Below are 57400 nucleotides of genomic sequence, written 5' to 3'. Positions count from 1 at the left end.
CAGATCGGCCGGCGTGCCGTTCGAGGTTGGAATGCAATCCCAAACCAGTACACGGCGATTGCCCGTATCGCAGACGATCAATTTCCCGTCCACGATCGCCACCCCATAACACCAGTTCAATGTGTCCGCTCGGGGCGTGACCGCGCCCCGGTTGGCAAGCCCGCTGAAAAAATCGGTCTGCCCAAGCACCACATCTGCGGGCTGGTTGGATACTTCTGGGTAACTATGCCAGATCAGAACGCGATGGTTCCATGCATCGGCTACAACAAGCGCGCCATTAGAGGCTGCGATTCCAGTCGGCATGTTGAGCGTCGCCGGCCCCACGTCGCCTTTGGCGTTGCGTCCTTCCCGTGAAAAGTCCGGTTGGCCGATCACCAGATCCGCCGGCGCCTGATCGGCCAATAATAGAGATCGCCAGATCATGAGCCGATGATGGCCTGTGTCACAGACGAACAGCGGTCCGTGCGGGCTGGCAAGGCACGCCCCCCGCGGGCCGAACAGCGTTGCCCGGCCTGGCACGATTGATTGCGCCAGACCATTCGGCAGCGCCTCGCCTCCAAGGACAGCGCGCGCGCCTTCATGAGCCAAGAGCGGCCGAGCGACGTGGTTATCTCCGACCCGCGCAAGAGCCCTATGCAATCGGCGAGGAGCAAAGGAGACCTGCATGGCTACACCGAAATCCTGACCTCGACCCGAGAGTCGATAACACGAACAGCATGGGATTGGAGCGCGACCTCCGGCGCGGTGAGGCACTCGCCGCTTGAAAGGTCATACTGAAAGCCATGATGCGGACAGGTGATAATGCCGCTTTCCACCTCGCCGTCGTGGATCGGAAAGCCGAGATGGGCACAAGCATTCTGGAAGCAAGTAACGCTCGCGCCGACGCGCGATAACAACACCTTCTCTCCTCCAATGGTGGTCGCGCGAACCGCACCTTCGGGAATGTCGGCCAACAGCCCAGCCGAAAGCCAATCCCCTTTTGCGTCAAGCGCGAACGGGCTGACGAAGCGAACGCCGCTATCGGCAGAGTTGCCCAGCCCCTTGACTTGTACAATTTCCGTGATCTCTGGACATGCCTCCTGAACGGCCTTTTTCACGCCGGCGTGGAAGGTCAATGCGGAAGCCGGACAGCCGTCGCACGCTCCGATGAAGCGCACCTCCACCTTGGGCGGACTGACCTTGACGAGCTCTACGTTGCCACCATGCGAGCCCAACATGGGGCGGACGCCCTCAAGCGCCGCTTCGACTCGTTCGTTCAGACTGGGCTTGACAAGCTGATGCCGGCGCAAAACCGCGTAGACAACCTCGTCGGCGACCGCGTTCTTCATCGCCGCGAGCGCGGCAGGATCAGTCTTGAGCGCACGGATCAACCGCCGCAGCGCTTCCCCCTCCAGGGCCTCAATGGCCAGTTTGTAAGCGCCAACGGCCGCCTGCTGGGTATGGTCCCATGTCGCAAATATGGCCTCCAGTCGCTCGATGTCGCCGACCAAGCCGGCAAGATCGTCGCGCGTCGTCGAGATCATATCGTGGGCGTTCATATCGTTCTCACATGCGGATTCCCGCAGCATCACCGATAGCGAAGGTTCCGAAAGAGATAGGGCTGCAACCCACCGCCGACGAACGCCGCGACGGATGCCGCCATCCACAACGGGGCACCCAGCTTTGCGATCAAGACCAGCAACGATGCAGTCATAAGCACACCTACAAAAATCATGAGGAATGCTTTGCGCGGTTCGGCAAACAACTTGCCGCGGAAGAACAGGACGATTGAATTCTGAGCCATTGCCCACATGATATTTCTCCTCAGCCGACAATCGTAAGAATGGCGAGGCCCAAGAAGACGCCGGCAACGCCCGCCAAGGGCCCATAAAAGCCCCCCAATAGCGCTGCCAGTTCATTCCCCAACACCTTGCCGCCGACGAATACGCCGCCGATGACGCCGCCGCCAATCGAGGCAACGACGCCCAGGATAAACGAGACAACCAACATTTCTGGAGAAGACGGTAGGGTCATAGATCAGAAGCTCCGGTTTCGTTCGATTGACGATTGCTTGGATGAGAGCGCACGACCTGGCCGTCGGCCGAGTTCGACGCCAGCAACTCGCGCTGAATCTGGTCGATCGCTTCGGCAACAACCCTCCCCTTCTCCAAGTCGCCATGCGCCAGGAAGATCTCCCGCGCTTCGCCGTAGTAGGCGCGCGCTTGTAAAAGGTTGGATCGATTGCCACTCTCCGGATCGGTAGGATCGTCGGGCAAATTCCACAGGCAATTGGCTTTGTTACAAATGGTGTTCGCGTATTCCAGCGGAGTCGTCTCGCGCGTACGCACCTTCAACGCTTCGTCGTAAGCTTCAAGTGCACGTATGTTGTTCGCGATCGTGTGGCTCGAGGACACGTATTGCAGAGCGTTGCCGAGATTGTTCTGCAGCATCGCATATTCGGTCGGATTGTCGATCAGCGTGATGACTTTGAGACCTTCTTCGAAAGCCTGCACTGCAAGTGCTTCACGCATCTTGCCGCGTTCGTCCGTCATCGGGATCGAGAGAAACGCCGTGGCAAGGTTGTTCTGCAGGATCACGAATTCCTGCGGAAACTCAGATCGCGTGAAGGTCCGCAGCGCACGTTGATAGGCGGAGATGGCGTCTGTGATGCGGGCCCTGTTTGCGCCCGCAAGGTTCTGCAATACCAGGCCGAAATTCATCTCTGCTTCGGCAAGCTCCTCAGGCCTGCCGAGTTCGGTCATAGTCGGGATTGCCTGTTCGAACGCCGCGCGCGCCTGCTCAAGCGCCGCTGTATCTTCCTCCGGTATGGCCTGTAGCGCAGTGCCTTTACGCGCCAGAATTCGAGCTGACAGAAGCCGCATGTCCCCCGGACAAATCGCCAGCGCCTTGTCATAAAGGGCAACCGCGGCATGAAGCTGATCCGGCGATTTGGGCTGCCGCTGCAGCCCCATCGCAATCTCCATCAGCATCTCGGCCCGCTCGGAGGGGCTTGCCTCAGCGTCATCAGCCGCCGCAAGGGCCGCACGCACTTCATCGCCGAGAAGTCCTTTAATCACTGCTTCCTCCGACCAGCGCATTTTTGGCTGCACGCTTGGTACGAGAGCTACTCTAGCAGCACGAAATTGGAACTGTCTACCTGTTAAGCGTATTGTAAACTTAGTTTACAGAAAGGCGTCGGCGGCGATGAGAGCACCAGCCTCGTGCGACCACGCGACCGGCAGCTGCGAAGCAACGGATTCATCGACCCCGTGCTCGCGCAGGAAATCTGGCGCATGCACCACTCGATCTCCTTGGCTGTTGCGCCGCTTGAGGAGATAGCCCCCGGCGGCGGCGTGACGGACCGGCATGATCCAGAGGTCATCTGCGCGGCGTAACAGGATGACCGCCTCCAAGCCGGCAAAATAGCAGTCGTAAGTTTCGTGGCTCAAATAGAGCGCTCCGCGCGCTACTCTGACAAGAGAGACGGCTGTCACGACGATCCCTTCGCTTCAAGGCGTGCATCGATCAGCATCGCAATGCGATCGGTCACTTTGGCGACAGCGGCTGATGCGGCGGTAGACAGGCCGATGCCCAATTCGACCGTCTCCGCTTCAATCAAAAGCACGATGACGTCCGAGGGGAAGTCGTCGCGGAAGATTTTCCGGCCTGCGAACAGCGCATGATCCCAGCGGAAGTCGTGAAGGTTAAGCGATGGCTCGTAGCGCTGCTCCAACTCGCTCCCCGGCACTTCGAAAACCGCCCCTGGCGGCGACCCCGAACGACACGCGTCCACAACAATCAGCGTTTTGCAGCCACGCGCTGCAAACATGGTCGCCATCCCATCAGTTCCTGCAGCCAACAGACGGACGTTCGGCGCGCCCGCTCCAACACCGCGCGCTTCCAGCAGGCGCAGGACTTCAAGACCCGCACCGTCATCCAGGCGATTTGGATTTCCACATCCTATGACCACGATCATGGGGAGCCCACTGCGCCATGCCTTATCGTGATATGATGCGCCGGTAACGACGCGGCGTATAGGCCGGTATCGGTGGTCTTGGCCGCCGAAGCATCGAGACCTAAATGCGCCAGAGGCGACAGGACCATTGCGGCTCAACCGGCAGATCAAGCTCGGGCAGCTCGCAATAGCGGCGATGGACCTTGTAATACATGCAAGTTTCACACAGTTGATCGAGACCCTCGTGTTCGACTGGTTCGAGGGTAAATCCTCCGACGACGAGCTTCGTCTTCAGCTTGTTGCCGGCGGCTTTCAGGCGGGAAACGATCGCCTGAACTTCTTCATGAGAATCGGCCCGTGGCCGCACCTCCGTTTTGAGACCAGCAGCCAGAAGAGCGCGAATCTCGTCCCGAATCGTTCCGTCGCTCACGGCGTCTTCTCCTGAGGTTCGCTCTCGGGGCTGTCAGTCGGAACATCAGATTCGCCACAATCGGCACCACCACTCCGGCTCTACCGGGACCGCGAGTTCAGGCAGGTCGCACCACCTTCGATGCACCAGATAGTACATGCACTCCAGGCATCGCTGATTATCCGGACCGTACGGATGATTTACAAAGCCTCCAATCACAAGCTTGCCTTTAAGATCCGTCGGATCGAGCCGGCGAAGCTGGAGCAGGATATCGCCAAACTCCTTGTCGGTTTCGGGAAAGGGCTCGACTTCCGTTTCGAGCCCATTCTCGAGCATGTCGGCGATCGCCTTGAGCACAACCTCTTTGTCGGACGCCATACGCGACCGCCTTTCGCTCTAAAGATTCAGTATATGACGTCGCTACTGGCAATTTGAGCACCAGCACCACGATAGCGTGCCCGATGAGCGAACGTCAGGCCGTTCGGAAGCGAGCCAATTCCTCGCCAGTCTTTGCATCATGCGCGTGGACGGTGCAAACCAGACACGAATCGTACGAGCGACAGACGTGACCGACCTCGACCGGATCGTGCGGGTCCCTGATCGGAGAACCGATCAAGGCCTGCTCCATGGGACCCCGAACACCATCGGCGGATCTTGGACCAACATTCCAGGTTGTCGGCGCAATGATCTGGTAATTCTTGATCTTGCCGTCCTTTACCTCGATCCAATGGCAGAGCGCGCCGCGAATGGCCTCTGTAGCTCCCCAGCCGCGTCCATCGCGTTCCGTGGGCTTGATATACCAGGGATCGTTGAGCCGGAATTCGCGCAAAGCGCGTTCGGCCTGGCGATAAAGCTTTACACCTTCGTGCATGCGGGCGAAGTGCCGCAACATCACGCTCGCGCCGCCGAGCTTCCTGTGCATGTCGAGCACCAGCGGATCGAAGTGCTGCCAGGCCTCCCCATGGGTTCCTCCAGCGATGAGCTGCCGGGACAGCGGTCCAGCTTCTAATCGTCCCGACTCGTCGTGGCGCACAGCCGTCGACCACGAATATTGACCGTCCATATTGATGGTGTTCTTTTGCGTAGGCACCGTCTTGCGATCGAACGGATGCACCCCACCCGGCTCATCGTACCAGGAACGCATCGTATCTTCGCGCGTGTGCTTCTGATCCATCAGCTTGAAGCTGTCGGCGTTTCCGTCATAAACACCACTCTTCATAATCAAAGCGGCATTGCGACCATCGATCGTCGGCTTTTGATATTTGTCTTCGTGTGGCAAGTAGCCCCATGAGACGAATTTTTCGTGGCCCTTGCCGAACTTGTCCATCCCGCAGTCAAGGCTCATTCGCCAGAACATTCCAAGATCGGAATTTGCGTGCTCCGGCTTCTCGTCGAGCCAGGCCATGAAGTCGTCGTAAGATTTGATCTCTTCGTAGCGCTCCAGTGAACATCCGAGCCAGATTTTCTCCATCCAGTCACGGCGGAAATATTCCAGGATCGACCACGCCCTCGTGACGTCGGTGAGGGTGGGCGCGCACATCACGCCGCCGGGCACCATGTAGCTTGAGTGCGGCCACTGCCCGCCCAACAGTGCGTAAATTTCCACCGGCTTGCCAGAGATCGTGACGCCGATTTCGTAATTGCTTCCCGTAAATGGCGCCCAGCGTTTGACGGCTTCCTCGTAATATTTCGATTTCGAGTAGTTCTTGTGCGTGTAATCGATCATGAACAGACCGTAGTGATGACGCGGCAAGCTCTGAAGACTTTCGACGAGCTGACCGAGATTCCTTGCCAGAATCGCATTGCGCGGCACTTCCGTTTGCCACGCGGTATCGAGCGCCCACGCGGCGCATGTCAGATGCGAAGCACCGCAAATGCCGCAGGCCCGGGGCGTGACGACAAGGCCCGCCTGGGGATCCTTGTCACGCAAGATCACTTCGAAGCCGCGGAACAACTCCGCCTGGGTCCAGGCGTCAACGACGACCCCATCCTGAATGTTGACGCGAACATCAAGGTCGCCTTCGACGCGCCCGACGGGAGAAATATCAAGTGTTTGAACGGCTGAGGGCATAGGAATGCATCCTGAATTTACAAGGTGAAATGTCTGCGCGGTTGTTTGGCGAGCTCGCAGCTCAAACGACGAAGATGTCTTCCTCAGCCCAGGCGGGAGACGCCGCCTTGGCTGCTGCCGTGAGCTTGATATAGCCAGCCTTGTCGACGCCGAGCGGCATGTCCTTTGGAACACCCATCATCGTTTGCGTCTTGAAAACCGTGCCCGGCATCAGATCGAAGAACGGGAATTCCGGCTCCGTGCACCCCATGCAGGGCATGCCGGCGCGCGTCTTTGACGACTGGCGATTCCAGAGGATGCGATTGCAAGGCGAGTGGGTCATCGGACCGCGACATCCAAGATCATAGAACAGACACCCCTTGCGCTGCCCGTATTCGGTCGCGGATACCTTGTAGGCGAAGTGCATGTTACGGGTGCAACCCGTTTGGGTGAAGCTGGTAAAGAACGTTTTCGGACGCTGGAATTCGTCCAGCGTCAGGTCGCCGCCGCGTCCGGTGGCCACCGCAACAACGATTTGCGTTATCCAATCAGGATGCGCGGGGCAGCCAGGCACATTGATGACGGGCAGCCCGGCCTTGGATTTATAGGCCGGCCCGAGAAAACCGCCGTGCTTTCGCTTCAGGAATTGCAGTCCCTCGCTCTCCGACGGGTTCGGGGCTGTTGCCGGGATTCCGCCCCAAGTCGCGCAGTCACCGATTGCGACCGTATAGCCCGCAACCTTCGCAAGATCGGCGACCCAATCTTTCATCGGTCGCCCCGCGAACCGATTCCATTCGCCCGTGCCGTTCGGCGCGTTGACGACTGAGCCTTCGAAGACGAAAATATCTAGCGGCATTGCACCCGATACGAGCGCGTGCAGCATCTTTCTGAGATTTTCGCCGAGCTCCATGCCGAGCGAAGGATGCCAGAGAACATTGATGCCAAAATCAGTGACCAGGTCGCAGGCGCTCGGCTCCTCCGCGTTGAGGAACGACATCGTATTTCCCGAACATGCGCCGCCTTGGAGCCAAAGTAGATTAGCCATCAATTTCCTCCACTATGTTCTATCGCCAACCAAAGACGGCGCTTGAACAATAGTACAGCAAGACCTGTGCCGAATTGGGCGATCCGGAAAAGACCTCGTAAAGACAGACGCTTAGTGCAAAGTCGTCCAGGACACTGAGGCGTTTCCTGACGCCCGTTGGCTGCAAAGCAAGTTGGCTATGCAAAGTTAGCTTTCAATTTCGCTGACCAATGTAACGCGATTATGCGCGCCGACGAGCCGGTGCTCACGAGGGTAATGACGCTCTCAGGAAGAAGATCATTGCAGGTGCCACAACGTGCTGCGCAGGTCCTTTAGCCTCTTCAGAGTCCGCCGCGCGCCCGGCGGGCCTCAACGCACGGGATAGCCTCGACAATGCCGTCGTTCGGGTGCCGCATACCTTATTGGCCGTCTAACTCCGCGCGTCGATTGGAGCGAACCGCGATCAGACCGGCTGGCCCGGCGCGCAACGGATTGCGGCTATCCATGGCGGTTGCCACATGCCGGGCAAGTGACTTCCAGCAAGTATCCATACCAGATGCCGCGACACCGGCTGCACCAGTGGCCGGTAGCCTGACGCTCGGGCAAGCCAAGAGCTTTCGAAAGCTGGCTAGTGCCAAGCTCCCTAAAAGGTTCGGAACTTCCCGCCGGGCTTACGCGCGATTGCGGGAAACGGACAATTTGCGCTGAAGGGTCGGTGCCGATTGCATCCTTGTCGTCGGGCATCGCAAACTCTCACTTAACTTCGTCGAGACCATACCGCTTAATCTTATTGGCAATGCCAACGCGCGACAGACCAAGTTCGTTCGCAGCCCGGCTTTGGTTCCAGCGATGGCGGCTCAGCGCCTCGTTCAAAATTTGCTTTTCCAAGCTCTCGACCTTGTCCTTCAAGGTCGTTCCCTGCGGCACAAATGCAAGCGCTGCGTTCGATCGCGGACGTGGCGGCGCGGCGAAAATGGACGGTGACATATACTTGGTCGTCAAATACTCACCATCATCCGCCAAGGAAACCATCCTGCGGATTTCGTTTTCGAGCTCACGAACGTTACCCGGAAAGTCGAACGCTGCGAGCTTTTCGAGGGTCCCAGCGGAGATACCAAGAATTTTGCGGCCCATTGCATCGGCATGTTTGGCGGCAAAAAACTCCGCAAGAGCCGGAATATCGACAGGGCGTTCACGAAGCGGGGGTACCTCGAGCTCGAAACCCTTGAGACGAAAATAGAGGTCCTGCCGATATTTTCCCGCGGCAACGAGCGACCGCAATGGCCGATTTGAGGCCGCGATAATACGAACGTTGCAGGTTTGCGTCTTGTCGGAACCGAGTGGTTTGACTTCTCCCTCCTGAAGAAACCTCAGCAGGCTCACCTGAAAGGATGGCGACACTTCCGATATTTCGTCTAGGAAAACCGTTCCACCGTCGCCGGCTCGAAACAAACCGAGGCGATCGGAGATGGCGCCCGTAAACGCGCCGCGCTTATGGCCAAACAATTCTGAATGAAGCAACTCATCCGACATCCCGCCGCAATTTTGGACCATGAGCGGGCTCGTCTTGCGAGTGGAGTTGTAGTGAATTGCGCGGGCCAACAATTCCTTACCTGTGCCGGTCTCACCTTGAATCAAAATGGGCAATTCCGTTCGCGCAGCCTTCCGCGCGAGATCGCACAATTCACTCAGCTTTTCACTGACATAGACAAGCTTCTCGAAACGTTGGCTCTCCACATGCAACGAAGCACCATTGCGTTGGTGAACTCCCACCGCATCGCCGCGGATCTTGAACTCGCGCGACAGCATGCGATGCCGGCGTGACAGCTCGCGCGACTCTAGCCCGCGCTCGACAACCAGGCCGATTTGCTTTGCATCCAACGGTTTTCGCACAAACTGATAAATTGCCGCCGGCGAAATCGCTTGTTGGCTCAATTCCGTCTTGGCCTCAAGCGCGAGGACACGAACGATGTCTGGGTGGCTGACACGCAAGTTGACGAGGAAGGCCAAACCTTCTCCACCTGATCCGTATTCTGCTAGAACAAGATCTACGTGGGCATCCGACAATGCGCTCGCCGCATCCTCCGCTGAGCGGACCACCAGGACGCGATAGCCATATTCTTCCGACAAAACCTCGTCGGCCGCAGACCATTGCGGTCCGCCTCGGGCAACGATGAGGACTGTTCCCTGCGTTTCCATGCAACGTATCTTGGCTATTTGACAATCTTCTTATCAGCAGGGAAAGGAACCTTCAATGGTCATTTCAGTTCAAGTGCGCGGCCCCCGGACGGATCCTGCTCCCTCGCCAAGCGAAGAACTCGACCTGCAGATCGCTTCTGCCACGCGATCCAACAGGGGGCGCGGATTCTTGAAAAGCCGGATATTCCGAGCCCGTACAGCACTCGCCGCTTCTGAAGAAGCTCCGTCGGAGAGATTAAGTCTAGCAGGGTCTCGTGCGCACCGAATTCCGGGTCAATGAAGTAGAGACCTCTGACGCACGGTCCCGGCCGACCTCCTTGGGTTATCATCCCTCATCGCTGACATGCTTTCGGCGGATCCGCCGAACGATCGACCAAATCATGATCGCGGCAACCGGAACAAACGCCGCAATCATGTAATTTGGTTCAATCGATACCTGTCCGCTGTCGTGAGCAGCTTTGACAAAATACGAAAATAGCCCCACGACGTAATAAGTTATCGCCGCGACAGACAAGCCTTCTACCGTCGTCTGCAAACGCAATTGCAGGCGCGTCCGAGCGTTCATTGATTGCAGCAGCTCCTGATTTTGTTGTTCGAGCTCGACATCCACACGCGTGCGCAGAAGATCTGCGGCGCGCGAGAGCTTGGCCGAGAGATTGGCCTGCCTAGCGTCGAGAGTGGCGCATGTTCGCATTGCGGGAGCTAGTCGTCGCGCAAGGAAGGATGACCAGGTCGGGAACTCGCGCAGCTTTCTCTCGCCTATCGTTTGCAACCGCTGCGTGACGATCTCTTCGTAAGCGCGACTGGCTCCAAAGCGAAAGCCACTGGCCGCCGCGCCTGCCTCGACCTCCGCTGCCATCTCCGTTAGTTCATTCAACAGCTGCCTGTTGCCGGCAATGTCATTCGCCCTGCGCATTTCGTCCATTACTTCGGCTAATCGCTTTTCGATAAGACCAACGGTGGGTGCGAGCCGATGAGCTTCGGGCAAGCCAAGAAGAGCAAACGTACGATAGGTCTCAACCTCAATGAGACGCTGAACGAGAGCTCCTGCGCGCTCTCGGTCCAGTCCATGATCGACAACGAGAATGCGAACAAATCCGTGGGGATCTGGCTGAAAATCGGTGGCGTAAACGGCCTTCCCATCCGAGTTCTCCGCCATTGCCAAACTTGCGCGATCGAACGAAAGCTCCGGCGCGGGCAGATTTTGTCGTGCAGGGAGCAGATGCAGATCGAGAGCAACTAACAGGGGTCCCGGTTGGGGAACGCGCCCCATTACAGCTGTGAGCGACGCAACGCCTGGGCTAAATGGCTCTATATCGACGTCTGATGGAATTTCCCAAGTATAAGTCGTGAATTCGGAATGCTGCTCCCACCGTAGAGCCATCTTGCCAAGTTGCGAGCGATAGTATCTCTCCTCAGGCGACGGTCCCACCGCCCCATATCTATTGCAGAGCTCCGCAAGGTTCACACGATCTGCCTCTGCTCGTCCTTCCGACGTATCGAAAGCAAAGTGGACGATACGGCTTGAAGCGGAGATTGGCGTAAATGGTCGAGCATGCAACTCGCGCAAAACGGCCGAGCGCAATGCATGAGATGATAGGGTAGTGCGTACTTGGTTATCACCGTTCAAAACGACATCGTTCATTTGCAATCCGGTCAACCTTGAAATCTCCACGGCCGATCCAACGCTCGGCGCGCGGACTCTGGTGCACGTATAGGCTCTGGTTCGGGCCGGTTGCAACATTCCCTATCTTGTTCAAGCGACAATAATTTGGGGTACTTGAATGTAAGCCGAGCTGTCCGCCGCGAAATAGCGGTAGAGCTGCCTAGCAACAGACAACCTGTATTGCCGATTGTGGTAGTGGCCGAAGACTCGAACATCAGTTAAAAGATTCCGGTGCTAAGGCAATTGTGATCTTGGACATATTTGCAGCGACGTTGGATCAGTGCGTCGCAACAACGAAAATGGATCATGTCGTGCTCTGCTCGATCGGCGATATGCTGCCGTTCCCCAAATCGGCAATTACCAACTTCGTCGCTCGAAAGATAAAGAAGATGATTCCGCAATTCGAATTGGTGGGCTCAGTAAGATACTCAGAAGCTCTGCGACTCGGAAGTCGTATGGTTCTCAAAAATCCCGAGATCAAGCCTGACGATGTGGCAGTTCTGCACTACACTGGTGGTACCACCGGCGTATCGAAGGGGCGATCCTCTCGCACCGAACCTTGTCGCCAACGTGTTGCAAAACGAGGCATGGTTTGGACTCGCACTCAACGCGATTCCAGCGGGCGAGCAGCCCGTCACGGCATGTCCCTTACTGCTTTATCATATCCTAGCGTTTATCACGAGCATGGTTACGCTGATGGTCGGCGGCAAGAATGTGCTTAAGTAGAAATATTGCCTATCTTGATTTCGGTATCATTCGCGCCGGCTTGGTATTTGCCCTGCGCGACAACCGTCTGCGATGTACATACAAACGCTGCAGCCGCAATAAATTTGAATGTGTGGAAGGGTCTCATCGAATAGTCTCCCAGTGCTTAGGAATGCACAGTAATCGGGTCTTCCAGGGGTCCGAACTCCGTAACGACCTGCTGCAGAATGCGCCTTGACCAGCGGTTGAGGCCAGCAGGAACTGTTTCGTCTCCGCAAAGGAAAGGAAACAGGGGATAGATGTGAACAGAGTCATCGACGAGTTCGACGGTGACTTCGACACCTTGCGCTTGGGCGCGTTGATGTATCCTATAGGTGTCGTCGAAAAGGGCCTCGTTCGTGGCAGCAGTCAGAAACAACGGCGGGAGCAGACGAAAATCGTCGAACAGTGGCGAGACGACTGGAAGCTGTTCGTTCAAAACTGTTTAGTCGCGCATTCGGAAGCGGTAAAGCACCCGTGCTTTGGATGTGGGGTGCGCGCCATCATTGCTCGCCAAACGTCGCGGCTTGGAATCGCCGGACCCGGCGGGTTCGAGGTTGGCGTCGGTGCAGGACGGGTGCAGATTGTGGTTCATGAGAAGTCGCCCGGACTGTCGTCTCCGTCATCGCGATTTGTGCAAGATCAGCAACTCGACCGGCTCTTGGCCAGACTATGCCGGCTTCGCAGGCATTTAAGGAAGTTGCCGGTGGGACCCCCCTGCTCTCTAGGCCGCGGGGAGAGCAAAAGAGAAGATAGCTCCTCCCTCTGGCGCATTGACCCCGGTGAGCTCGCCACCGTGCTCACGGACGATTCCATAGCTGATCCAGAGACCGAGCCCCGTTCCTTCCCCAACGCGTTTGGTCGTGAAGAATGGCTCAAATATCCGGCCAAGATTCTGCGCGTCAATCCCGGGGCCGTTATCTGAAATATGAACGAGAATGTCATTGCCGCGGCGAGACGCACAAACGGCAAGGCGTGGAGACCGGACGCTCCGCATCGCATCAATGGCATTCTCAACCAGGTTTACAATCACCTGATGGAGCTGTCCTTCATTCCCAGAAATCCAGAGATCGGGCTCGATATCCATCTGGATATCGAGCCGTGTTTTCCTCGTTCGGGCCGCCCATAGCACCGCCGTATTGATCATGGGCTGGATATTCACGCGCTCGACTTCTCCAAGCTTGCTGAAGGAAAGCCGGCGCAAGTTTTTCACGATCTCGCTAATTCGGACCGCACCCTCCATGGTCCCATCCAACAGCGGACCTAAATCCTCCAAAATGTCACCAATGCGAAGGCGTTTCCTCAATGCCTCGGCGTCTTGCCTCCTCTCACCATTGCCGTGTACCGCATCGAGATAGGCCGTGAGTGCTGTGCGATATCGCATCAGCGTATGAACATTCCCATAAACGAAGCTGATCGGATTGTTGAGTTCGTGGGCTACTCCGGCGACGAGCCGGCCAAGGCTCGCCATCTTCTCCTGTTCAATCAGCTGGCGCTGGGCGCGCTGCAACTCCTGGTGCGCTTTGTGCAGCGCTTCGTAGGCCCGGCGAAGCTCGCCGATGGGTCTTCCCGTCAGAACCACGCCGATGAAGCGTCCACGATGGTCGTGCCGGGGCGAGCTGTTGATTGCGAACAGGTCTGAGCTGCCGTCTCTTGTCAAGAAGCGGAGCTCGCCGTCTACCACGTCGGAGGTGCCGCGAGGCGAGAGAAGTGAAACGAGCTTGACGTTGTCGGCGGGGTCAATGACCTCCGCCATCTTCCAGCTGACGATCTCATCACTACTGCGGCCCAGTGTTCGCTGGAACGCCGAATTGACCTGCTGCACCAGCCCTTTCGCGTCGCAGACGATGAGGATGTCGGAGACGGATTCGATGACGTTGGTGACGAAGGCCTGCGCTTCCTCGAGTTCCGCATTCTTGTGCTCGAGGTCGACCTCGTAGCGCAGGAGATCGGAATAGACCTCGTCCATCTTGCGGATGACTTCGATCCAGGCGCCCTCGCGTTCGTGATCGAACTCGATCGCGCCGCGATCGGTGATCAGCTTGAGCAGCGATTCCGCCGCGCCGGTGTCAGGAGAATGCGTCGCCTTTGGCATTGTTTCTCAAATCATACCTGGACAGCTTGTTCCTGAGACCGACGCGCGACAGCCCAAGCTCGCTCGCAACCCGGCTGATATTGCCTTCATAGCGCTCCAGATAGCTGATGATAACCGACTTCTCTAGATCCTCCACCTTGTCCTTGAGGGTCGCAGAACCATTCAGCTTGCCATGGACCGCGATGCCCCGCTGCCCGCCGTTGCTCCGGCCGAGCTGCGTCGGGGCCCTTAGTTCGTCGGTATTGGCCAGAACAGCCATGCGCTGGATCTCGTTCTGCAGCTCGCGCACATTGCCAGGCCAGTGATATTTGACGAAGGCGTCGAAGGCCGAAACGGCAAAGCGCAGGTTCGGCCGGTTGAAGGAGGTTTTGACCGATGACAGCACCCCTTCCGCGATCAGGGGAATATCCATCGCCCGCTCGCGCAGCGCCGGCATGTGCAGGGGAAACGCTGCTAGGCGGTAATAAAGATCGCGCCGGAACCGCCCCGCCTCGACCTCGGCCTCGAGATCCCGGTTGGTGGCGGCGACCACGCGGACGTCGACCTTGCGCACCCGCTGAGCGCCGAGCGGCCGGATCTCGCTCTCCTGGAGCACGCGCAACAGCTTCACCTGGAAGGCCGGTGAGGTCTCGCCAATCTCGTCGAGGAAGATGGTGCCGCCGTCGGCGACTTCGAACAGGCCGATGCGATCCTGATAGGCGCCGGTGAAAGCGCCCTTCTTGCAACCGAACAATTCGCTTTCGAGCAGCTGGTCGGGCAGCGCGCCGCAGTTTTCGACCACGAAGGCCTTGGTGGCCCGGGCAGAACCGTAGTGGATCGCGCGCGCGAGCAGCTCCTTGCCGGTTCCGGACTCGCCGGTGATCAGCACGGAGATATCGTATTCGGCGGCGCGCCGGCCGAGCTCGATCACCCCATGCATCGGACTGTCCGGTGAATGCACGATGCGGTTGAAATCGTAGAGCTGCTTGGCGGCACCGCGCTTGACCGAGACGGCTTTCTTGACGTGCTCGGGCATCGCCTTGACGTCGACGCCCGCGGTCTCCGTCTCTTTCTGCAGGCGATAGAGCTGGACCGCCTCCTTGACGATGTCGATCAACCGGTCCGGTTGCCAGGGTTTCGTAATGTACTGATAGATGCCCGCCTCGTTGAGACCGGCGATGATGTCCTCCGAGTCCGAATAGCCGGAGATGATCATGCGCACCGGATCCGGCCAGAGCTCGCGCACGCGCTTGAGAAAACTGACGCCGGACTCGTTCGGCATGCGCTGGTCGCACAGGATGGCGTGGACGATCTCGCCTTCCAGCAGCCTTTCCGCGTCCGCCGCGCTGCCGGCGCAGAGCACCTCGAAGTCCTGATTGAGGACGCGCCGCAGCGCTTCCTGCGAGCGAACCTCGTCGTCGATGACCAAAATGGTTCCCTGAACGCTCATGATCGCACTGCTAAGCGAGGGGACTGGTCAGGCGCGCGCGCGACCGGTGGTTGGCAATCGTCAATGGCGTGCGCGACTTCTGCACCTTGTGGATAAAGTTGAAGCGAGCGACGTGGTAACTCGGATCGAATCCGTAAAAATTCAGCCGCATCCGCCGCAGCTCCTCGTCGCGATAGGCCTGCAGCGGCTTTTCCGCCTCGTCAGCGTCGCGCCGTCGCTGCTTGTCGGCAAGCCGCGCAACCAGACCTTCGTCTGCCGCCATGGCGGCGCCGCGCTTGACAAGGTTTGCGGTCTCGAGCTCCGCGCCCGACAGCACGCGGTCGATGATGCCCAGACGATGTGCTTCCGTCACCCCCATCGGGAGCCGACACTGCGTGATCCGGGTCGCGTTCGCGGCACCCGCACGGCGCGGCAACAGATAGGTCCAGTATTCCGAGCCGTAGAGATTGCCCATGTCCTTGTAGTGCGGATTGAGGATGATTTGATCGCCCGCCCAGACCTCGTCGGCGGCAAGGCTCAGGAATACGCCGCCCGCACCGGCATTGCCGCGAATGACCGAAATGACCAGGCGATCGGTGGTCTCGATGATCGCGCGGGCGAGATCGTCGATCGCATTGATGTTGCGCCAGGACTCGTCTGCGGCGCTGTCGGCCGCTTCGATCTCGGCGAGATGGATGCCGTTCGACCAATAGTCCCGGCCGCCGGTCAGGAACAGCACCCTGGTCGGACGCGCGAGCGCCGCGCGATAGGCCTTGAGCAAAGCCTCGCAGTCGCCGGTCGCCATGGCGCCATTGTAGAAGGAGAACGCGAGTTCGCCGACCTCGCCATGCTCGCGATACCGGATCGGGACGTAGCCGCAGCCGGGCCGGTGCGGCAGATGCCCCGCCTCCGCAGCGAAGACTTTTGCTGCCGGCAGCTTCAGGTCCCTCGGCGCAAGCCGCCTGACATGGCCGATCCAGACCGCGCCGTCGACCGTGGCGCGCGCCAGCGCGCCCTCGCATTGCGCGATGACGGTGCCAGGCACGCCGGAGATACCGTGCGCGTCATGCGCGTCGAACAGCCTGACGTCCTGAAAGAAAAGGCTATCGACGAGGCCCGGCACGCCGTCGGCGCTTTCGATCTTGCGCAGCACGGTCGCGGTCGTATCGTGCTGCCAGTCGATCGTCCGGTCCGCCTGGAGGCAAGGACCGCGTACACGAATGCGCGGATCTCCCGCATCCATCGGCTGCGGCGTCACTCCTCCGGCTTCGATCGCGTCGATGGCTTCGAGCACCGCCGCGACGGCGCACGACGTCACCTCATTGCGGTAGATGCTGGACTTGGCCGCGCGCCGCATCGGGAAGCTGCGGGATGCCCAGACCGGACCGGCGTCGAACTCGCCATCCGCCTGCAAGACCGTGACACCCCACTCCGCGACGCCTTTCAGGACCGCCCAGTCGAGCGCGGCCGGACCGCGGTCACCGGGCGGGCCGGGATGGACGACCAGGCAGCGCACGCTGCGCCAGACGTCGTCGGGAATCGCCCGCTTCAGGAATGGCGCGATCACCAGGTCCGGCCGATGCAGCGCCACGCTCTCGCGCGTGACGTCGGCATGGATGTCGAGCTCGACCACGACGTCGTGGCCTCGCTCCCTGAGCTCGACATGCAGACGCTGCGTCAGGCTGTTGAAGGAATGCGACAGGAGCAGGATGCGCATAATCGGTCCTAACAGATTCGCGGCAATTGCTCGCCCGACAGCCAGTCGACGATCCGCCCGCCGCCGAAGCTCGTAGCCATCTGCACGAAATGATGATCGTCGACCACGGCCTCGCCGATGTCGGCGGCGTCGCGGCCAAGCGGATGCGCCCGCATCGCGGCCAGCACGGCGGTGGCATGTTCGGGCGCCACGATCGCGACCAGCTTGCCCTCATTGGCGACGTGGAGCGGATCGAGCCCGAGCAGCTCGCAGGCCGCCGCCACGCCCGGCTTCACTGGGATCGCCTCCTCCTCAAGATGGAAGCCGAGGTCGGACTGCTGGGCGATCTCGTTCAGCGTGGCGGCGAGCCCGCCGCGGGTGGGATCGCGCATCAGGCGGATGCCACGACCGCCGGCCTGCACCATCCTGGCGACGAGATCGTGCAGCGACGCCGAATCCGAGACGATCTCAGTCTCAAAAGCAAGATTCTGCCGCTTGGACATGATGGCGACACCGTGGTCGCCGAGCGTGCCCGAGATCAGCACGCGATCGCCGACCCGCGCGTTCTCGGCCGAGAGATCGAGGCCATCGGGCACGACGCCAACACCGGCAGTCGAGATGAACAGTCCGTCGGCCTTGCCGCGCTCGACCACCTTGGTGTCGCCGGTGATGATATGGACTCCGGCCCCGCGCGCCGCCTCGCCCATCGATTCCGCGATGATCTTGAGGTCGGCGAAGCGAAAGCCTTCTTCGATGATGAAGCTCGCCGAGAGATAAAGCGGCGTCGCGCCGGCCATGGCGATGTCGTTGACGGTGCCGTGCACCGCGAGCGAGCCGATATTCCCGCCGGGAAAGAACAGCGGCGAGACCACGTAGCCGTCAGTCGTCATCACCATGCGCCCGGCGCCGACGTCGAACGCCGACTGATCATTGCCGCGCGCCAGCCATTCGTTACCGAAGCCTTCGTGGAACAGGCCTGAGATCAGCTGCGCCATGGCGCGGCCGCCCGAGCCGTGGGACAGGTCGACGCAGCCGTTCCTAATGTCGAGCTTGCGCTGATAGGCCTTCATGACGCGCGCCTCTGCTGATGGTCGCGGAAGCGGCCATAGGTCCAGTGCGCGGCGCAGGCGCCTTCGGATGAGACCATGCAGGAGCCTATTGGCGTCTCCGGCGTGCAGACCGTGCCGAACAGCTTGCAGTCGACCGGCTTCTTCACGCCGCGCAGGATGGCGCCGCATTCGCATGCGGGATTGTCGTCGACGCGCAGATCGTTCATATCGAAGCGGACCTCCGCGTCGTATTTCGCGTAGGCGCGCTTCAGCTTCAACCCGCTATAGGGCACCTGCCCCAGCCCGCGCCACTCGAATTGATCGCGCAGCTCGAAGATGTCGGACACCTCCTCCTTGGCCCGCAGATTGCCGTCACGGTTCACGGCGCGGCTGTACTGGTTCTCGACCTCGTGCCTGTGCTCGTTGACCTGCCGCACCAGCATCAGGATCGCCTGCATCATGTCAAGCGGTTCGAAGCCCGAGATCACCACCGGCTTGGCGAATTCTTCCGCAAAGAACTCGTAAGGCGCGGTCCCGATGATGGTCGAGACGTGGGCCGGCCCGACGAAACCGTCGATCTCGACGCGGCCGATATTGCGGATGTCGGGGCTCTCCAGAATGTTCTGCATCGCCGGCGGCGTCAGCACGTGGTTGGAGAACACGCTGAAGTTTTCGAGTAGCTTCTTCCCGGCCAATCGGATCATGACCGCGGTCGGCGGCGTCGTGGTTTCGAAGCCGATGGCGAAGAACACGACCTCGCGCTCGGGATTCTCTTCCGCGATCCGAATCGCATCGATGGTGGAGTAGACCATGCGGATATCGGCGCCCCGCGCCTTCGCCTTCAGCAGCGATGCGCCCTGCGAGCCGGGGACGCGCATCAGGTCACCATAGACGCACAGGATGATGTCGGGCCGCATCGCGAGCCGGATCGCCATGTCGATGCGCCCCGCCGGCAGCACACAGACCGGACAGCCGGGCCCGTGAATCATCCGCACGTTCGCGGGCAGCATGTCCTCCAGACCGTAACGCGAGATCGCGTGGGTATGGCCGCCGCAGAATTCCATGAAGCGATAGGGCTTTTTCGGATCGGCTTCAGCGCGGATCGCTTTCGCGAGCCCGAGCGCGATCTCCTTGTCGCGAAACTCGTCGGCATATTTCATGACGCGGCTCCCTGTCCCTCGGTGCTGAGCTCGCGCAGCAATTCGAGCGTGCGCCTCGCCTCCTCCGGATCGATCTTGGTCAGAGCATAGCCGACATGGATGATCACGTAGTCGCCGACGGCGAGGTCTTCGATCAGGGCAACCGAAATCTCCTTGCTGACGCCGTCGATGGAGACGATCGCCATCTCGTCGGGCAGGATCTTGGTGACCTCAGCAGGTATCGCGAGACACATCAGGCGGTTCCTTCCAGGCCTTGCTGTTCGAGTTGGAGCGCGGCGATCCAGGCCTGACCGAGGCTGAGACCGCCGTCATTGGGCGGCAATTGCCGCGGCAGCAGCGGCGAGAGACCGGCGGCGATACAACCGCGCTCAATCCCGGAACTGAGGATCGCGTTGAGGAAGCAGCCGCCGCTCAAGGCGACGGTCGTGATGCCGATTTCGCGCGCCGCACGGCCGATCCAGTCGACGCAGGCGGCCGCAAGCGTGCCATGAAACAGCTCGGCGCCGGCGACAGGATCGAGCCCCTCGGCCGCAAGGCGCGCGAGCAACGGAAACAGGGACAGCACGCCGTGCTCGACCATCCAGCCGTCGCTCATGATACGCGGCGTGCGAACGCGCGCCTCAAGCTTCATCGCAGCTTCGCCCTCGTAGCTTTGCACCGGGCAAAGGCCAAGCAGTGCCGCTGCGGCGTCGAACAGCCGGCCGGCGCTGGTCGTCACCGGCACGCCCGGCTGCTCGAGCATGGCGCAGAGACCTGCGGCCTGCGGCTGCCTCGCGAAACGGGTTGCGATCGCATCGCCGCGGCGAAAGCCATGCAGTACGCTTGCGGCCATGCGCCACGGCTCGCGCGCTGCACGATCGCCCCCCGGCAGCTTCATCGGCGCCAGATGTCCGAGCCGCCGGAACTGCACGCTCTCGCACAGCAGGAGCTCGCCGCCCCAATTGCCGCCGTCGCTGCCCTGGCCGAAGCCGTCAAGCACCAGCGCCAGCACCGGCCCGGCGACGCCATGCTCAGCCATGACGGAAGCAGCATGGGCATGATGATGCTGGACCGAGATCAGCGGCCGCCTGCTTGCTTCGGCGAAGCGGGTCGAGACCATGTTGGGATGCAGGTCATGGGCGACGACGACCGGCTCGACGTCCAGCGTCGACAGCAGGTGTTCGACGGTTTCCTCGAAGAAGCGGACGCCTTCGGCGGTGTCGAGGTCGCCGATGTGCTGGGAAACGAACGCCTCGTTGCCGCGCGTGACCGTCACGGTCGATTTCAACGCGCCGCCGACGGCCAGGATCGGCGGCACCGACCGCGCGAGGCGGACCGGCTCAGGCACATAACCGCGGGCGCGGCGGATGAACTGCGTCCGGCCCGCGACCACCGCGGCCACGGAATCGTCGGCACGGGTGACGATGTCGCGGTCATGGCTGACGATGAGGTCGGCGATGCCGGCCAGCCGCAGCTCCGCCTCGCGATTGTCGATCAGAAGCGGCTCGCCGCCTGGATTGGCGCTGGTGGCGACGATCGCCCAGCTCTCGGCGGCCCGTTTATGCGCCGAATCCAGCGCCGCGAGGATCAGGTGATGGAGCGGGGTGACCGGCAGCGCGATGCCGATCCGCGACAGCTCCGGCGCGATCCCGGGCGCGAGCCGGCCGCGCGAGGTCATCAGCACAATCGGCCGCGGCGAGGTCTCGAGCAGGGCAAGCTCGGCAGCATCGGCCGTAGCGATGTCGGCGACCGCGTCCACCGAGCCAACCATGACGGCAAACGGCTTTTGATCGCGCTGCTTGCGCTGGCGCAGGCGCTGCACGGCCGCTTCGTCACGGGCATCGCAGACGAGCTGAAAGCCGCCGAGCCCTTTGATCGCGACGATCGCGCCGGTCGCAATCGCGGCGGCGATGTCCTCGATACCGTAGCTGAGCCGCGGGCCGCATTGCGGGCAGGCGATCGCCTCGGCATGGAAGCGGCGGCTGCCGGGATCGGCATAGTCGCTCGCACAGGCCTTGCACATCGCAAAGCGCTTCATGGACGTGGTCGCGCGGTCGTAGGGCAGCCGCTCGGCAATTGTATAGCGCGGACCGCAATGGGTGCAGTTGACGAAGGGGTAGCGATAGAACCGGCTGGCCGGGTCGAACAGCTCGCCCAGGCATTTTGGGCAGGTCGCGGCATCGGCGACGATGCGCGTCGACACCCTGCCCTGCTCGCTGGCGCGGATGCAGAACTGCTCGCTCGCCATGGCGCCGACCGGCTGCACCGAGATTTCGTCGATGCGGGCGAGCGGCGGTTTTTCGAGCGGCAGCGCCGCGACGAAGTCCGACGCGCGCTCGCCTTCGACCTCGATGACGACGCCATGGGAATCGTTGGCGACGAAACCGCCGAGGCGATAACGCGTGGCAAGGCCATAGACATAGGGGCGAAAGCCGACGCCCTGCACAGCGCCGCGCACATGCAGGCGCAGCCGCCGTCGGTCCAGTGCTGTGGCCTCGCCGCCCATCGTTACTCCGCCGCAGTCATCGCGGCCGGCTTCAGTGCGGCCGACCGCCTGCGGATCCAGGCATAGACCGCCGCAAAACCTTCGCCGGTGCGTGCCGACACCGTCAACACCTCGATGTCTGGATTGACCCGCCGGGCATATTCGACGGTTTTTGCGAGATCGAAATCGAGCACGGGCGCGAGATCGATCTTGTTGATCAGCATCAGGGACGAGGCTGCGAACATGTCGGGATATTTGAGCGGCTTGTCCTCGCCTTCGGTGGTCGAGAACACCACGATCTTGCAGGCCTCGCCGAGATCGAAGGCCGCCGGACATACGAGGTTACCGACATTCTCGATGAAGAGCAGGCCGCCGTTCAGCGAGGGCAGCCGGTCATAGGCCTCGCCGACCATGGCGGCATCGAGGTGGCAGCCCTTGCCGGTGTTGACCTGGATCGCCGGCACGCCGGTTGCGCGAATGCGCTCGGCATCGTTGGAGGTCTGCTGGTCGCCTTCGATCACACCGATCGCAAAACTGTCCTTCAGCTCGGAGACGGCGCGGACCAAGAGCGAGGTCTTGCCGGCGCCGGGGCTCGAAACCAGGTTGAAGACCAGCACGTCATCCGCGCGGAAACGGGCGCGATTGTCGGTGGCCAGCCTGTCGTTCTTGCCGAGGATATCGCGCTCGACCTGGATGATACGGTCGCTGCTCATGCCGGCGATTTTCTGGCCGGCCGGATTGGCGCCGCAGTCAAGCAGCCCGGCATCGCCATGGGCGTGATCGTGGTGATGATGGTGATCATGGACATGACCGTGATGGTGGTGATGATGATGCCCGTCGTGATCATGATCGTGGTCATGCCCGTGATCATGATGATGATCATGGGCATGTTCGATGGATGCCTTGCCGTCGCTGCAGCCGCAGACCGTACACATCAGTCGACCTCCAGTTCCCTTACACGCATCTCTTCGCCGCCCGTCACCTGCAGTTGATAGCCACCGCAGGATGGGCATGGTTCGTAACGCTGCTTGATCTCGACGCTTTTGGAACACGCCATGCACCAGGCTGTCCCGGGCGTCTCGACGATCTCGAGCCTCGCCCCTTGTACGATGGTCCGGGCGGCGACGGCCTCGAAGCAGAATTTCATGGCCTCTGGGGCGACGTGGCTGAGCGCGCCGATCTCGAGGCAGACGATCTTCACCTTGGCGAAGCAACGCTTGCGCGCTTCCTCCTCGACGATTCCGATGATGCCCTCGCACAGCGCCATCTCATGCACGGCCGGCCTCGCGAAAGCTGAGGCTGAAACCGACGCAGGGGTCGAACGCGCCGACCAGCGCGCGCACCGCGTCCTGTCCCCGCTGGCCGGCGGCGAGCAGCGAACCCTTGAGGCTGCGGACCAGCGGACCGCGGGCATGAAAATTCCATTCGGTCGGCGCCAGGAATTCGAAGCTCGCAATACGATCCTCGTCGTCGAGCGCGACAGCGTGATAGAGCCGGCCGCGCGCGCATTCGACCGCGGCCGCGCCCTTGCCTGCGCCGAGGCGATAGCTTGCGACGACGCCGTCATCAAGGTCGTCTTGGCCGCTATCGAGCCAGGCGCAGAGCCGCGCGACTTCGGCGATGCGTGCCTTGAGGCGCGCGGCCGGACCTGCATCCGGCGGCAACACCGGCTCGCGCCGCTCCCTGCGCGCCCAGACGCCGGTTTCCGGAATGTTGCCACACAGCTCCGGCGCATCGGAATAAGCCGCACCATCCGCGAGCAGACGCGTGACGATTTCGAGATCATCAGCTGCGGTCAGGAAGGTCTGCTCGGCGGCCGGCGGCGACAACGCTTCGCCTTCGCAGCGCGCGACATAGGCGGCAAGCACGCTGCCCGGCGCGAGCACCTGGCCTTCGGCGATTCCCAGCGTGCCGAGCGCGGCCTTGATTTGTGCGACGGCGTCGCGGCGCAACGCTTCCGGCACGGCGTCGCTGGCGCCACCGAGCACCAGGGTTGCCTGCACCATGGCGCGCACGGCCCCGGCGCTCGTATCGTCGAGCGCGAGCCGCCCGACGAAAAGGCCGCGCAGTAATTCGGTCATCCGCTCCGCGACCACACCCATGACGCGACGGCGCACCGTCGTTTGCGTCGCCTCCTCCCCTTGTGCGGCCTCGACCGCCGAGAGAAACGCCACCTGGTGGGCGACAGAGCAGAGCGAGAACAGCCTTGGCAGCACTGAGAGCAGCGACATCGCCGGCTTGCCGGCAAACAGCCGCGTCAAAGGCGGCCGGCTGCGCGGCCGGATCGCGACATCGGCGATCGTGCCACTGGCGAGCCACACCGTGATGTCGATTTCGTTGCGGAACCCCAGGCTCATTCACGCCGCTCCGTCAAGGCCCCGCGAAGGAAGTTACGCCGATCGATCGGTGTTGTCGCGGGCTCGCGACGGCGGACCGCCTCCTCACTGTCTCCCGCCAGCATCAATTCCGCAATGGCAGCTTCGGCCGTCGCCCGCGCCGCGGCCATGTTCGTGAACTGAAACATCGGCGAGAACAACGAGCAACTTGCGATCCGGCCCATTTGTCCGACCTCACTGATGGTGAATTCGATGTTGCCCGCGGGAAAACGGATTTGCACGGTCGTGCCTGACATCGCCTGCGCCACGGCGCTCGCCGGCATCACCACGTTCATGAACCATGGCGTGACCATGATGCCGACGATCGTGCCGTTGAACCGGCGGAAACCGATCGCCTCGACGCCGAGCGCATCGTTGTAGATCGGCAAATCGCGCATCGCGCGCTCGCCGATGTCCCGGTAGCTTTCGGCCAGAAGCGCGCCCCACGCTACGGCATCGGCCTCGGGATCTGGTGGGCTCCCAATCATGCTTCGATCGCCATGAATTTGGATTTCGGAGCATCGCAGTTTGGGCAGTGCCATTCCTCCGGCAACGCCGCGAACGGCGTGCCGGGCCCGATCTGCGCGACGTCGTCGCCGTGGGCGGGATCGTAAACCGTCCAGCAAATGCCGCATTCCAGCCGCGTGGCCTCGGCGACATCCTGGCGCACGCCGAAATTTTCGAAGGCGCTCATTTGAAATAGGCCTCGATAATTTCCTGCAGCCGCTCGGCGGAGTCTTCGAAATCCTCGTCCGCGGCAAGCGCGACGGTCGGCACACCGCCGACTTCGAGCGTATCGAGGATGATGGTGTCCATGGCATTGAAGAACTGCACGGACCAGACATTGCGAATGCCCGTGGACAGCACCTTGCAGGTGCCATAGCCGCGCGATACGAGCTGGATCGGTCCGTTGCCGATGGTGTCCTGCAGAAAGCTCATATCGACCGGGCTCATCGGCAGCAGCGTGAAATTAATGATCTGCGAGCGGATGCCGGGCCGCCAGGCCAGCGCACGCTCGCGGATCTCAGCAAGCACCGGCAGCACGTTCATCGCGCCTTCCGGTACCTGCCCGATCTCAAAATCGGCGGACGTGAGGTCAGCAGCCGCGCGCTTCACGATCTCCGGAACCGCGCCGATCTCGATATATTCGGAGGTGGCGTCGGTCTCGAGCCGCACCCGCCAGATCCCCGCCAATACCGATTCCTGGATCTGGGCCAGCGATCCGTCGGGCAGAGCGACGACCCCGGCGACCTCACCTTCACCGAGCACGTCGGCTATGAGCTTGCTCTCGAGCTCGTTGAGATTGGCGAGCCGGAACAGTTGGGTCGGCGCATTCGCATTTTGGTCCGCGATGGCACGCGCGATCGTCGAGAGCAGCGTGACGGCGTTCGGGCAGTCCTTGGCAAGTTCGGCGCTATCGAGCGTTGCAAGCTTTGCCAGCGCTCCGGCCGCCGTCAGGCTGCCTTTCGATGCATTGAGACTCTCCTCGCCGATCGGAAATACGCTGACCGGTTGCTCGGCGCCTTCGGGCGCATCCCAGAATCCGACCTTCATAGCTCGACACCTTGCGCGCGATGCTGGGGAACGATGGTGACGGCGACCGCGGCCGCTTGCCCGCGCGGCCGGTCGATCAGCTTGGCGATGCGGTCGACATAGACCGACCAGTCTTGGATCTTGGCGATCAGACCCAGCGTCTCGCCCTTGGCGACGAAGATCAGCGTCGGTTGCACGCGCACGCCAAAGCGCTGGCCGAGCACGCTTTCGTCGCCGCGAGCGATGATGGCGCCGCGCAGCCGGCCGTTAAACGCGGTGATCAACTCCGGCAGCACCACGGCGACGTCGATCGCCTCGGGGAAACGATTGGGATCGCCCGCCGACAGGAGCACCGCGATCGCACCGGCCTCGTCGGCCGCGCCAAGAAAATGATCGACCGTCGCCGCATTGACCTCGGGCAGGCCGTGCCGAGTCAGATCATGCTTCCCCACCTGGAATTCCATCAAACCTCCCCTGACAAGCTTATGATTTCGCTCGCGGTAGGGAATAGCAAGGCATGTGCCAGAACACGCTAGCGACTTTCCAGAGTTATCTTATTGATATATATCCTCAATCTTTATGGCGATGAATTGGTTTGTTGTTCGATGATAAGATACTTTCCGCTTCTCTGGAATGTATCTTTGCATGCAGAAGGACTCTTTCCAGGCAGCTTGCAATTGCCGGCTGCCCGATGCCGCAGCGGGTCCGGTCGTCCGCGAACGCTGGACGTTGGGCTTTATTCGGACCGAAGGTGTGCGGGCAGCTGCGGCTCGCGATCGATGAGGTCGGCAAAGAAGCGGTCACAATCTTCGCCGTCGAGCGCTGCGCTAAGACCTTCGATCGCATCCGCGATCAGACGCGCCTCTTCCTCATCCAAAAGCCGCATCGCGGTGTCGATATAGACCAGCACCTTGGCACCAGCGGGCGGGTTTGAGAGCAACATCATGGAGACCCGGCGCTGCTCGCCGCGAAACGCGCACATCGCCGAGATCCCGTCGGTCTCGATAATCGTCATCGGCAGGCCGAGGCACATCCGGCGTTCTCCGAAAATCCGTGTCGGTCAGGACGGCCGCATCTCGTAGTTGAGATGGTCGATGTTATTGGCGAGCAGCCGCTCGGATTCCGTCAATGGCGCGCTGCGGTGTATTACCTCGACACCCCACGCGGCCAGTATCCCGCAGGCGAGATCAATCGCCGGGACGATCTGGTCGCGCACCGGCGGAGTCAACGGTCCTCCCCAGTCTTCGAGATCGAGCGGCTGGCAGCCGATCAGCGCGAGATGATGCGGGCAACGGCCGAGCAGATCGGCGGCGCTGATGACTTCCTGAAAGCCGGTCTGGTGCAGGCTCATCTTCTTGGCGCCGGTGAAACGCGGCACCTCATCGTCGCGCACGAGCTTCAACTGGCCGGGCTCGAGGCCGTAGTCGATGGCATCGAACACGATGAGGCGGTCGGCCTCTTCCAGATAGTTGACGAGGTAGAGCCCCTGCGTGCCGCCATCGAGGATGGTGACATTGACCGGCACGGCGTAGCGGCGGTGGAACTCCTCCACAGCGCGCACGCCGAAACCCTCGTCGGCCCACAGGATATTACCGATGCCGAGCACCAGAATGCGATCGTCTTGCGAGAATGTCGGCATCGGCCGCGCTCCCTTTTCAGTCGCGGAATTGCCGCTCGCCCGAGATCATCGAGGAGATGATGCTCTGGCGCGACATGATGTCTTCGCGGATCGCGGCGTAGACGTGCACCATCACGAACACGACCAGCGCCCACATGCCGAGATGATGCCAGGTGTGAACGTCCTGACTGTTCGGCCAGATCGCAAACACCCAGCCGAACAGCCTGTGCTGCCAGCTATCGATACCCTCGCCCTCCGAATAGAGCGCAAAGCCGGTGACGATCATGAAGGCCACAAACAGCGTGAAGCCCGTGAACATCGCGGTCTGCGCCAGCGGGTTGTGGCCGACATACATCTTCGGCTCACGCTCCAGGAAAGCGTACCAACGGATCTCGTGCCAGACTTCTCTCCAAAACTGCCGGCGATGCACCGGCAAGTAGAATATCTGCCGGGAATGGTGGTTGCCCGCGAAGGCCCACAGGACACGCGCGAAGAAGAACACCGCGAGCACCTGCCCCGCGGCGAAATGGGCGAAGCGAATGTAGCCCATCATGAAGTTGTCGGACGCCTCGCCCGCGAGCGACGGTAGCGGCGTTCCGATCAGATAGCCGGTCACCATCAACACGATGATCGAGAACGCGTTCACCCAGTGGCAGATCCGCACCGGCGCTTCGTAGACATAGACGGTGGGACGACCCACCGCATGTTCTCCGAAAGCGTCGGCTGCGATCGCCGTCAGGTTGGGCTTGGTGTCCGAGGCGGGAGCAACTGCATCCATCATGGCTTGCTCCTACCTGACCTTGACCTTGGCGAGTTCCTGGCCGTCCGGGCTCATAACGTGCGTTGAACAGGCCAGGCACGGATCGAAGGAATGGATCGTGCGTAGAATCTCCAACGGCTGTTCGGGATTCACCATCGGTGTGTTCATCAGCGACGCCTCGAAGGCGCCGATGTTGCCCTTGGGATCGCGCGGCGAACCGTTCCAGGTCGTCGGCACCACACACTGGTAGTTGTCGATCTTCGTCTCCTTGATCTTGATCCAGTGCGCGAGCGCGCCACGCGGTGCTTCTGTGAAGCCAAAGCCCTTGGCTTCCTTCGGCCAGCTCTCCGGCTTCCATTTGTCGACGTTTGCGGTCGAACTGTCGCCGGCCTTGATGTTGGCGACGAGCTTGTCCTGGAAGTAACGCATCTGGCGTCCGGCCCAGACGGATTCGAGCGCGCGCGCCGCGGTGCGGCCGAGCGTCGAGAACAGCGCCGACATGGGCAGGTTGAGATCCCTCAGGAACTTGTCGACCGGATCCTTGAACTCGGCCTTGTTCTGCGCATAGCCGACCACCCAGCGCGCCAGCGGTCCGACCTCCATGGCGTGGCCCTTCCAGCGAGGCGCCTTGATCCACGAATACTTGCCGCCTTCGTCGAGCTGCTCGATCGCGGTCTTGGTCCCCTTCGCATTCGGCCCGAGTTCGTAGTTCGGCTCCGTGATGCCATCCCAGGGATGAAGGCCCTTGGTTTCGTCGGGATATTTGTACCAGGAGTGGACCACGAACTCCTGGATTTCGTCGGGATTGGCGTGATCAACCGGAAGCACCTCGGAAAGGTTGCCGTTGATGATGGCGCCCCGTGGCAGCTTCAGATTCTTGGCAGAATAGTCGTTGGCATGTTCGGGCACGTCGCCATAGGCGAGCACACTCTGACCGGAGATGCCTCCACCATAGAGCCAGTCCTTGTAGAACGAACCGATCGCCGCCACGTCAGGCAGATAGACCATTTCGTTGAATTCCATGATGCGGTCGATGATCGAGGAGATCAGATTCAGCCGCTCCATGTTGATGGCGCCGACGGCCCCGGTGCCGTCTACATTGATCGGACAGGGCACGCCGCCGACGAGCCAGTTCGGATGCGGATTCTTGCCGCCAAAGATGGTGTGGATCTTGACGATCTCCTTCTGGAAATCGAGCGCTTCGAGATAATGCGCCACCGCCATCAAGTTGGCCTCGGGCGGCAGTCTGTAGGCCTTGCTGCCCCAATAGCCGTTCTTGAACGGCCCGAGCTGCCCGGACTCCACGAACTTCTTCAAGCGCGTCTGCAGATCCTTGAAGTAGCCGGGCGAGGACAATGGCCAGCTGGAGATCGACTGCGCCAGCGTCGAGGTCGCGCGCGGATCGGCCGAGAGCGCGGAGACGACGTCTACCCAATCCAGCGCATGCAGATGATAAAAATGGACGACGTGGTCGTGCACCTGCAAGGCAAGCTGCATCAGGTTGCGGATCGAGTTGGCATTCTCGGGAATAGTAATTCCGAGCGCATTCTCGACCGCACGTACCGAGGTCAGAGCGTGGGTGCCGGTGCAGACGCCGCAGATCCGTTCGGTGAACGCCCAGGCGTCGCGCGGATCGCGGTTCTTCAGGATCACCTCAATCCCGCGCCACATCGTGCCGGTAGAAACCGCGTTGCGGATGATATTGTCGGCGTCGACATTGACCTCGACCCGCATGTGACCTTCAATACGCGTTACGGGATCGACGACGATGCGCTTGCCGGAATTGTCGAGATTGAAGCCGTTGGGAGTCTGGATACCCATGGTTGTCCTGCCCTAATGTGTCGCTACGATCAGCTGTTGTGGTCGGTATCTTCGCGCTTGCTCGCGAGCCGCTTCACTGCAGTCACCGCCGCATGCGCGGCCACGGCGGCGCCGACGGCGCCGGCCGCCGCCATGCCGATCTGATCGGCGTTCTTCTCGATGCCGAACTGCTTGATGTTGGTGAGACGATCGTAGAACGAGCCCTTATCCCAGAAGCCGTCCTCCGAGCAGCCGATGCAGCCGTGGCCGGACTGAATCGGGAAGGAGACGCCGCCGTTCCAGCGCACGGTCGAGCAGGCGTTGTAGGTGGTCGGGCCCTTGCAACCCATCTTGTAGAGGCAATAGCCCTTGCGCGCAGCCTCGTCGTCCCATTCCTCGACGAACTGGCCAGCGTCGAAATGCGGGCGTCGGTAGCATTTGTCGTGAATGCGCTGCGAGTAGAACATCTTTGGCCGGCCCTGGCGATCGAGCTCGGGCAATTTGCCGAAGGTGGTGATGAAGGTGACGACGCCGGTCATCACCTCGGCGATCGGGGGACATCCCGGCACCTTGATGATGGGCTTGTTGGTGATGACCTTGTCGATCGGTGTCGCCTGTGTCGGATTGGGTTTTGCAGCCTGCACGCAGCCCCAGGATGCGCAGGCGCCCCAGGCGATGATCGCCATCGCGTCCTCGGCCATCATCTTCAGCTTCTCGACGAACGGCTTGCCGCCGTCGATGCAGAACATGCCGCCTTCGTTCAGCGGCGGGTTGCCTTCGACTGCGAGGATGTACTGGCCTTTGTGCTTGGCGCGGGTCTCCTCGAGGATAGCTTCCGCCTGGTGACCCGCAGCCGCCATGATGGTGTCGTCGTAATCGAGCGAGATCATCGACAGTACCGCGTCCTTCACCAGCGGGTGCGCCGAACGAATGAAGCTCTCGGAACAGCAGGTACATTCGAGGCCGTGCATCCAGATCACCGGAACGCGCGGCTTGGTCTCGAGCGCATTTGCGATGCGGCTCGCTGCCAGCGGCCCGAGCCCAAGGCTCGTCGCTGTAAGGCTGCAGAATTTGTGAAAGCTCCGACGCGTGATGCCTTGCCGCCTGATCACGCTGTAGAATGTTTCAGTCGCCGTGCCCATGAATCCTCCCACCGTCGGCTTTTGGCTTCGTAATGGTGCATAAGGACAGCAAGAAGCAGGCCAATTCCGCGGCGGAAACGAAAGTGTAGGAATCTCAAGAAGTTGGGAGATTTGAATTGTGCGAGAAGCCGAGATCGAACGATGCTGGAAGGGAGAAGCGGAAACAATTCGATTCGCAGACGGTAACGAGGTTTACGCCGGCTATCCTTCTCAGTGCGCAGTGCACACCATGCATGGATCGAACGAGCGCACGACATGCTGAACCGCAACGGAGCGGGCTCCGGCCTCGCCGACATCCGTGCCGACCAGGGCCTGCTCAAGCGGGCCTGCCACGCCGAAGGAATCGCGCGGTGAAAAATTCCAGGTGGTCGGCGCGATGATCTGATAGCGCTCGATCTTTCCCCTACGCACCGCCATCCAATGCCCGAGGCTGCCGCGCGCGGCCTCGACGAGGCCGACATAGTCACCGTCGGGAATCTCCTGCGAGTGAACACAGAACGGCTCCGAAAGTCGAAGCGCGCGGGTCCAATCTTCAATCGCAAGCGCAATACGCGCAGTCTCGATCAGCCGCGCGATCACGCGATTGCGCACGTTGGTGCCGTCTGTCGCGACGAGATCGGCAATTAACGCCTGCCCGGCCACGGTCTGGCGCGCGATCGCGCCGACCTCGATAGGCTGGCCTGAAAGCCGCGGCGCCTTGCACCAGCTATAGGCGCCCTCCTTGTCGGGGTCAGGGACCGTGTTGCTGTGTGCGGGATCGGCGGAGGAATCCCGCATCCACGCATGGGAAACGTCCTCGCTGATCTGGGTCAGCGGCAGCGGCTCGACGACCCCCCGCGGACCGAAAATGCCGCGCGGAAACAGCCCGTCGTCGACCCCATGATAGGCGCCATAGCTCATCAGCAGTCCCGGGCCCTTACCGAGGTCACTCAATGAAAGCGCGTCGGCTAGCCGGAGAAACCGTGCAAAGTCGCCTACGCGTCCGTCGCGCCAGCGATCGAGCTCCGCTGCCGTTGCGATCGACAGCACGTTCTCGAGGGTATCAGCGAACACGGTGCGTTCCAGGAACACGCGAAACGCCGTCACGATCGACAATAGCCGCACACGCTCGCCGAGGTCGATTGCGCGCGTCGTACCGCCGGGCTGAAAGGCAAGGCTGTGCGGCCATTTGCCGGCGATGATGCCCATAGTCTCGAGCAGCCGCGCCCGCGCCGGCAGCGCATCGCGCGCCGCACTGCCGCGCGTGGCCGCAAAGCGCTCGCGAGCCCCTTCATGCCAGGAATGCGAAGCATAGGACTCGCGGGCAAAGTCCGGCATGAAGAAGATGTAGAAATGTGTGAGATGATCGGCGGCATTCTCTGCCGCGTGCGCGATGTTGGTCGCGAGCAGCCCGTTCGGCGCCTCCTCGACCCCCATCGCATGACGAAGCGCGGCAGCTGCGGCGACCGATTGCGAGACTGAGCAGATGCCGCAGATCCGCGGCGCCAGCACGAGCGCATCGAGCGGCGGACGCCCCTCCAGGATCTGTTCGAAGCCTCGATAGAGCGGCGCCGTCACCTCGGCGCGCGTCACGCATCGATCATCGACGTCGAGGCGTACCTCGAGATCGCCCTCGACGCGGTTGAACGGGCCGATGGTAATCCTCGTCATGGCGTGCGCTTGGCCGCGGAGCGGCCGGGCGGCACCACCACGTGATCGGCGGTCGCGTTTAAGCGAACGCGCCGCGGCGTCGCCGATTTCGACAATGCCGCGAGAGCGACGAACCAGGCTTTCGGCATGTCCGTCGGAAGGCCAACGGGAATGCCTGCGAGCTTGGCGGTCTCCAGGAAATTCTGCGCGTCTTCGAAGCCGGGGGAGGTGCAGGCGATGCAGGCATAGCCCCCCTTTGTGCATGAGCCGCCGCCGTTCCAGGAGCGCTGGTTGCAATCTCCGACCGCCTGTGTCGCCTTGCAGCCGAGATGCTCCATGAGGCAGCCGCGCTCGGACATGGTCTCGGCGCTGGCCTTGAACTCATAGAACTCATTGCGGGAGCAGCCGTGATGGGCAAGATGGTTGGCGACGAACTTCGGTCGGCCATAGGCGTCGAGATCGGCCGCTGACAAGTCCTTGGACGTCAGAGCCAAAATGGTTTCCATCATCCAGCCCGGATGCGGCGCACAGCCAGCGACATTGATCACCGGTAAACCGAGCCTGGAGCGGAAGCCGGCGCCGAGCGCGCCGCCGGCATCCGCGCCCTCGAATTGCAGCCCGACCGCGTCCGTGGGATTGGCGCCGGCAGCTGGCACGCCGCCGTAGGCGGCACAGCTTCCCACTGCAACGACATAGTCCGCTCGTGGCGCCAGATCTAGCATCCAGCGATAGACCGAGCGGCCGGTGCCCGCGAGCATGTTGAAGCGGCCGCTGTCATTCGGGCCACGTGCAACTGAGCCCTCGAGGAGTAGAAGGTCGAGCGGGACCCTGCCCTCGCGCGCGGACTCCAGTACCTCGGCTGCTTCCTCGCCTGTCTCCTCGCTGACGGAGGGATGCCACAACAGGTTAATGCCGAACTGCCTGAGCTCGTCGAACCAGCCGGAAGCCCCGCTTTCGAGGATCGACATGGTGCAGCCGCCGCAGCTCGCGCCTTGCAGCCAGAGCACGTTTGTGATTCGGTTCGATCCGCTCATCGCTTCCCCTCCAGGCCCCGCCAGCTTCGGCCGGCCGGGCTCGAATGGCAAGCCCTCAGCGCGAAGGAACTCAGTCATGAGCGCCCGGTTTGCCTTCATGCTTCAGACGCCGCTGGCGAATGCGGTGCGTGATGATCTAGACCAGACCGACAGCAAAGGCTCCAACAATGCGGTCGCGGGGGACGGCTCGACATGCATGCCCTCGTCATGTGCGCCCTTGACGAGGTAGCCAAACAGGCTGACGACGTAATACCCGATCGCCGCCACCGACAAGCCTTGGACCATGCTCCGCAGGCGCAATTGCAGCTTGGTGCGCTCATTCATCGAGCACAGCAGATCGCGGTTCTGCTCCTCCAGTTCCACATCGCCCCGGGCGCGTAGGAGGTTGGCGGCGCGCCCCAGCTTGATCGACAAACTAGCCTGCCGGTCCATCGGCGCGCAGGTGCGCATTGCTGCGGCCATGCGCCGGGCGAGGAAGGAAGACCAGGTCGGACGTCCTCTCATCCCGCCGCCTTGGATCACGCCGAGAGCGACCTGCACGAGGGTCGTTGTAGGCGCGGCTCGCCCCGAAGCGGAACAGGCTACCAGCCGCGCCGCGCTCCAACGAAGCGGCCAAGGCGGTCAGGTTCGTAAGCAGGTGATTCTTGAGTTTGAGGCCGTCTGCCCTCCGCATCTCCACAAGTACCTCGGCTAGCCGCCGCTCAATGTGATCGAACGACGGTGCGAGCTCAAGCGCAGCCGGCAGGCCGAGCAGAGCCAGCGCGATAAGTCTTGATCCACAGCACGCGCTGCACCAGTGCGCCGACCCGGCCGGCCCAGCGACAGGTCGTCATTGTAGATGAGGATACGGACAGAGCCTTGCTCATCGGCGCGAAAGTCGGAAGCGGCGGGGCCGCTTCGGACCGTCACATTGCGAGGCTGCTCTTGTCGAACAGCTGCTCCGCGCGCGACCGCTTCCAACTCTGCACATCGAGCCTCACTGCCACAAGGAGTTGTCCCGTCTGCGGCGGTGCCCGGATCAATGCGGGGAACTCGTCGCCGATGGGAGCGAACGGACGCGCGGATGACTCATTGCTCCCCCTCCAAGTGAAGGTCGTGGATCGGAATGCTGCTCCGAGCGCAGCGAAACCGCTCCGACCGACACCCGAGACGATCGGGCGACACCAGACCGTGAGCGGCGCAAAAGCCTGCGAAGCTTGTCGGCGGCCGGCGCTTCTCCTTGGCTCAAGATGGCAAACGCAGCACTGCGAACGGTGCATTGAGCCGCGTGAAGGGACGCGCATGCACCTCACTCAACACAGCACCGCGTTGCGAGTGCAAAGTGAATCCGGCAAGATCCAAACCATGCTCCATCGACGATCCGTAGCAAAACGACTTGCGGACGCGAGAGCGCCAACTGTTCCGTTGACTGGCATAGGTCGGTGGCCTTGGCGCAATGGTAGACGGCAGGGGTCCCGGGGATCGCCCGGCGGCTACGCTGCGACCACATTGGCCATGAACCGGTCGAGCTCCGCGCGCAGGCGATGGCTCGCCTCGGTGAGTCCGCGAGCGGATTGCAGCACAGCGGAGGCTGCCGAGCCGGTCTCGCTCGCTTCGCGATTGACCTGCTCGAGATTGGATGACACCTGCGCGGTGCCAGAGGCTGCTTGCTGCGCGCTCTGTGCGATCGCCTGCGTCGTCGTGGTCTGCTGGTCGACGGCGGATGCAATCGAACCCGAGATGGCGGAGATTTCGCCAATGATGCCGGCGATCGACTTGATCGCGACGATCGAATCTCCGGTCGCTTGCTGCATACCCTCGACGTGAGAGCCGATCTCCTCCGTCGCGCGAGCCGTTTGGTTTGCAAGCGACTTGACCTCGGCAGCGACGACTGCAAAGCCGCGACCCGCCTCCCCGGCGCGTGCAGCCTCAATGGTGGCATTGAGCGCGAGCAGATTGGTCTGCTCGGCTACCGCCGTAATCAGCTTCACAACGTCACCGATGCGATGCGAGGCTTCTGCGAGCGTCGCGATGCGGGTATCAGTGCTCTTGGCCTGCGCGACCGCATCATCCGAAATAGCGTTCGAGTTGCGGACTTGGGTGCGTATATCATTGATCGAGAGCGACAACTCCTCTGCGGCCGAGGCGACCAGACCAATGTTGCTCGACGATTCTCGGGCGGCGCCGACCACCGCGTTGGTCAAGCCTCCTGTCGCCTCCGCGTTGCGCGACAGCGTTGATGCTGCTGCTTCGAGCTGCTGGGCTGAATCTGAGATGCCGTTGACGATGTCACCCACCGCGGTCTCAAAGCCGCCGGCGAATTTAGCGAGCTCAGCGCGTCGCAGCTCGGCTGCCGACCTGTTGCGCTCTTCGATCTCCGCAGCCTCCCGTTCAACGCGCTCGATGGCTTGCCGCTTGAAGCTCTCGACCGCACCAGCCATTTTGCCGACTTCGTCGCGCCGACCGAGTCCTGGCAGCACGATTTCATAGCGGCCGTTGGCCAGTTCGATCATCGAGCTGCACATCGCGATCACAGGCTTTGCGATGCCACGTCCGATCGCGAAGGAGAGAACGAGGCCGATTGCGATGGAGGCGAGCGCGAGCGCAACCACGACCGATTGACCGCTGACGATCTGCGCCGCGGTCTTTTTCTCGGCATCAGCCTGCTCAGCCAAGGCCACGCGCTTCAGGGAGGCCGCCGCCCCGGATAAGCTGTGCCGCAGCTTCCACATGCCGTCGATCAAACGATCGATCTCCTGGCTCGCGACCACCACGCGGGCGAACCCATCCCGGTAAGACGCCACGAGCTCGCCGAGCGTCTGACCTCCGGTGACGTCTCGCGAGCGGAGCTCGCCACGCGCGACCGCGCTTCTAAATCCCTCTAGCCTCTGTAAGGCGTCCCTCGCTAGCCCGTCATCGTGGCGGTTCAATTCTGTGGTCACGAAACGGTTGATCGTCTCGAACCGCTCAATGGTGCTTTCCGCCTGAGTACCGGATATCCTCACATCACCAAGCCCGGACCGGATGACGCGCGCCTGCTCGGCGAGCGCGGCTCCCGAACGATCGATCTCGGAGCGCCGCGCCAGTACCTTGTTGAAGGAATCGGTGTAGGCGCGATAGGCTTCGAACAGTTCCTTGATCGACTGCTGCCAGTTGAGAGTCGCAGTCTCGGTCATGGCTGCCGTGATGGTTCGCTCGAGCAAGCGCCGGGCCTCTTCCGCGGCAACTTCGGCCTCCTTCGCCCCTGTCAAGGCGTAATAGCGCGCGTTGCTCTGGTATGCTGAGAGCGAGCTGTCGATCTCGCGCGCATAATCCGATTCCGACATGCTGGTCCGATAAATGCCGAAGCCGTCAAGAATCGCTTCATAGCCGAACCAGGCGCCCGCCATGGTGCCCGCCGACAGCAGGAGCACGACTGCGAATCCCATCATGATCTTCACGCGGATCGACAGGTTGGCGATGACCGGCTCGCTTTTCGGCAAGCTCATCGCCGCCGCATTCATCCGGCCCTGTGTTTGGAAGATGCCCGCCGGGCGCGATGCGCCGACGCGCGGAATGAAACTGAAATCCATATCGCAAATACCCGGTTCGCTGGAGCCACAAATGAGTAAACGATGTGCCGTCTCTCCTAATCATCGGTAAACTGCAGCGTGCTGCCGTGCGGCAGGAGTTCGTGCGACAGGCAAGAAGCACGCTGCTCAGGTCGTGCTAGTCTGCGAAATGATGCGCGTGGAGTGAAAAATAAGAAGGAGTTTCAATCGAGCCATGAAAGCATAATGTCCACTTGCGGACAAAGTGGGTTTCCAATTCGTCGTTGTGTGCGGGCCGGGGAAGCATCAAAAATAAATTTCATGGCGAGGATTTTGCGCCGGCATGAGCGCGATATTGTCGAGGGCATGCGCTGATTCGTTTGTTAGCTGCGTCGGATCACCCTCAATGCAGGAGCATGCGATGGCTGAAATCTCGGAGATTCCAGGGACGCTGGACGCGGTCGGTGCCGTCGGCACTGATCGCCAATCAATCTATGTCTATGAGGCACCGGTGCGGATCTGGCACTGGTTAAATGCGCTGACGATCTGTCTTCTGGCCGTTACCGGTTATCTAATCGCCTCGCCGCTGCCCTCCATGCCTGGTGAAGCTAGCAACTGGTACACGATGGGCTATATCCGGTTCGTTCACTTCGCGTCGGGACAGGTGCTCGCTTGGGCTTTCCTTTATCGCGTCTACTGGGCTTTCGTTGGCAACGAGTACGCGCGTCAGTTGTTCGCGCTCCCGATCTACAACCGTATCTGGCGCTGGGGCCTTTTTTACGAGCTGCGCTGGTACCTATTCCTGGTGCGCTATCCGAAAAAATATATCGGCCACAACCCTTTGGCCAATACTGCGATGTTCCTGTTCGTGATTGCGATGGTTCTAATGATGCTGACCGGCTTCGCGCTCTACGCTGAGGGCGAAGGACGCGATAGCCTCTGGTACACGCTATTCGGCTGGATGTTCAGGATCTTCCCCAACAGCCAAGACGTGCATACAGTGCACCATCTCGGCCTATGGTTTATCGTGACTTTCGTCATCCTGCATGTGTATGCGGCGCTGCGTGAGGATATTGTGTCGCGTCAGAGCATGCTATCCGCCATCGTCACCGGTGAACGGACGTTTCGCGATTCGCGACCTGACTGATGCTAAAATGTGCCCGCTACGGTGACCCTGAAGGTCAACGGTTGGACCGGGTGAAGCGTGTAGTCCATGACACCATTCGTGCAGCGAAGCGTTGCCGAAGGCCGTCGCGGTTGCGGTCGCAGCCAACACTTTGTCTGCCGGACGATCGATGTATTTCACGGAAATGTCTGCGTCGACTCTTTGCATCACGCGGCTTGACCGGCGAGGCTCTCGCAGAGTGATACGGACGACGGGAGGCGGTCCGGACGGACTTGCGATCGACGGCCGCGGCCGGATCTGGCTTGCGGAAGCAGGCTCGGGCACTAATTTGTATTGACGAAGGCGGAAATGAGGTCTGGCGCGTGCAGGGCGAAGGCGCCGATCGCTTTCTGTTTCCGAATGATTCCTGCTTCGGCCTGAACGAGCTGCTCTACATGACCCACTCGGGCATGGCGGCCGAGGATTTCGTCGGCGGTCAGGCCTTCGTCGACGGACTCGATTGAGACGGACGGGTCTAGGAAATCGAACCCGCGGTCATAAGGGTGCTTCGCGTCCTCGATCGGAATAGCCGTTTCACCAATGGGACTGCTTTCGGACCCGACGATCACCCCTATGCCAATGCGTCGTTCACCGGCGAAATTTACCCATACGGCGTATCTCGGCAAGCCCATTCCCGAACTCGTTGTTTTCGGCAATCCACTGCAGCCGATTCCAATCCTGACTTCAAGGGGCCCGACGGGGTGGCCTTTGGCACGGACGGCCGGCTCTAATGCACAGTCTATAATCAGAAGAACGTCGCTTTGCTTGGCAACATCGTCGACCGCATGAAGATGGATCGGCCGCAGCCGACAAATTGCGTCTTCACGATTGATGGCAATAAGTTGCGCGTGACAGCCGTCGATAAGGGATAGGCTGCTGCAAATTTCGGCCGATGCAGTGCCAACCCCTCGCAGGGCACATCGAGTTCTGTTGACGGAAGTGCGCTTCCGAGACACGACGCGGCTCTCGGCCATGAATTGCCAACCGGGGCAAGCCGGTCGGCACCAGCTCTGCTTCTCGGGAAATGCGATCGGCGCGCCGTGAGCGGAGAAATACGGAGCACTGCCACTTTAAAGCAGAGAGCGACGAGTGGGGCCGCTAGTTTGCCGAGGATTATGACCAGCGGCCCCGGCGCCAGCCACTTGAAATTGCCCTGCCCCAGCTGCAGTAGCGATAGCTGACAGTCACAGGATAGCCTAGCGGTCGCTCGTTCGCAAACCTTGGCTGCGGTTAACGTAAACCGCGTGGCGCCATGTTGATGCTCCTAATGCTTTTGTTTTGTCGGCGTAGCGGTGCGCTAGCTGATGGTGACTTGATTATGGCCAGCAGCTGATCCTATTGCGTGGAGCGCGCGAGCCGGATTGAGGAACGACTGGTGCCGGCTGCGTGCGCAGATGGTTGCCAACTCATGTCGGGGCTCGTGGCGCCCTGCTATTTGCGCACGAGCAAGGTCTAACTAGAGCTCTTTTGAACAGTCGCTCGATAACCCAGTTTGCCCAGTTGGGGGCAACAGCTACTTATCGGCTAGCGCCAGAGCAGCTCTTGTGGTAGTTGCAGTGCGCTATTTCGGTTTTTTCACATATTGATTTTGAGGACAGTATGTTCGTGACGATAATTGCGGTGCTTTGCCAGCTCACATCCGCCGATTGCATTGATGAGATCGTGTCTAGCTCCGCGCTCGACAGCACGCTTACTTTCCAGAGCTGTATTATGAACGGCCAGGCAGGGCTGGCCCATTGGAAAGAAGCGCATCCAATCTACCGTTCAGATGCTTGGCGCATTCAGCGCTATAAATGTGTGCCGGGGGATTATAAGATCGCTCATCATAGAGCATAGAGATCGGAGAAGCCCCGGGCAATCCTTCCACCACCTGCATCAGCGGCAGAACCTGCGGTTCATCTAGCGTCTGCACCGTTCCGCGGGGACAAGACTTGCAGGCGCTCTGCTCGCCTCTTCTGAAGCATTCGAGCTGAGCCGAGTGGTTACAAGACGAAGAAAGTATCGCGACAGGCCATGGTTTCGCTCGCAAATCCTTAAGGCTTCGGCCCTGATCCAGAAAAGCTACAAATCGCTGGCGACGCGAGCAGATTTGCATGCGGCGTCGATCCACGGCAAACAGCCCAATCTGCCGAATCCCTTGAATACAAGACGTTGCGTATTTCAGGAAGCGCGACGTTCCCTGATCCGATGAGATATAGCGGCATCGCCGTGGTCGCTCTTCTCAAAGATCGTCTCTCCAGCCTTGATCCGCCGGGTACGCATGAACGGCGGGAGCCAGTTCGGGGAGAGATCCGTATTAGCGGCGAGCTTGGCGCGGGAAGTGATTGGGTTTCTTCGCTCGTCCTCGTGACGTTTTGCATGCATGCAAAGCGCACCACAGTGGTTCTTATCGGATGCAAATGCCATGAGCACGTTCGTCGCACCGCATATAACGATTGCTTTAACTCGGGAGCCGACCGGTCTTAGTTGCCAATCGGAGGCCCGCGATGTTGTTGGCGTACTCGGCGGCGGTGTTGCCGCCAAAAACGGCTGAACCCGCCACCAGCGTGTCGGCCCCAGCCTCCACGACGGCGGCAGCATTCTGCCGCGTGATGCCACCATCCACCTGAAGGCGGATTGGGCGATCGCCGATCATGGCGCGAACGCGTCTAATCTTAGGAATCTGTGACGTCAAAAACGCCTGGCCACCGAAGCCGGGATTGACCGTCATCACCAGCACCAGGTCAAGGCGATCGAGCACGTATTCGATCACGCTCTCGGGCGTTGCAGGGCACAGGCTGACGCCGGCCTTCCTGCCGAGTGCGCGGATCGCCTGCAGCGAACGATCGAGATGCGGGCCCGCCTCGGCATGAACGGTGATGACGTCCGCGCCCGCCTCCGCGAAGGCCTCCAGATAAGGATCGGTCGGCGCGATCATGAGATGAACGTCGAAGATCTTCTTCGTCACCAGTCGGATCGCCTTGATCACATCAGCACCAAAGCTGATGTTCGGCACGAAATGGCCATCCATAACGTCGCAGTGGATCCAGTCTGCACCGGCTCTGTCAATCGCGGCGACCTCGTCGCCAAGGCGCGCGAAATCCGCCGCCAGGATCGAAGGAGCGATAATGATCTCTCTGGTCATGGCTTTGCGCTCCGCACATCGGCGCCGCCAGTGAAGACGCGGCTTGCGAGCACGTCTGCGGGATCGATGGTTTCGAGATCGGCGACATCGAGCATGCGATCGAGATCCGACACCAGCCGATCGGCCTGCCGCAGGCGAATACGATCGACGGCGTTGCGGATCGAGCGCGCATTGGAGAAGAACGGCTGGGTCCGGCGCAGCGCGATGTACTTCTCAAAGGCGTCGCGTGCGGCCGCCGAGAGCCGATAGCCGCGCTCTCTCAGCATCAGCTCGGCAATAGCCAGCAGCTCGGCTTCCGCATAATCCGGAAATTCGATGTGATGGGCGATGCGGGAGCGAAAGCCGGGGTTGGAGGCGAAGAAATTCGTCATGCGCTCGCCGTAGCCGGCGAGGATCACGACGAGGTCCTCGCGCTGGTTCTCCATCACCTGGAGCAGGATCTCGATCGCCTCCTGGCCGTAGTCGCGCTCGTTGTCGGGCCGGTGCAGGTAATAGGCCTCGTCGATGAACAGCACGCCGCCCATCGCCTTCTTCAGGATCTCCTTGGTCTTTGGCGCGGTGTGCCCGATATACTGGCCGACGAGATCGTCGCGCGTCACCGAGATCACCTGCCCGCGCCGCACGAAGCCGAGGCCGTGCAGAATCGTTGCCATGCGCAGCGCCACGGTGGTCTTGCCGGTGCCGGGATTGCCAGTGAACGACATGTGCAGCGTCGGCGGCGACGATGCCAGGCCGGCCCGCTGCCGGATGCGTTCGATCAGCAGAAGTGAAGCGATCTGGCGCACGCGGTTCTTGACCGGCTTGAGGCCGATCAGCTCTTGCTCGAGCTGTTGCAGCGTGTCGGTGATCCCGGCCGCCTCGGCTTCCTTGCGAAGATCGAAATGGGTTTCGTTGGGCTCAGTGGTCGTTGCGTGGGGGACATCCAGCATGGCTAGCCTCGAAGAAAAGAGCTTCGCCGCGGAGGAATGCGGCGAAGCAGTGGTCCGCCAAGGAAACGGAGCAGGGAGAGCTCCGCGCGGAGGGAGAATGCTATTGAGAAGCCTGCGCGGCCGGCTTTCGCACGGTGGTGTAGCGGATCGCGCGCCCCCCGACCTCCTGCCGCACCAGCTGGAATTCAGCCTCCTGCTTGGGACGGTTGACCAGGAAGGTGATTCGCACCGACTCCCAGCCGGGGCTGGAATCAAAGCCGCTGATGCGGATGTAGCGGTCGCCGTAGACCCTACGACATTCGGCGAGTTCCATCATCACGCCGGCCGCGCCCTGGAGGTCGAACATCGGCAGGCCCCACATCTCCCAATAGGTGTTGCGGGGATGCGGATCGTCGGTGAACTCGATATTCACGGCCCAGCCCTTGGCCAGACAATATTGGACCTGCTTGTAGATCTGGTCGTCGGTCAGATCGGGCAGGAACGAGAAGCAGCCCTGGGTCAGCTTCATGTCAAATCTCCTTAGACGGTTTCGAGCGCGGTCGGCACGAAGTCCGGCGTGTCGGTGGATTGATAGTTGAAGGTCACGTCCTTCCAGACCTCGAGCGCCGCCTTCAGCGGCGTGCAGGTCTCGGCCGCCCGAGCCAGGATCTCCGGACCCTCGTGGACGTAGTCGCGGCCCTCGTTGCGGGCGAGGATCATCGCCTCCAGTGCCACGCGATTGGCGATCGCGCCGGCGGCAATGCCCATGGGATGGCCGATGGTGCCGCCGCCGAACTGCAGCACGACGTCCTCGCCGAGCAGATCGAGTAGCTGGTGCATCTGGCCGGCATGGATGCCGCCGGAGGCGACCGGCATCATCTTGTTCAGGCTCGCCCAGGACTGGTCGAAGAAAATGCCGTGCTCGAGCCTGGTCGGATTGAAGTCCTCGCGGCAGACATCGTAATAGCCGCGCGTGGTGTTGGGATCGCCTTCGAGTTTGCCGACCACCGTACCGGCATGGATGTGGTCAACGCCGGCAAGCCGCATCCATTTGGCGATGACGCGGAATGAGACGCCGTGGCTCTTCTGCCGGGTATAGGTCGAGTGACCGGCCCGATGCAGATGCAGGATCATGTCGTTGCGGCGCGCCCACTTCGCCATGGACTGGATCGCGGTGTAGCCGATCACGAGATCGATCATGACGACGCACGAGCCGAGCTCTTTCGCGAACTCCGCGCGCTCGTACATGTCCTCCATCGTCCCCGCGGTGATGTTGAGATAGGTGCCCTTCACCTCACCCGAAGCCGCCTGCGCGCGGTTCACCGCCTCCATGCAGTAGAGGAAACGGTCGCGCCAGTGCATGAAGGGCTGCGAGTTGATGTTCTCGTCGTCCTTGGTGAAGTCGAGCCCGCCCTTCAGCGCCTCGTAGACGACGCGGCCGTAGTTGCGCCCGGAGAGCCCGAGCTTTGGCTTCACGGTCGCGCCCAGCAGCGGCCGGCCGAACTTGTCCAGCCGCTCGCGCTCGACCACGATGCCGGTCGCGGGGCCCTGGAACGTCTTCACATAAGCGACCGGGAAACGCATATCCTCCAGACGCAACGCCTTGAGCGGCTTGAAGCCGAACACATTGCCGATGATCGAGGCCGACAGGTTGGCGATCGAGCCCGGCTCGAACAGGTCGAGATCATAGGCGATGTAGGCGAAGTACGAGCCCGGCGTGCCCGGCACCGGATCGACGCGGTAGCATTTCGCGCGATATTTTTCCGCCGCGGTCAGCCGATCGGTCCATACCACCGTCCAGGTCGCGGTCGAGGATTCGCCGGCGACCGCGGCCGACGCCTCGATCGGATCGACACCCTCCTGCGGCGTGACGCGGAACAGCGCGATCACGTCGGTGTCCTTCGGCGTATACTCGGGCTCCCAATAGCCCATGCGCTTGTATTCCATGACGCCCGAGCGATAACGCTCCTTGCCGCGGACCGTGCCGGTATGAACGTTCATGTCTCTCTCCTGTTCTTCTTTTCTGAATGACTAAGCGGCGACCGGCTCGCGGGCGCCGATGCGCGGGTCGAGGTCGCCTGCGCGGTAGCGCCGCGCCATCTCGCTCAAGGGAACAACCTTGATTTTGGCGGCGTGGCCCGCGGTGCCGAACTGCTCGAAACGGTCGCGGCAGAGCTCACGCATCGCATCCATCGCGGGCTTGAGGAATTTGCGCGGATCGAACTCGGAGCGCGTTTGCGCGGCCACTTTCCGGAACACCGCGGTCATGGCGAGGCGGCAGTCGGTGTCAATATTCACCTTGCGGACGCCGCTCTTGATGCCGCGGACGATCTCCTCGACCGGCACGCCCCAGGTCTGCGGCATCTCGCCGCCGAACTGGTTGAACATGTCCTGGAGCGGCTGCGGCACCGACGACGAGCCGTGCATGACCAGATGCGTGTTCGGCAGCCGGCGGTGGATCTCCTCGACCACCCGCATCGCCAGGATGTCGCCATCTGGCTTGCGGCTGAACTTGTAGGCGCCGTGCGAGGTGCCCATCGCGATGGCGAGCGCATCGACCTTCGTGGCACGGACGAAATCAACGGCCTGGTCCGGATCGGTCAGCAATTGGTCATGGCTGACCTTGCCCTCGACGCCGTGACCGTCCTCCTGCTCGCCGCCGCCATGCTCGAGCGAGCCGAGCACGCCGAGTTCGCCTTCGACGGAAGCGCCGACCCAATGGGCGAGATCGACGACACGGCGGGTGATCGCGACGTTGTAGTCGTAGTCGGCCGCGGTCTTGGCGTCGGCCTTGAGCGAGCCGTCCATCATCACCGAAGTGAAACCATGGGCGATGGCAGAGGCGCAGGTCGCCTCGTCATTGCCGTGGTCCTGATGCATGCAGAGCGGGATGTCCGGATAGGTCCGCTCCAGCGCGTCGATCATGTGCGAGAGCATGAGATCGCCGGCATAGCTACGCGCACCGCGCGAGGCCTGGATGATGACGGGCGCGTCGACCTCGGCCGCCGCCTGCATGATCGCGATCCCCTGCTCCATGTTGTTGATGTTGAACGCCGGCACCGCGTAGCCATGGGACGCGGCGTCATCGAGCAGTTGCCTAAGAGTGATGCGTGCCAAAGGAGTGTCTCCGTCGCTTGTTGTTTTCTACCGCTCAGATCAGCCGGCCCATCGCCACCGCCGTATCGGCCATGCGATGGGAGAAGCCCCATTCGTTGTCGTACCAGCTCATCACCCGAACCAGCGTGCCGTCCAGGACCCTGGTCTGGTCGAGATGGACGATGCTTGAGCGCGGATCGTGGTTGAAGTCCGTCGACACATTCGGTGCGTCGGTGAAGCCGAGCACGCCTTTTAGGGGGCCGTTCGCGGCAGCCCGTACGGCCTCGTTGATCTCCTTGACGCTCGTCGTGCGCTGCGCAACGAATTTGAAGTCGACCGCCGAGACATTCGGCGTCGGTACGCGGATCGCCACGCCATCGAGCTTGCCGTGCAAATCCGGCAGCACGAGCCCGACAGCCTTGGCAGCTCCGGTCGAGGTCGGGATCATCGACAGCGCGGCTGCACGGGCGCGATAGAGGTCCTTGTGCAACGTATCAAGCGTCGGCTGGTCACCCGTATAGGAATGAATCGTCGTCATGAACCCCTTGTCGATGCCGACGGCCTCCTCCAGCACCTGCGCGAGCGGCGCCAAGCAATTGGTCGAGCACGAGGCGTTCGAGACCACGATGTGATCGGGTGTCAGCTTGAGATGGTTGACGCCGAACACGACCGTGAGATCGACCTCGCTCGCAGGGGCCGAGACCAGCACCCGCTTGGCGCCAGCGTTGAGATGCGCTGCGGCCTTGCCGCGCGAGGTGAAGAGACCGGTGCATTCGAGCGCGATATCGACGCCGAGGGCGCGATGCGGAAGCTGGGACGGATCCCTGATCGCCGTGACCTTGATCGGACCCCGGCCGATGTTGATGTTGTCGCCGTCGACCTTGACCTCGCCCGGGAAACGGCCGTGGACCGAGTCGTAGCGCAAGAGATGCGCAATGGTCTCGATCGGACCCAGGTCGTTGACTGCGACGACCTCGATGTCGGTTCGGCGGGACTCTGCGATCGCACGCAACACATTGCGACCGATTCGTCCGAACCCGTTGATTGCGACCCGCAAGATCTTCATGCTGCCTTTCCTTCCTTTGCGCGTTCGACCGAACGCCTGGCCGCCTCCGCAATGCTTTGTGGTGTGATGCCGAACTCGCGGTAGAGCACTGGCGCGGGCGCCGAGGCGCCGAAGCCGCGCATGCCGACGAATTCACCGTCGGCACCGATCCAGCGCGTCCAGTCGCCCTGCACCGCCGCCTCGATGCCGACCCGCGGCGCTTTGCCTAGCACGGCGGCGCGGTAGTCCTTCGGCTGTTCCTCGAACAGGGCAAAGCATGGTGCGGATACCACGGCGGCTCGGACGTGTTCGGTCGCAAGCAGGCGCGCCGCTTCCAACGCGAGGGAGACTTCCGAGCCAGTGGCGATCAGCGTCACGTCCCGGCCACCATCCGGCGAGATCACGAGATAGGCGCCGCGGGCGACGCGGTTCTTGCCCCGCGCATCGCTGCGGAAGGTCGGCAGCGCTTGGCGCGAGAGGCACAATATGGACGGACGGTTCTCCGCGCTGAGCGCGCAGTCCCAGGCCTCCAGTGTCTCCACCGCGTCGCCAGGCCGGAACACCAGCAGGTTCGGAATGACGCGTAGCGCCGCCAGATGCTCGACAGGCTGGTGCGTCGGGCCGTCCTCGCCGAGGCCGATGGAGTCGTGCGTCATCACATGGATGACGCGCAGCCGCATCAGCGCAGCGAGCCGAATCGCGGGGCGGCTGTAGTCGGAAAATGCGAGGAAGGTGCCGCCATAGGGAATCAAGCCGCCATGCAAGGCGAGGCCGTTCATCGCAGCCGCCATGCCGTGCTCGCGAATGCCGTAATGGATGTAGTCGCCGGCGAAAGCATCGCGTCGGACCGGGACCTGAATCTTGGCATGCGTCAGGTTCGAATGCGTTAGATCCGCGGAGCCGCCGACCAGGCCGGGTATCGTGCCGGCGATGCCGTCGAGCACTTGTTGCGAAGCCTGCCGCGTCGCAAGCTTGGGACGTTCGCTGGCAAACCGTTCACGCAATTTTGCCGCGGCCAGCACATAGGCGGCCGGCAGGGCGAGGGCCTTGCCCTCGACGAACAGATCGCGTTGATCGAGTGTCGCCCCTTCGTAGCGATCGAGCCAGGCGAGGCGCTCCACCTGCCCACGCTGCCCGATCATCTGCCACGCCTTGGCAACGGAAATCGGCACCACGAATGGCTGATAGTCCCAGCCAAGGGTCCGCCGCGCTGCCGCAGCCTGCTCGGTGCCCAGCGGCGCGCCATGCGCCTTCTCGGTGCCCTGCCGATCCGGTGCGCCGTAGCCGATGATGGTGCGGCAGGCGATCAGCGACGGCTTTGTCGTCTCACGCTCTTCCGCAATCGCCTGCGCAACAGCCTCGGGATCATGGCCGTCCACACGGCGCACCGACCAGCCGGAGGCGGCGAAGCGCGCGAGTTGATCATCCGAAGTTGCGAGCGACGTCAGCCCGTCAATAGAGATGCCATTGTCATCGAACAGCACGATCAGGCGGCCGAGCCCGAGATGGCCGGCGAGCGAGATCGCCTCCTGGCTGATGCCTTCCATCAGACAGCCGTCACCCGCGATCACGTAGGTGAAGTGATCGACGAGGCCGTCGCCGTGCCGTGCATTGGCCATACGCTCGGCCAGAGCCATGCCAACTGCCGTCGCGATCCCCTGCCCCAGCGGCCCCGTGGTGGTTTCCACGCCCGGCGTGTGGCCATATTCGGGATGGCCCGGTGTCTTCGAGCCCCATTGCCTGAAGGCCTTGATGTCATCGAGGCTGACATCGCCGCCGGTGAGATGCAGAAGCGCATAGAGCAGCATCGAGCCATGGCCCGCCGAGAGCACAAAGCGGTCGCGGTCCGGCCAGTTCGGATGCGCGGAGTCGAACTTGAGGAAGCGCGAGAACAGCACGGTCGCAACGTCGGCCATGCCCATGGGCAGGCCGGGATGGCCGGATTGCGAGGTCTCGATGGCATCGACCGCGAGGAAGCGGACGGCATTGGCGAGATCGTTGTGGGTGACGGCCGTGAGATCGGCTTCGGCGTGGACGGAGATATTCATCGGATTCTCTCCTTGTTCATTTCAGGCCTCGTTTGCGCTCGATGAGCTGCATGATCAGCGGCGTCAGGATCAGCTGCATCGCCAGATCGAGCTTCGCGCCGGGACACACGATGGAGTTCGCGCGGGACATCCAGCTGTGCGGCAGCATCGAGAGCAGATACGGGAAATCGATGCCGCGCGGATTCTTGAAGCGGATCACGACCATCGATTCGTCGGGCGTCGGGATCCAGCGCGCGATGAACGGATTGGAGGTATCCACCGTCGGCACGCGCTGGAAATTGATGTCCGTGTCGGTGAATTGCGGACAGATGTAGTGGATGTAGTCCGGCATGCGCCGCAGGATCGTGTCGGTGACCGCCTCGGTCGAATAGCCGCGCGCGCTGCGATCCCGATGCAGCTTCTGGATCCATTCGAGATTGATGACGGGCACGACGCCGATCTTGAGATCGGCATAGCGCGCGACATTGACCTTGTCGGTGACCACGGCGCCGTGCAGCCCCTCGTAGAACAGCAGGTCCGAGCTCTCCGGCAGCTTCTCCCAATCGGTGAAGGTGCCCGGCGCCGCGCCGTGCAGCGCGGACTCTTCGGCGTCGTGCACGTAATGCCGCGTCGTCGCCGTGCCGGTCTCGCCATAGTCGCGGAAGGCACGCTCCAGCTCCTCGAACAGATTGGTCTCGGGGCTGAAATGGCTGAAATGCTTGTTGCCGCGATCGGCTTCCTTCGCCATCTGCGCCCGCATCTCGGCGCGGTCATAGCGATGGAAGGCGTCGCCTTCGATGTAGGCGGCGTTGACCTTCTCGCGGAAGAATATCTGCTCGAAGGTCTTCTTGACCGAGGTGGTGCCGGCGCCGGAGGAGCCGGTGATCGAGATGATCGGATGCTTCCTGGACATGGGTCGCCTCACTCAGAGCCGGAAGAATCCGCGCCGCGCGAACAGCGGCGCCGAGACGCTGGCAACCAGCAGCGGATCACAATTCAGCTCCTCGACGCGACGCACCTCGTTGCTCGAACCCATGATTAGCGGAACGCGCTGGTGGAGACTGCGCGCAGCAAGGTCCAGGATGCGCTCTCGCCCGGTCGAGGCTGCGCCGCCTGCCTGCTCCATGATGAAGGCCATTGGATGCGCCTCATAGACGAGGCGCAGGCGGCCGTCGCCATAGCCAGGGCGCGCGTCGGACGGATAGAGGAACACGCCGCCGCGGGTGAGGATGCGATAGGCTTCCGCGACCAGAGAGCCGATCCAGCGCATGTTGAAATTGTGGTTGGCGGGACCTTCCGTGCCGGCGAGGCATTCGTCGACGAAGGCGCGCACCGGCGTGTCCCAGTGCCGGCGGTTTGACGCATTGATCGCGAACTCCTCGCAAGCTTCCGAAATCTGTACGCGACGGCGCATGAGACGGAAGTGACCTGAGCCGCGGTCGAGGGTGAAGATGTCGACGCCGTCGCCCAGCGTCAGCACCAGCGAGGTCTGCGGGCCGTAGGTAACGAAGCCGGCCGCGAGCTGCGCGGTGCCGCGCTGGTGAAAAGCGATGCTGAGATCGTCAGGCGCCGGCAGGATCGAAAAGATTGTACCGACCGTCATGTTGATGTCGATGTTGGAGGAGCCGTCGAGCGGATCCATTGCGACACAGATCCTGGCGCCGCGATCACCAATCTCTGCCTCGCGCATCTCCTCAGAGGCGATCGCGGCAACCGGCCGCATGGCGAGGCAGCGTCGGAGAATGGCGTCCGCCTGGAGGTCGAGATCGCGCTGCAAATCGCCATCGCTGTTCCGACCGGTGGTCAGGCCCAAGGCATCGGGGAGATGGCCTCCCCCGGTGAGATCCGCGATCTCGATCGCGCCGGTGGCGATGGCATCAACCGCGGCGGCCACGGCGAGGGCATCAGGCGCGGTCTCGGAATACCGGCGGAGATAATCTTCCAGCGTGAGTTGTCCGGTCATTCGCGTCCGTCCCCCCTGCTGGCGGCGCCTCCTTTGTCCCGGGATCGGGATTGGAGCGGTGGGCCAGCGCGAGGACATTGACAGTCCGGGATGAATAAGGAAAATTTCTATTCGTGATGAGCACCAAAGAATTTCTTATAACTCTATGAGCCACGCGGCAGCCCAACTTCGGCATTTGACGATCCGACAGCTCCGCTCGCTCGCGGCATTGTCGGCAAAGGGCAGCGTCACGGCCGCTTCGAGCCATCTTGGGCTGACCCAGCCGGCCGTCACCCAGCAGCTGCGCCAACTCCAGGATCTCGCCGGTCTGACGCTGGTGCAGCGAACTGGCGACGGCATGCTGCTCACGGCTGCCGGTCGTGAGGTGCTGACGCTTGCCGCGCGGATCGAAGCGGCCATTGCGGACTGCCAGGGCGCGCTCGACCTGCTTGCGGGGCGGACAGGGGGCGCCGTGCATCTCGGCGCGGTCTCGACCGCGAAATATTTCGTGCCGCACGCCATTGCGGCGTTCTCCCAGCGCTATCCCAAGATCGAGATCAAGCTCACGATCGGCAATCGCGATGAGATCCGCGCAGCCATGCACGGCTACGATCTCGACTTCGCCGTGATGGGTCGGCCACCGGCGGATGTGAGCGTCGACGTCCGCCAGCTCGGCCGCAATCCGCACATCATCGTCGCGCGCAAGGGACACTGGCTGGCGAAGGACGGCGGCCTCAGCCTGACCGATCTCGTGCACGAGACCTTCCTCACTCGTGAGCCTGGCTCCGGCACGCGCACGCTGATGGAGGGCATGTTTCAGAAGTCCGATCTCGAGCCGATGATCGGCATGGAGATGAGCAGCAACGAGACGATCAAGCAGGCCGTCATCGCCGGCCTCGGCATCGCCTTCATTTCCGCGCACACCGTGGCGCACGAACTCGGCGAAGGCCGCCTCGTCGTGCTTGATGTTGCCGGATTGCCGATCGTGCGGCAATGGTACGTGATCCGCCGCAGTGACAAGGTCCTGCTGCCGCCGGCGCAGGCTATGTTCGATTTTCTTGGCTCGCAAGGGGCAAACTATCTGCCTGACCTGCCTGAACTCGGCGGGCGCTAGTCTCGACGTTTTCAATCAGGACCCATAACTGATCAAAAAAGCGTTCGAGGGCCGCTCCTTATATCGGTGGTAGATCTTGAAGTGACAGCCAATCGCGACCCGCCCGTGTCATATTGCACGGGCGGCTTGACGCCTAACGCGTTTCTCTCTTTCGGGCGGAGACTAGAAGCATCATCGGTCGCTCGAGCTCCTCGGCCAGTTCAGGCAACTGTTCGATCTGCTCGCGCGTTGGGGCGAATTCCTCGACCCTGCGCAACTCGAAGCCCGCATCAATCAGCGTGTTGAGCGTCGTGCTGAGGGTCCGGTGATACTTCAACACGCCTTTAGCGAACCAATCCGTGCGGCGTTCGCCCTCAAGTGAATAGCCGTTAAGCGGCCAGGTCTTGCGGCCGTCTTCATCGGTGATCCAATGCGGATGCGCCGCAGCCATGAAGATCGGATGCTCGGCGGTAAAGACCAGATCTCCGCCGGGAACCAGCGCCTTGTGAATCATGCGCGTGAGGCCCCGGAAATCCTCGACATAGTGGAACGTCAGCGCGCTATAAACGAGATCGAAAGCGGCTGCAGGCAGTTCCAGCGTCTCGAGGTCCGCGATCCGATATTCAATGGCGGGCTCTGCGGTATCGGCCTTGGCGCGGGCGATCATCCTCTGCGACAGATCGAGGCCAAGCACCGAGACCGCGCCTTGTGCCTGCATCCAGCGCGAGGTCCAGCCAAACCCGCAACCTAGATCGGCCACGCGCTTGCCGGTCAGCGCGGGCAACAGGGCCTGGATGGCCGGCCATTCGGGTGCGCCGTCCAGCCCACGCACCTGTCGCGGCAGCCGACTGTAGCCAGCGAAGAAACCGGGATTGTCGTAGATATTCTGTGCCATGTTTGACTCCATAGGAAATGGAGGACGAGGCACGTTTCAAAGCCGAAAAACCTCGTCCGTGAGGGGCGAGGCCAGGGTTGACGATCCGCGTGTTCAGTTTGCGTAGTCGACATCCCGGCACCCCGCCTTGGGGGTGCCGGCCAACCGAGCAACAATATGGATGTCCTTCTCGACCATGCTGATATCTTGGCCAGACCTCAGGCAGTGTCAAGCCTGCGACATTGCGTGGTTGTTGCTTTGGCCATACAGCCATTCTTGGCTCGCTAAGGTTCCATCTTCTTCCTTCGCCGTGATTCATGTGCGGCAGGAGTACCTGCCGATGTCTGATAAATTCTGGCTCCCGGAAGCTCAGCTCACGCGCCTCAACCCCTATTTCCCCCGCTCGCGTGGCGTCCCGCGTGTAGACGACCGGCGTGTGACTAGTGGGATCATTCATGTGATCCGGAACGGCTTGCGATGGCGTGATGCTCCGGAGCTCTATCGTGCTCACAAGACTTTGTATAACAGGTTGGTCCGTTGGTCGCGGATGGGCATTTTCGAACGCGTCTTCGCGAGCTTGGCCGCTGACGCCGGTCCGCTGGACCGGCTCATGATTGACAGCACCCAGCCCGAGGCTCACCGCGCTGCTGCCAGCCTGCTCAAAGGGGGATTTACCTCGCCGAAAGGACGGGTTGAACTCCAGGCTCCATGCGGTCTGCGCTGAGGCGGGTCGAACCATCACCCTGCTGCTGTCCGAGGGCCAGATGAGCGACCCTAAGGGTGCTCGGCTCATCCTAGATGCATTGCCTGTTGGCTCGACGCTGATTGCCGACAGAGGTTACGACAGCAACCGGTTCCGGGAGGGTACGCCGACAAGGAAATCACATCCTGCATTCCTCCGACCAGGAGCCGGAAAATTCCCATCGCCTATCACAAGGCCCTGTATCGGCAACGGCACAAGATCGAGAAGTTGTTTGCCAAGCTCAAGGACTGGCGCCGGATCGCGACCCGATATGACCCGCTGCGCTCACACCTTCTTTCCAGCTATATGCATCGTGGCTGCCGTCGCCTTCAATCTCAATTAGCGACTCCTGAGCCTAGCTGGTCTCGCCCACTTGCAGCGCAACTGAGAACAGAACAATTAGGAGCCCCGGGGTTACGTTTGAGTCGGTAGGGTGATCCCCGTTTGACAATGGCGTTTCTCACGAATTCGTAGCGGATCCTCGGTGACCAACCGGCACGGGATTGTTGTTGAAGTCCAAAGCAGCGCTGGATGCAGTCCTCCACGATTACATGGTTGTTACTTCTCTTGACGAGCGGAGTCATCCATGCAATCGCGCCACCGCGTCCAGGAGCCGGCACTGTTTCGAGCACCAGACAGGACCGGGGCGGCTCTTGCGAGTTTGCCCCGGTGCTTCGAAGATGCCCTTGAGCAAGGGATAGGGCAATGGGCTCAATGATCTTAGCTAGGTCGCGTACTCATCTGTGGACGCCCCGCGAGATGCAAGCGATTTTTGAGGAAGATCGGCACGTAGTCGGATGCTGCCATCTGTCCGGCCTCTGATGGTGCAGCGATGAAGCTGCGGGCCCGTATGGGAGTTCGCAGACCGGAACCAAATCATAAAAGCGTGCTCTAGGCACGATGAGTACGCCTGGTTCTTCCGGCCTCGTCTCGCCGACTGTGTGCCATACCCTCCTTCGACCGACTACATCTCTGACGACCTCAGGTCCGCTAAGGTTATGCCTTGGCGGCGACCGGAGCCTTGTAGTTCTCCTGCTTCAGCAGCAGCGCCCATACGATCCGCGCCATCTTGTTGGCGAGTGCGACTGTTACCAGCATACGCGGCTTGCGAGCCAGCATCTGTTCGAGCCAGGAGCCTTTAGGGGCGCCACGTTTGCTCGCCTGCTTTACAACGGCGCTACTGCCGATGATGAGTAGACGTCTCAGCGTGCGTTCGCCCATCTTGGATGTTGCACCGAGCTTCTGCTTGCCGCCCGTCGATCTTTGAAGAGGCGTGAGACCTAGCCAGGCGGCAAAGTCACGACCCTTGGCAAAGGTTTCAGCTGGCGGAGCTAAGGCTGCGATCGCAGTGGCTGAGATTGGGCCGATACCGGGAATGGTCATGAGCCGGCGCGATACTTCATCCTCCCGAGCGCGCCTTGCGATCTCCTTGTCGAGATCCGCGATTTTGCCGTTCAAACTGTCGAGCAGGTCTAACATCACTCGGAACATCGCGTGGGCCGCTTTGGGAAGCGAGTTGACCATCTCATCTTCCTCGATCAGATCGGCAAGCATCGTTACATGCGACGGCCCCTTGGGTGCGACCCAGCCATATTCCGTGAGATGTCCCCGTATAGCGTTGATGAGCTGAGTTCGCTGTCGCACCAACAGATCGCGGGTTCGAAATACCAAGCCCGCCGCTTGTTGCTCTTCGCTCTTTACGGCCACAAACCGCATGCTCGGTCGCTGAGCGGCTTCGCAAATCGCCTCGGCATCGATCGCGTCGTTCTTCTGTCGCTTCACAAACGGTTTTACGTAGGCCGGTGGGATCAGCCGTACTTGGTGGCCAAACTGGGTGAGCTGGCGCGCCCAGTGATGAGCACCGCCACATGCCTCCAACGCGACGGTACAACTCGGCTGGGCTGCAAAGAAATCCAGCAATTTTCCCCGAGTGATTCGTTTGCTGAATACAGTTCGCCCTTTCCCGTCTGCTCCGTGAGCGTGGAAAACATGCTTGGCGATATCCAGACCGATTATGCTAACCTCCGACACGGACGCCTCCCTTAAGTGGTGCTCAACACCTCCACTTTGGCACATCGATGCCGTCGGCGGGGCGTCCACCCCATCATAAAATCCTGAAGTACAGCGCCATCACGCATGACGTCCGCTTATCCACCAACAGCAGCACAAAAGCGGACACCGCGGGAGGTCCGAGAAGGGCCACAAGCAGAAGCTCATCCGCCGTCAAGGGTCCGTTTACCAGCACCCGACGCCGTTCGATGAACGGATTGATGACCGTCGCAACTGGCTATCAACATTGGTACTCTTGGCGAATGGCGGGGTTGATAATACTCAAGGTTTTTCGAGTTGTGAGCCTGCTCTGCTTATGCATCGTAGGGGTGGCGGTCGTTATAGTCCCTCTGGAGCTTGTCGCTTACCCTATACTAAAATCCATCGGTTGCGGCTGGTCCGAGGGACGGCAACGCTTCGCTTGCGCAGGTGGCTGGCTCGGTGACTTCATGTCGACCGTTCTCAACCTGCCGGTAATGTTCTCTAACGCGCGAGAGTTTACGTTCGGCGCTTCAGCATCGTTCGGGCGCGGCATAACCGTCTACTTATTCGACGCAATCTTCATTCTCGCGCTGGCATATCCTCTACTGATACTCTTTGCACGGAAGGGCGGAGGGCGAAGCAACTAACTTCCGCAATGGGCCATGAGCGGACTTAACGGTTTGCGAACCCTAATCGTTAGAGAGCTGCGAACCACGAGCGCCCTCGTGCTACCTTAGCGGGCATGTCGCCTATCAGCATTCGTTCCACCCTTATGCTCGTCCTGATCGTCGGGGGCACGTCCAGCATCTACGTGTTCCTCGGCCTCAACCTCATTGTGGTACTGATAACGTTGGGCCTGGCCTGCCTTGTGTACGCTCCGTTCGCTAAGCGTTACGGGTGGGGTAATGAAGGGCGTCTCACGAGGCATCTCAGTCGTCCGCCGTTTGAAGACGAACAACGCAAATCCAATTGATTGTGCTGGAATGAACTGGCTTATTGCTTTTGCATTCTTTGGCTTTTGTTGGTGGCGCATAACAAAAGCACGCGAACGAGCTGCTGAACGCGCAGTGACTGGAATTGAGCGCTCACCGTTGTACTGGGTGTCGAACGCGCTGGTTGCAATCCTGTTAGTCCTAGTGCTGTACATCGCCCACATCCACAATCAATCGTCCATTCCAGCTTTCCTCTGGTTCGCCACCATTGCGATCATCGTAGCTCTGCTTTTCCTGCGCCGCGCGTTGAAATGGCGCTACCCCGTATAGGCAACCAATAGGACTGACTTGAGCAACCCTCCCAGCTCCGCAGCATTTGACGGCCTTCAGCTTCGCCTCTGGCTGGCGACCCTTTCGGCCGAGGATCTGTCCGTCAATGAAGGAGCTGCGGCCTGTCCTGGAAGCACGATGATAACGTCAGTGGGCAGCGCCAACGATGCGATGTGGTCGCAGATGGAGCATGCAGGTTGGACACAGCGGATCACTGCGGACGCGCTGTTCATACCGGGCGTAACAAGCGCGTACGCGCTAACCGAGACCGGTGCCCGCGCCGTGGCGAGGGCGCTTGCTGAACTCGTCTCCTGGAATGCCCAGATATTGGAGCTATTTAACCGCTTAGACCTGCACAGCGCGCCAGAACACGTGCGACAGTTGTGCAGCCTGCATGGCCGATTAACTCTTCGGACAGCGGCTCAACAAGCCATCGCAAAGAAAGCGAAGCCCGCGACCGAAGAAGCCCAAGCTCGCCAACGTGGCTGCATCCTTGCTCTTGACGAGGTAAGCAAGGGTGTCCTGATAGCCGGGCAGCACATCGTTGAAGCCCTTGCGCTAGGCCCCGAAAGCGATGCCGGACGAGACCGCTTGGAGCGGGTCAATAAAGGCCTGCGGTATGCCGAGCAGTGCCTGACGGAGTGGGCGGCTGAGATGCCCATTAAGCAATCCGGACGGCCCTCCTGAGTTATGGCAGCGGAAACGCGGACAGGCTGACCAAGGTCCGCTAATGGGATGGACCGGCTGCTTCCCCCGCGGCGATAGTCTGCAAAGACTACCGCGCAGCATCCGG

55 protein-coding genes and 2 pseudogenes (1 of these 57 cut by a window edge) are annotated in these 57400 nt (G+C 61.4%); 7 read left to right on the top strand and 50 right to left on the bottom strand.

The genetic code is table 11. The annotated features are described in order from the left end of the window. The 13 genes from QRQ56_RS33685 to QRQ56_RS33625 form a co-directional block, all read right to left on the bottom strand. A protein-coding gene (locus QRQ56_RS33685) for a hypothetical protein (RefSeq protein WP_438745725.1) crosses the window boundary here: on the bottom strand, nt 1–402 show its 5' portion. It extends 537 nt beyond the left edge of the window; 402 of the gene's 939 nt are visible here — the first part of the coding sequence; its start codon is at nt 400–402; the stop codon falls past the left edge of the window. A 266-nt stretch (nt 403–668) separates the two neighbouring features. Then, nucleotides 669–1538 (bottom strand): NifU family protein, encoded by an 870-nt coding sequence (locus tag QRQ56_RS33680; protein ID WP_438745724.1) that lies wholly within the window; start codon nt 1536–1538, stop codon nt 669–671. A 29-nt stretch (nt 1539–1567) separates the two neighbouring features. Then, nucleotides 1568–1792 carry a hypothetical protein gene (locus QRQ56_RS33675; RefSeq protein ID WP_438745723.1) on the bottom strand — a complete coding sequence of 75 codons (225 nt, stop codon included), beginning with the start codon at nt 1790–1792 and terminating at the stop codon, nt 1568–1570. A gap of 11 nt (nt 1793–1803) precedes the next feature. Continuing rightward, on the bottom strand, nt 1804–2013 hold the full coding sequence (locus QRQ56_RS33670) for a hypothetical protein (protein ID WP_007594370.1): 210 nt from the start codon (nt 2011–2013) through the stop codon (nt 1804–1806). Beyond that, the gene (locus QRQ56_RS33665) at nt 2010–3077 is read right to left on the bottom strand and encodes a hypothetical protein (protein ID WP_438745722.1); all 1068 of its coding nucleotides are present in this window, start codon (nt 3075–3077) and stop codon (nt 2010–2012) included. The genes QRQ56_RS33670 and QRQ56_RS33665 overlap by 4 nt, the downstream gene beginning before the upstream one ends. A gap of 84 nt (nt 3078–3161) precedes the next feature. Next, nucleotides 3162–3428, bottom strand: coding sequence for a hypothetical protein (locus QRQ56_RS33660; protein ID WP_438745721.1), 267 nt, complete (start codon nt 3426–3428; stop codon nt 3162–3164). A 41-nt stretch (nt 3429–3469) separates the two neighbouring features. Next, the gene (locus QRQ56_RS33655) at nt 3470–3955 is read right to left on the bottom strand and encodes a hydrogenase maturation protease (RefSeq protein ID WP_438745720.1); all 486 of its coding nucleotides are present in this window, start codon (nt 3953–3955) and stop codon (nt 3470–3472) included. 100 nt (nt 3956–4055) lie between these two features. Continuing rightward, nucleotides 4056–4364 carry a hypothetical protein gene (locus QRQ56_RS33650; RefSeq protein WP_438745719.1) on the bottom strand — a complete coding sequence of 103 codons (309 nt, stop codon included), beginning with the start codon at nt 4362–4364 and terminating at the stop codon, nt 4056–4058. Between the two features lie 45 nt (nt 4365–4409). After that, a complete protein-coding gene (locus QRQ56_RS33645) occupies nt 4410–4721 on the bottom strand; it encodes a hypothetical protein (protein ID WP_438745718.1) in 312 nt (103 codons plus the stop codon). A 94-nt stretch (nt 4722–4815) separates the two neighbouring features. Further along, nucleotides 4816–6414, bottom strand: a complete 1599-nt coding sequence (locus QRQ56_RS33640) for a nickel-dependent hydrogenase large subunit (protein ID WP_438745717.1) — start codon at nt 6412–6414, stop codon at nt 4816–4818. Between the two features lie 61 nt (nt 6415–6475). Beyond that, nucleotides 6476–7438 (bottom strand): hydrogenase, encoded by a 963-nt coding sequence (locus tag QRQ56_RS33635; protein ID WP_438745716.1) that lies wholly within the window; start codon nt 7436–7438, stop codon nt 6476–6478. Between the two features lie 732 nt (nt 7439–8170). Next, nucleotides 8171–9616, bottom strand: a complete 1446-nt coding sequence (locus tag QRQ56_RS33630) for a sigma-54 dependent transcriptional regulator (protein ID WP_438745715.1) — start codon at nt 9614–9616, stop codon at nt 8171–8173. Nucleotides 9617–9941: 325 nt separating this feature from the next. After that, nucleotides 9942–11261 carry a DUF3422 family protein gene (locus QRQ56_RS33625; RefSeq protein ID WP_438745714.1) on the bottom strand — a complete coding sequence of 440 codons (1320 nt, stop codon included), beginning with the start codon at nt 11259–11261 and terminating at the stop codon, nt 9942–9944. Nucleotides 11262–11527: 266 nt separating this feature from the next. On the opposite strand from QRQ56_RS33625, the gene QRQ56_RS33620 reads away from it, so the two are divergent. Further along, the gene (locus QRQ56_RS33620) at nt 11528–12004 is read left to right on the top strand and encodes a hypothetical protein (RefSeq protein ID WP_438745713.1); all 477 of its coding nucleotides are present in this window, start codon (nt 11528–11530) and stop codon (nt 12002–12004) included. A 149-nt stretch (nt 12005–12153) separates the two neighbouring features. On the opposite strand, the gene QRQ56_RS33615 is transcribed toward QRQ56_RS33620, so the two are convergent. The 25 genes and pseudogenes from QRQ56_RS33615 to QRQ56_RS33495 form a co-directional block, all read right to left on the bottom strand. After that, nucleotides 12154–12465 carry an alpha/beta hydrolase gene (locus tag QRQ56_RS33615; protein ID WP_438745712.1) on the bottom strand — a complete coding sequence of 104 codons (312 nt, stop codon included), beginning with the start codon at nt 12463–12465 and terminating at the stop codon, nt 12154–12156. Nucleotides 12466–12750: 285 nt separating this feature from the next. Further along, entirely contained in the window at nt 12751–14121 is a 1371-nt protein-coding gene (locus tag QRQ56_RS33610) for a PAS domain-containing sensor histidine kinase (RefSeq protein ID WP_438745711.1), read from the bottom strand. Continuing rightward, nucleotides 14096–15550: a sigma-54-dependent transcriptional regulator gene (locus QRQ56_RS33605; RefSeq protein ID WP_438745710.1), complete on the bottom strand. Its 1455-nt coding sequence runs from the start codon at nt 15548–15550 to the stop codon at nt 14096–14098. Before QRQ56_RS33605 ends, QRQ56_RS33610 begins: the two co-directional genes overlap by 26 nt. Before the next feature lie 10 nt (nt 15551–15560). Then, nucleotides 15561–17246, bottom strand: coding sequence for a hydrogenase maturation protein (locus QRQ56_RS33600; RefSeq protein WP_438745709.1), 1686 nt, complete (start codon nt 17244–17246; stop codon nt 15561–15563). An 8-nt stretch (nt 17247–17254) separates the two neighbouring features. Beyond that, nucleotides 17255–18295: a hydrogenase expression/formation protein HypE gene (gene hypE, locus QRQ56_RS33595; protein ID WP_438745708.1), complete on the bottom strand. Its 1041-nt coding sequence runs from the start codon at nt 18293–18295 to the stop codon at nt 17255–17257. Beyond that, a complete protein-coding gene (gene hypD, locus QRQ56_RS33590; protein WP_438745707.1) occupies nt 18292–19434 on the bottom strand; it encodes a hydrogenase formation protein HypD in 1143 nt (380 codons plus the stop codon). Before hypD ends, hypE begins: the two co-directional genes overlap by 4 nt. After that, nucleotides 19431–19667 (bottom strand): HypC/HybG/HupF family hydrogenase formation chaperone, encoded by a 237-nt coding sequence (locus QRQ56_RS33585; protein ID WP_438745706.1) that lies wholly within the window; start codon nt 19665–19667, stop codon nt 19431–19433. The genes hypD and QRQ56_RS33585 overlap by 4 nt, the downstream gene beginning before the upstream one ends. Further along, on the bottom strand, nt 19667–21919 hold the full coding sequence (gene hypF / locus QRQ56_RS33580) for a carbamoyltransferase HypF (RefSeq protein ID WP_438745705.1): 2253 nt from the start codon (nt 21917–21919) through the stop codon (nt 19667–19669). Before hypF ends, QRQ56_RS33585 begins: the two co-directional genes overlap by 1 nt. A gap of 2 nt (nt 21920–21921) precedes the next feature. Then, nucleotides 21922–22833, bottom strand: coding sequence for a hydrogenase nickel incorporation protein HypB (hypB, locus tag QRQ56_RS33575; RefSeq protein ID WP_438745704.1), 912 nt, complete (start codon nt 22831–22833; stop codon nt 21922–21924). Next, nucleotides 22833–23174 carry a hydrogenase maturation nickel metallochaperone HypA gene (gene hypA, locus QRQ56_RS33570; protein WP_438745703.1) on the bottom strand — a complete coding sequence of 114 codons (342 nt, stop codon included), beginning with the start codon at nt 23172–23174 and terminating at the stop codon, nt 22833–22835. Before hypA ends, hypB begins: the two co-directional genes overlap by 1 nt. After that, the gene (locus tag QRQ56_RS33565; RefSeq protein ID WP_438745702.1) at nt 23167–24255 is read right to left on the bottom strand and encodes a nickel-dependent hydrogenase large subunit; all 1089 of its coding nucleotides are present in this window, start codon (nt 24253–24255) and stop codon (nt 23167–23169) included. Before QRQ56_RS33565 ends, hypA begins: the two co-directional genes overlap by 8 nt. Next, complete coding sequence (gene hybE / locus QRQ56_RS33560) at nt 24252–24761, bottom strand: [NiFe]-hydrogenase assembly chaperone HybE (RefSeq protein ID WP_438745916.1); 510 nt, start codon at nt 24759–24761, stop codon at nt 24252–24254. Before hybE ends, QRQ56_RS33565 begins: the two co-directional genes overlap by 4 nt. After that, the gene (locus QRQ56_RS33555) at nt 24758–24967 is read right to left on the bottom strand and encodes a rubredoxin (RefSeq protein ID WP_438745701.1); all 210 of its coding nucleotides are present in this window, start codon (nt 24965–24967) and stop codon (nt 24758–24760) included. Before QRQ56_RS33555 ends, hybE begins: the two co-directional genes overlap by 4 nt. After that, complete coding sequence (locus QRQ56_RS33550; protein ID WP_438745700.1) at nt 24964–25827, bottom strand: hydrogenase expression/formation C-terminal domain-containing protein; 864 nt, start codon at nt 25825–25827, stop codon at nt 24964–24966. The genes QRQ56_RS33555 and QRQ56_RS33550 overlap by 4 nt, the downstream gene beginning before the upstream one ends. After that, nucleotides 25824–26270, bottom strand: coding sequence for a hydrogenase accessory protein (locus QRQ56_RS33545; protein WP_438745699.1), 447 nt, complete (start codon nt 26268–26270; stop codon nt 25824–25826). The genes QRQ56_RS33550 and QRQ56_RS33545 overlap by 4 nt, the downstream gene beginning before the upstream one ends. A gap of 272 nt (nt 26271–26542) precedes the next feature. Next, nucleotides 26543–26839 (bottom strand): HypC/HybG/HupF family hydrogenase formation chaperone, encoded by a 297-nt coding sequence (locus tag QRQ56_RS33540; protein WP_438745698.1) that lies wholly within the window; start codon nt 26837–26839, stop codon nt 26543–26545. A gap of 27 nt (nt 26840–26866) precedes the next feature. Further along, nucleotides 26867–27445: a HyaD/HybD family hydrogenase maturation endopeptidase gene (locus tag QRQ56_RS33535; RefSeq protein ID WP_438745697.1), complete on the bottom strand. Its 579-nt coding sequence runs from the start codon at nt 27443–27445 to the stop codon at nt 26867–26869. Between the two features lie 16 nt (nt 27446–27461). Further along, a complete protein-coding gene (gene cybH, locus QRQ56_RS33530) occupies nt 27462–28205 on the bottom strand; it encodes a Ni/Fe-hydrogenase, b-type cytochrome subunit (protein ID WP_438745696.1) in 744 nt (247 codons plus the stop codon). Between the two features lie 9 nt (nt 28206–28214). Next, nucleotides 28215–30005: a nickel-dependent hydrogenase large subunit gene (locus QRQ56_RS33525; RefSeq protein ID WP_438745695.1), complete on the bottom strand. Its 1791-nt coding sequence runs from the start codon at nt 30003–30005 to the stop codon at nt 28215–28217. A gap of 29 nt (nt 30006–30034) precedes the next feature. Beyond that, on the bottom strand, nt 30035–31126 hold the full coding sequence (locus QRQ56_RS33520; protein ID WP_438745694.1) for a hydrogenase small subunit: 1092 nt from the start codon (nt 31124–31126) through the stop codon (nt 30035–30037). 210 nt (nt 31127–31336) lie between these two features. Further along, nucleotides 31337–32776 (bottom strand): nickel-dependent hydrogenase large subunit, encoded by a 1440-nt coding sequence (locus QRQ56_RS33515; protein WP_438745693.1) that lies wholly within the window; start codon nt 32774–32776, stop codon nt 31337–31339. Next, nucleotides 32773–33789 carry a HupU protein gene (locus QRQ56_RS33510; protein WP_438745692.1) on the bottom strand — a complete coding sequence of 339 codons (1017 nt, stop codon included), beginning with the start codon at nt 33787–33789 and terminating at the stop codon, nt 32773–32775. Before QRQ56_RS33510 ends, QRQ56_RS33515 begins: the two co-directional genes overlap by 4 nt. A gap of 102 nt (nt 33790–33891) precedes the next feature. Beyond that, nucleotides 33892–34329, bottom strand: coding sequence for a DUF3422 family protein (locus QRQ56_RS33505; protein ID WP_438745691.1), 438 nt, complete (start codon nt 34327–34329; stop codon nt 33892–33894). Nucleotides 34330–34396: 67 nt separating this feature from the next. Then, a pseudogene (locus QRQ56_RS33500) lies at nt 34397–34495 on the bottom strand (hypothetical protein); the annotation flags it as partial. A gap of 766 nt (nt 34496–35261) precedes the next feature. Next, complete coding sequence (locus QRQ56_RS33495; RefSeq protein ID WP_438745690.1) at nt 35262–37340, bottom strand: methyl-accepting chemotaxis protein; 2079 nt, start codon at nt 37338–37340, stop codon at nt 35262–35264. Nucleotides 37341–37719: 379 nt separating this feature from the next. Here QRQ56_RS33495 and cybH (QRQ56_RS33490) point away from each other — a divergent pair, with 379 nt between their 5' ends. Continuing rightward, nucleotides 37720–38445, top strand: a complete 726-nt coding sequence (gene cybH / locus QRQ56_RS33490; RefSeq protein WP_438745689.1) for a Ni/Fe-hydrogenase, b-type cytochrome subunit — start codon at nt 37720–37722, stop codon at nt 38443–38445. A gap of 302 nt (nt 38446–38747) precedes the next feature. Here the strand turns inward: cybH (QRQ56_RS33490) and QRQ56_RS33485 are convergent, their stop codons facing one another. Next, nucleotides 38748–39437, bottom strand: a complete 690-nt coding sequence (locus QRQ56_RS33485) for a hypothetical protein (RefSeq protein ID WP_438745688.1) — start codon at nt 39435–39437, stop codon at nt 38748–38750. A gap of 625 nt (nt 39438–40062) precedes the next feature. Between QRQ56_RS33485 and QRQ56_RS33480 the strand changes: the two genes are divergently transcribed. After that, the gene (locus QRQ56_RS33480; RefSeq protein WP_438745687.1) at nt 40063–40299 is read left to right on the top strand and encodes a hypothetical protein; all 237 of its coding nucleotides are present in this window, start codon (nt 40063–40065) and stop codon (nt 40297–40299) included. A 604-nt stretch (nt 40300–40903) separates the two neighbouring features. On the opposite strand, the gene rpe is transcribed toward QRQ56_RS33480, so the two are convergent. The 9 genes from rpe to QRQ56_RS33435 form a co-directional block, all read right to left on the bottom strand. Further along, entirely contained in the window at nt 40904–41587 is a 684-nt protein-coding gene (rpe, locus tag QRQ56_RS33475; RefSeq protein WP_438745686.1) for a ribulose-phosphate 3-epimerase, read from the bottom strand. Further along, nucleotides 41584–42516 (bottom strand): CbbX protein, encoded by a 933-nt coding sequence (cbbX, locus tag QRQ56_RS33470; protein ID WP_438745685.1) that lies wholly within the window; start codon nt 42514–42516, stop codon nt 41584–41586. Before cbbX ends, rpe begins: the two co-directional genes overlap by 4 nt. Nucleotides 42517–42616: 100 nt before the next feature. Then, a complete protein-coding gene (locus tag QRQ56_RS33465; RefSeq protein ID WP_438745684.1) occupies nt 42617–43024 on the bottom strand; it encodes a ribulose bisphosphate carboxylase small subunit in 408 nt (135 codons plus the stop codon). Nucleotides 43025–43035: 11 nt separating this feature from the next. Further along, nucleotides 43036–44496, bottom strand: coding sequence for a form I ribulose bisphosphate carboxylase large subunit (locus QRQ56_RS33460; protein WP_438745683.1), 1461 nt, complete (start codon nt 44494–44496; stop codon nt 43036–43038). 30 nt (nt 44497–44526) lie between these two features. Beyond that, nucleotides 44527–45612, bottom strand: a complete 1086-nt coding sequence (gene fba / locus QRQ56_RS33455) for a class II fructose-bisphosphate aldolase (protein WP_438745682.1) — start codon at nt 45610–45612, stop codon at nt 44527–44529. A 34-nt stretch (nt 45613–45646) separates the two neighbouring features. Next, nucleotides 45647–46657 (bottom strand): type I glyceraldehyde-3-phosphate dehydrogenase, encoded by a 1011-nt coding sequence (gap, locus tag QRQ56_RS33450; protein ID WP_438745681.1) that lies wholly within the window; start codon nt 46655–46657, stop codon nt 45647–45649. Further along, on the bottom strand, nt 46654–48684 hold the full coding sequence (gene tkt / locus QRQ56_RS33445) for a transketolase (RefSeq protein WP_438745680.1): 2031 nt from the start codon (nt 48682–48684) through the stop codon (nt 46654–46656). Before tkt ends, gap begins: the two co-directional genes overlap by 4 nt. A 16-nt stretch (nt 48685–48700) precedes the next feature. Then, nucleotides 48701–49576, bottom strand: coding sequence for a phosphoribulokinase (locus tag QRQ56_RS33440; protein WP_438745679.1), 876 nt, complete (start codon nt 49574–49576; stop codon nt 48701–48703). A gap of 12 nt (nt 49577–49588) precedes the next feature. Next, complete coding sequence (locus QRQ56_RS33435; RefSeq protein ID WP_438745678.1) at nt 49589–50626, bottom strand: class 1 fructose-bisphosphatase; 1038 nt, start codon at nt 50624–50626, stop codon at nt 49589–49591. A 175-nt stretch (nt 50627–50801) separates the two neighbouring features. On the opposite strand from QRQ56_RS33435, the gene QRQ56_RS33430 reads away from it, so the two are divergent. After that, nucleotides 50802–51719, top strand: coding sequence for a LysR family transcriptional regulator (locus QRQ56_RS33430; protein ID WP_438745677.1), 918 nt, complete (start codon nt 50802–50804; stop codon nt 51717–51719). Nucleotides 51720–51852: 133 nt separating this feature from the next. On the opposite strand, the gene QRQ56_RS33425 is transcribed toward QRQ56_RS33430, so the two are convergent. After that, the gene (locus QRQ56_RS33425; protein WP_438745676.1) at nt 51853–52593 is read right to left on the bottom strand and encodes a class I SAM-dependent methyltransferase; all 741 of its coding nucleotides are present in this window, start codon (nt 52591–52593) and stop codon (nt 51853–51855) included. A 319-nt stretch (nt 52594–52912) separates the two neighbouring features. Between QRQ56_RS33425 and QRQ56_RS33420 the strand changes: the two are divergent. Then, nucleotides 52913–53657 (top strand): annotated as a pseudogene (locus tag QRQ56_RS33420) (IS5 family transposase). A gap of 653 nt (nt 53658–54310) precedes the next feature. Here QRQ56_RS33420 and QRQ56_RS33415 read toward each other — a convergent pair. Further along, a complete protein-coding gene (locus QRQ56_RS33415; RefSeq protein ID WP_298885053.1) occupies nt 54311–55345 on the bottom strand; it encodes an IS110 family transposase in 1035 nt (344 codons plus the stop codon). Nucleotides 55346–56250: 905 nt separating this feature from the next. Here QRQ56_RS33415 and QRQ56_RS33410 point away from each other — a divergent pair. Both QRQ56_RS33410 and QRQ56_RS33405 read left to right on the top strand, forming a co-directional pair. Further along, complete coding sequence (locus QRQ56_RS33410) at nt 56251–56607, top strand: hypothetical protein (RefSeq protein WP_438745675.1); 357 nt, start codon at nt 56251–56253, stop codon at nt 56605–56607. 18 nt (nt 56608–56625) lie between these two features. Further along, nucleotides 56626–57294 (top strand): hypothetical protein, encoded by a 669-nt coding sequence (locus QRQ56_RS33405; RefSeq protein WP_438745674.1) that lies wholly within the window; start codon nt 56626–56628, stop codon nt 57292–57294. The last annotated feature ends 106 nt before the right edge of the window (nt 57295–57400 follow it).

The organism is Bradyrhizobium sp. U531 (assembly GCF_051710265.1).
GTDB lineage: Bacteria > Pseudomonadota > Alphaproteobacteria > Rhizobiales > Xanthobacteraceae > Bradyrhizobium.
Note: the sequence above shows the minus strand (reverse complement) of the source record. Positions and strands in the feature narration are given on the sequence as shown.

Coding starts and splice junctions, on each gene's coding strand:
- QRQ56_RS33680 (WP_438745724.1), bottom strand. CDS start 1,538: ATGAACGCCCACGATATGATCTCGACGACGCGCGACGATCTTGCCGGC.
- QRQ56_RS33675 (WP_438745723.1), bottom strand. CDS start 1,792: ATGTGGGCAATGGCTCAGAATTCAATCGTCCTGTTCTTCCGCGGCAAG.
- QRQ56_RS33670 (WP_007594370.1), bottom strand. CDS start 2,013: ATGACCCTACCGTCTTCTCCAGAAATGTTGGTTGTCTCGTTTATCCTG.
- QRQ56_RS33665 (WP_438745722.1), bottom strand. CDS start 3,077: ATGCGCTGGTCGGAGGAAGCAGTGATTAAAGGACTTCTCGGCGATGAA.
- QRQ56_RS33655 (WP_438745720.1), bottom strand. CDS start 3,955: ATGATCGTGGTCATAGGATGTGGAAATCCAAATCGCCTGGATGACGGT.
- QRQ56_RS33645 (WP_438745718.1), bottom strand. CDS start 4,721: ATGGCGTCCGACAAAGAGGTTGTGCTCAAGGCGATCGCCGACATGCTC.
- QRQ56_RS33640 (WP_438745717.1), bottom strand. CDS start 6,414: ATGCCCTCAGCCGTTCAAACACTTGATATTTCTCCCGTCGGGCGCGTC.
- QRQ56_RS33635 (WP_438745716.1), bottom strand. CDS start 7,438: ATGGCTAATCTACTTTGGCTCCAAGGCGGCGCATGTTCGGGAAATACG.
- QRQ56_RS33630 (WP_438745715.1), bottom strand. CDS start 9,616: ATGGAAACGCAGGGAACAGTCCTCATCGTTGCCCGAGGCGGACCGCAA.
- QRQ56_RS33625 (WP_438745714.1), bottom strand. CDS start 11,261: ATGAACGATGTCGTTTTGAACGGTGATAACCAAGTACGCACTACCCTA.
- QRQ56_RS33610 (WP_438745711.1), bottom strand. CDS start 14,121: ATGCCAAAGGCGACGCATTCTCCTGACACCGGCGCGGCGGAATCGCTG.
- QRQ56_RS33605 (WP_438745710.1), bottom strand. CDS start 15,550: ATGAGCGTTCAGGGAACCATTTTGGTCATCGACGACGAGGTTCGCTCG.
- QRQ56_RS33600 (WP_438745709.1), bottom strand. CDS start 17,246: ATGCGCATCCTGCTCCTGTCGCATTCCTTCAACAGCCTGACGCAGCGT.
- hypE (WP_438745708.1), bottom strand. CDS start 18,295: ATGAAGGCCTATCAGCGCAAGCTCGACATTAGGAACGGCTGCGTCGAC.
- hypD (WP_438745707.1), bottom strand. CDS start 19,434: ATGAAATATGCCGACGAGTTTCGCGACAAGGAGATCGCGCTCGGGCTC.
- QRQ56_RS33585 (WP_438745706.1), bottom strand. CDS start 19,667: ATGTGTCTCGCGATACCTGCTGAGGTCACCAAGATCCTGCCCGACGAG.
- hypF (WP_438745705.1), bottom strand. CDS start 21,919: ATGGGCGGCGAGGCCACAGCACTGGACCGACGGCGGCTGCGCCTGCAT.
- hypB (WP_438745704.1), bottom strand. CDS start 22,833: ATGTGTACGGTCTGCGGCTGCAGCGACGGCAAGGCATCCATCGAACAT.
- QRQ56_RS33565 (WP_438745702.1), bottom strand. CDS start 24,255: ATGAGCCTGGGGTTCCGCAACGAAATCGACATCACGGTGTGGCTCGCC.
- hybE (WP_438745916.1), bottom strand. CDS start 24,761: ATGATTGGGAGCCCACCAGATCCCGAGGCCGATGCCGTAGCGTGGGGC.
- QRQ56_RS33555 (WP_438745701.1), bottom strand. CDS start 24,967: ATGAGCGCCTTCGAAAATTTCGGCGTGCGCCAGGATGTCGCCGAGGCC.
- QRQ56_RS33550 (WP_438745700.1), bottom strand. CDS start 25,827: ATGAAGGTCGGATTCTGGGATGCGCCCGAAGGCGCCGAGCAACCGGTC.
- QRQ56_RS33545 (WP_438745699.1), bottom strand. CDS start 26,270: ATGGAATTCCAGGTGGGGAAGCATGATCTGACTCGGCACGGCCTGCCC.
- QRQ56_RS33540 (WP_438745698.1), bottom strand. CDS start 26,839: ATGTGCCTCGGCCTGCCGATGACGATTATCGAGACCGACGGGATCTCG.
- QRQ56_RS33535 (WP_438745697.1), bottom strand. CDS start 27,445: ATGCCGACATTCTCGCAAGACGATCGCATTCTGGTGCTCGGCATCGGT.
- cybH (WP_438745696.1), bottom strand. CDS start 28,205: ATGATGGATGCAGTTGCTCCCGCCTCGGACACCAAGCCCAACCTGACG.
- QRQ56_RS33525 (WP_438745695.1), bottom strand. CDS start 30,005: ATGGGTATCCAGACTCCCAACGGCTTCAATCTCGACAATTCCGGCAAG.
- QRQ56_RS33520 (WP_438745694.1), bottom strand. CDS start 31,126: ATGGGCACGGCGACTGAAACATTCTACAGCGTGATCAGGCGGCAAGGC.
- QRQ56_RS33515 (WP_438745693.1), bottom strand. CDS start 32,776: ATGACGAGGATTACCATCGGCCCGTTCAACCGCGTCGAGGGCGATCTC.
- QRQ56_RS33510 (WP_438745692.1), bottom strand. CDS start 33,789: ATGAGCGGATCGAACCGAATCACAAACGTGCTCTGGCTGCAAGGCGCG.
- QRQ56_RS33495 (WP_438745690.1), bottom strand. CDS start 37,340: ATGGATTTCAGTTTCATTCCGCGCGTCGGCGCATCGCGCCCGGCGGGC.
- cybH (WP_438745689.1), top strand. CDS start 37,720: ATGGCTGAAATCTCGGAGATTCCAGGGACGCTGGACGCGGTCGGTGCC.
- QRQ56_RS33485 (WP_438745688.1), bottom strand. CDS start 39,437: ATGGCCGAGAGCCGCGTCGTGTCTCGGAAGCGCACTTCCGTCAACAGA.
- QRQ56_RS33480 (WP_438745687.1), top strand. CDS start 40,063: ATGTTCGTGACGATAATTGCGGTGCTTTGCCAGCTCACATCCGCCGAT.
- rpe (WP_438745686.1), bottom strand. CDS start 41,587: ATGACCAGAGAGATCATTATCGCTCCTTCGATCCTGGCGGCGGATTTC.
- cbbX (WP_438745685.1), bottom strand. CDS start 42,516: ATGCTGGATGTCCCCCACGCAACGACCACTGAGCCCAACGAAACCCAT.
- QRQ56_RS33465 (WP_438745684.1), bottom strand. CDS start 43,024: ATGAAGCTGACCCAGGGCTGCTTCTCGTTCCTGCCCGATCTGACCGAC.
- QRQ56_RS33460 (WP_438745683.1), bottom strand. CDS start 44,496: ATGAACGTTCATACCGGCACGGTCCGCGGCAAGGAGCGTTATCGCTCG.
- gap (WP_438745681.1), bottom strand. CDS start 46,657: ATGAAGATCTTGCGGGTCGCAATCAACGGGTTCGGACGAATCGGTCGC.
- tkt (WP_438745680.1), bottom strand. CDS start 48,684: ATGAATATCTCCGTCCACGCCGAAGCCGATCTCACGGCCGTCACCCAC.
- QRQ56_RS33440 (WP_438745679.1), bottom strand. CDS start 49,576: ATGTCCAGGAAGCATCCGATCATCTCGATCACCGGCTCCTCCGGCGCC.
- QRQ56_RS33435 (WP_438745678.1), bottom strand. CDS start 50,626: ATGACCGGACAACTCACGCTGGAAGATTATCTCCGCCGGTATTCCGAG.
- QRQ56_RS33425 (WP_438745676.1), bottom strand. CDS start 52,593: ATGGCACAGAATATCTACGACAATCCCGGTTTCTTCGCTGGCTACAGT.
- QRQ56_RS33410 (WP_438745675.1), top strand. CDS start 56,251: ATGAAGGGCGTCTCACGAGGCATCTCAGTCGTCCGCCGTTTGAAGACG.